The 55,255-nt window shown below is 70.3% G+C and carries 53 protein-coding genes, 2 tRNA genes, 1 pseudogene and 1 riboswitch (1 of these 57 running past the window's edge); of the genes and pseudogenes, 29 read left to right on the top strand and 27 right to left on the bottom strand.

Translation table 11 applies throughout. The features are described 5' to 3' along the window. Positions 1–5: 5 nt before the first annotated feature. Entirely contained in the window at positions 6–215 is a 210-nt protein-coding gene (locus AB0M95_RS01920) for a hypothetical protein (RefSeq protein WP_363758162.1), read from the bottom strand. Next, positions 215–844: a hypothetical protein gene (locus tag AB0M95_RS01915; protein ID WP_363758160.1), complete on the bottom strand. Its 630-nt coding sequence runs from the start codon at positions 842–844 to the stop codon at positions 215–217. The genes AB0M95_RS01920 and AB0M95_RS01915 overlap by 1 nt, the downstream gene beginning before the upstream one ends. A 141-nt stretch (positions 845–985) precedes the next feature. Between AB0M95_RS01915 and AB0M95_RS01910 the strand changes: the two genes are divergently transcribed. Then, complete coding sequence (locus tag AB0M95_RS01910) at positions 986–1,216, top strand: hypothetical protein (protein WP_363758158.1); 231 nt, start codon at positions 986–988, stop codon at positions 1,214–1,216. A 275-nt stretch (positions 1,217–1,491) separates the two neighbouring features. Here AB0M95_RS01910 and AB0M95_RS01905 read toward each other — a convergent pair whose 3' ends face one another. After that, the gene (locus tag AB0M95_RS01905; RefSeq protein ID WP_358526573.1) at positions 1,492–1,884 is read right to left on the bottom strand and encodes a peptidase inhibitor family I36 protein; all 393 of its coding nucleotides are present in this window, start codon (positions 1,882–1,884) and stop codon (positions 1,492–1,494) included. A 140-nt stretch (positions 1,885–2,024) separates the two neighbouring features. On the opposite strand from AB0M95_RS01905, the gene AB0M95_RS01900 reads away from it, so the two are divergent. From AB0M95_RS01900 to AB0M95_RS01890, 3 genes are all read left to right on the top strand, one after another. Further along, entirely contained in the window at positions 2,025–2,342 is a 318-nt protein-coding gene (locus tag AB0M95_RS01900; protein WP_363758156.1) for a MazG-like family protein, read from the top strand. Positions 2,343–2,416: 74 nt separating this feature from the next. Beyond that, positions 2,417–3,286, top strand: coding sequence for an NUDIX domain-containing protein (locus AB0M95_RS01895; protein ID WP_363758154.1), 870 nt, complete (start codon positions 2,417–2,419; stop codon positions 3,284–3,286). Between the two features lie 64 nt (positions 3,287–3,350). Further along, positions 3,351–4,379, top strand: a complete 1,029-nt coding sequence (locus AB0M95_RS01890) for a permease (RefSeq protein WP_363758152.1) — start codon at positions 3,351–3,353, stop codon at positions 4,377–4,379. 13 nt (positions 4,380–4,392) lie between these two features. Here AB0M95_RS01890 and AB0M95_RS01885 read toward each other — a convergent pair whose 3' ends face one another. Continuing rightward, a complete protein-coding gene (locus AB0M95_RS01885) occupies positions 4,393–5,616 on the bottom strand; it encodes an RNA-guided endonuclease TnpB family protein (protein ID WP_363758150.1) in 1,224 nt (407 codons plus the stop codon). Between the two features lie 164 nt (positions 5,617–5,780). Here AB0M95_RS01885 and AB0M95_RS01880 point away from each other — a divergent pair, with 164 nt between their 5' ends. Together AB0M95_RS01880 and AB0M95_RS01875 are read left to right on the top strand one after the other, a co-directional pair. Continuing rightward, on the top strand, positions 5,781–6,581 hold the full coding sequence (locus AB0M95_RS01880; RefSeq protein WP_363758424.1) for a TIGR03943 family protein: 801 nt from the start codon (positions 5,781–5,783) through the stop codon (positions 6,579–6,581). Between the two features lie 66 nt (positions 6,582–6,647). Further along, positions 6,648–6,737 (top strand) — tRNA-Ser (locus tag AB0M95_RS01875). Between the two features lie 16 nt (positions 6,738–6,753). Here AB0M95_RS01875 and AB0M95_RS01870 read toward each other — a convergent pair. Continuing rightward, a complete protein-coding gene (locus AB0M95_RS01870) occupies positions 6,754–9,198 on the bottom strand; it encodes an AAA family ATPase (protein WP_363758148.1) in 2,445 nt (814 codons plus the stop codon). Between the two features lie 114 nt (positions 9,199–9,312). Here AB0M95_RS01870 and AB0M95_RS01865 point away from each other — a divergent pair, with 114 nt between their 5' ends. Next, positions 9,313–10,269, top strand: a complete 957-nt coding sequence (locus AB0M95_RS01865) for an NAD(P)H-quinone oxidoreductase (RefSeq protein WP_363758146.1) — start codon at positions 9,313–9,315, stop codon at positions 10,267–10,269. A gap of 15 nt (positions 10,270–10,284) precedes the next feature. Continuing rightward, entirely contained in the window at positions 10,285–10,800 is a 516-nt protein-coding gene (locus tag AB0M95_RS01860; protein WP_358526585.1) for a bacterial proteasome activator family protein, read from the top strand. A 199-nt stretch (positions 10,801–10,999) separates the two neighbouring features. Here the strand turns inward: AB0M95_RS01860 and AB0M95_RS01855 are convergent, their stop codons facing one another. Then, positions 11,000–11,797: an HAD family hydrolase gene (locus tag AB0M95_RS01855; RefSeq protein ID WP_358526586.1), complete on the bottom strand. Its 798-nt coding sequence runs from the start codon at positions 11,795–11,797 to the stop codon at positions 11,000–11,002. A 236-nt stretch (positions 11,798–12,033) separates the two neighbouring features. Here AB0M95_RS01855 and AB0M95_RS01850 point away from each other — a divergent pair, with 236 nt between their 5' ends. Further along, positions 12,034–12,237 (top strand): cold-shock protein, encoded by a 204-nt coding sequence (locus AB0M95_RS01850; protein ID WP_114030749.1) that lies wholly within the window; start codon positions 12,034–12,036, stop codon positions 12,235–12,237. Between the two features lie 173 nt (positions 12,238–12,410). Here AB0M95_RS01850 and serS read toward each other — a convergent pair whose 3' ends face one another. The 4 genes from serS to AB0M95_RS01830 all read right to left on the bottom strand — a co-directional run bounded on the left by serS (position 12,411) and on the right by AB0M95_RS01830 (position 16,950). After that, complete coding sequence (serS, locus tag AB0M95_RS01845; RefSeq protein ID WP_363758143.1) at positions 12,411–13,673, bottom strand: serine--tRNA ligase; 1,263 nt, start codon at positions 13,671–13,673, stop codon at positions 12,411–12,413. A 148-nt stretch (positions 13,674–13,821) separates the two neighbouring features. After that, positions 13,822–14,745 carry a prephenate dehydratase gene (gene pheA, locus AB0M95_RS01840; protein ID WP_363758141.1) on the bottom strand — a complete coding sequence of 308 codons (924 nt, stop codon included), beginning with the start codon at positions 14,743–14,745 and terminating at the stop codon, positions 13,822–13,824. A 317-nt stretch (positions 14,746–15,062) separates the two neighbouring features. Then, the gene (locus AB0M95_RS01835) at positions 15,063–15,479 is read right to left on the bottom strand and encodes a DUF4446 family protein (protein WP_363758139.1); all 417 of its coding nucleotides are present in this window, start codon (positions 15,477–15,479) and stop codon (positions 15,063–15,065) included. Between the two features lie 13 nt (positions 15,480–15,492). Further along, a complete protein-coding gene (locus AB0M95_RS01830) occupies positions 15,493–16,950 on the bottom strand; it encodes a glycosyltransferase 87 family protein (RefSeq protein ID WP_363758137.1) in 1,458 nt (485 codons plus the stop codon). A gap of 719 nt (positions 16,951–17,669) precedes the next feature. On the opposite strand from AB0M95_RS01830, the gene AB0M95_RS01825 reads away from it, so the two are divergent. Beyond that, positions 17,670–19,781, top strand: a complete 2,112-nt coding sequence (locus AB0M95_RS01825) for a hypothetical protein (RefSeq protein ID WP_363758135.1) — start codon at positions 17,670–17,672, stop codon at positions 19,779–19,781. On the opposite strand, the gene mptB is transcribed toward AB0M95_RS01825, so the two are convergent. The 5 genes from mptB to AB0M95_RS01800 all read right to left on the bottom strand — a co-directional run bounded on the left by mptB (position 19,672) and on the right by AB0M95_RS01800 (position 25,597). Further along, entirely contained in the window at positions 19,672–21,348 is a 1,677-nt protein-coding gene (mptB, locus tag AB0M95_RS01820; protein ID WP_363758133.1) for a polyprenol phosphomannose-dependent alpha 1,6 mannosyltransferase MptB, read from the bottom strand. The two genes, AB0M95_RS01825 and mptB, sit on opposite strands and share 110 nt — an antisense overlap. A gap of 145 nt (positions 21,349–21,493) precedes the next feature. After that, positions 21,494–22,249, bottom strand: a complete 756-nt coding sequence (locus AB0M95_RS01815) for a glycosyltransferase (protein ID WP_363758131.1) — start codon at positions 22,247–22,249, stop codon at positions 21,494–21,496. A 481-nt stretch (positions 22,250–22,730) separates the two neighbouring features. Further along, positions 22,731–23,081, bottom strand: a complete 351-nt coding sequence (locus AB0M95_RS01810; RefSeq protein ID WP_363758129.1) for an STAS domain-containing protein — start codon at positions 23,079–23,081, stop codon at positions 22,731–22,733. A 660-nt stretch (positions 23,082–23,741) separates the two neighbouring features. Next, a complete protein-coding gene (locus tag AB0M95_RS01805; RefSeq protein WP_363758127.1) occupies positions 23,742–24,881 on the bottom strand; it encodes a HAMP domain-containing sensor histidine kinase in 1,140 nt (379 codons plus the stop codon). Then, a complete protein-coding gene (locus AB0M95_RS01800) occupies positions 24,878–25,597 on the bottom strand; it encodes a response regulator transcription factor (RefSeq protein ID WP_358526604.1) in 720 nt (239 codons plus the stop codon). The genes AB0M95_RS01805 and AB0M95_RS01800 overlap by 4 nt, the downstream gene beginning before the upstream one ends. A gap of 174 nt (positions 25,598–25,771) precedes the next feature. On the opposite strand from AB0M95_RS01800, the gene AB0M95_RS01795 reads away from it, so the two are divergent. The 4 genes from AB0M95_RS01795 (at position 25,772) to AB0M95_RS01780 (ending at position 28,369) form a co-directional block, all read left to right on the top strand. Further along, positions 25,772–25,990, top strand: a complete 219-nt coding sequence (locus AB0M95_RS01795; RefSeq protein ID WP_363758125.1) for a hypothetical protein — start codon at positions 25,772–25,774, stop codon at positions 25,988–25,990. A 1-nt stretch (position 25,991) separates the two neighbouring features. After that, positions 25,992–26,261 carry a DUF6412 domain-containing protein gene (locus AB0M95_RS01790; protein ID WP_363758123.1) on the top strand — a complete coding sequence of 90 codons (270 nt, stop codon included), beginning with the start codon at positions 25,992–25,994 and terminating at the stop codon, positions 26,259–26,261. 99 nt (positions 26,262–26,360) lie between these two features. Continuing rightward, positions 26,361–27,026: a membrane protein insertase YidC gene (gene yidC, locus AB0M95_RS01785; RefSeq protein ID WP_363758121.1), complete on the top strand. Its 666-nt coding sequence runs from the start codon at positions 26,361–26,363 to the stop codon at positions 27,024–27,026. An 83-nt stretch (positions 27,027–27,109) separates the two neighbouring features. Continuing rightward, entirely contained in the window at positions 27,110–28,369 is a 1,260-nt protein-coding gene (locus AB0M95_RS01780; RefSeq protein WP_363758119.1) for an arginine deiminase, read from the top strand. On the opposite strand, the gene AB0M95_RS01775 is transcribed toward AB0M95_RS01780, so the two are convergent. Both AB0M95_RS01775 and AB0M95_RS01770 read right to left on the bottom strand, forming a co-directional pair. Then, complete coding sequence (locus tag AB0M95_RS01775) at positions 28,317–28,856, bottom strand: ATP-binding protein (RefSeq protein ID WP_363758117.1); 540 nt, start codon at positions 28,854–28,856, stop codon at positions 28,317–28,319. The two genes, AB0M95_RS01780 and AB0M95_RS01775, sit on opposite strands and share 53 nt — an antisense overlap. Before the next feature lie 47 nt (positions 28,857–28,903). Beyond that, complete coding sequence (locus AB0M95_RS01770; protein WP_363758115.1) at positions 28,904–30,799, bottom strand: PAS domain S-box protein; 1,896 nt, start codon at positions 30,797–30,799, stop codon at positions 28,904–28,906. A 245-nt stretch (positions 30,800–31,044) separates the two neighbouring features. On the opposite strand from AB0M95_RS01770, the pseudogene AB0M95_RS01765 reads away from it, so the two are divergent. Continuing rightward, positions 31,045–31,539 (top strand): annotated as a pseudogene (locus tag AB0M95_RS01765) (methylated-DNA--[protein]-cysteine S-methyltransferase); the annotation flags it as partial. Here the strand turns inward: AB0M95_RS01765 and AB0M95_RS01760 are convergent. Together AB0M95_RS01760 and AB0M95_RS01755 are read right to left on the bottom strand one after the other, a co-directional pair. Further along, positions 31,499–32,899 (bottom strand): cytosine permease, encoded by a 1,401-nt coding sequence (locus AB0M95_RS01760; protein WP_363758113.1) that lies wholly within the window; start codon positions 32,897–32,899, stop codon positions 31,499–31,501. The pseudogene AB0M95_RS01765 and the gene AB0M95_RS01760 overlap by 41 nt on opposite strands. Continuing rightward, positions 32,890–33,000, bottom strand: a riboswitch (TPP riboswitch). (Overlaps the previous gene by 10 nt.) A gap of 325 nt (positions 33,001–33,325) precedes the next feature. Then, entirely contained in the window at positions 33,326–33,544 is a 219-nt protein-coding gene (locus AB0M95_RS01755) for a hypothetical protein (RefSeq protein ID WP_363758111.1), read from the bottom strand. A 190-nt stretch (positions 33,545–33,734) separates the two neighbouring features. Here AB0M95_RS01755 and AB0M95_RS01750 point away from each other — a divergent pair, with 190 nt between their 5' ends. From AB0M95_RS01750 to AB0M95_RS01740, 3 genes are all read left to right on the top strand, one after another. Next, entirely contained in the window at positions 33,735–34,499 is a 765-nt protein-coding gene (locus tag AB0M95_RS01750) for a hypothetical protein (RefSeq protein WP_363758109.1), read from the top strand. A 505-nt stretch (positions 34,500–35,004) separates the two neighbouring features. Further along, a complete protein-coding gene (locus AB0M95_RS01745; protein WP_363758107.1) occupies positions 35,005–36,231 on the top strand; it encodes a helix-turn-helix transcriptional regulator in 1,227 nt (408 codons plus the stop codon). A gap of 512 nt (positions 36,232–36,743) precedes the next feature. Then, positions 36,744–37,190 (top strand): ATP-binding protein, encoded by a 447-nt coding sequence (locus AB0M95_RS01740; protein ID WP_363758105.1) that lies wholly within the window; start codon positions 36,744–36,746, stop codon positions 37,188–37,190. A 304-nt stretch (positions 37,191–37,494) separates the two neighbouring features. Here AB0M95_RS01740 and AB0M95_RS01735 read toward each other — a convergent pair whose 3' ends face one another. From AB0M95_RS01735 to AB0M95_RS01725, 3 genes are all read right to left on the bottom strand, one after another. Then, the gene (locus AB0M95_RS01735) at positions 37,495–37,818 is read right to left on the bottom strand and encodes a rhodanese-like domain-containing protein (RefSeq protein ID WP_363758103.1); all 324 of its coding nucleotides are present in this window, start codon (positions 37,816–37,818) and stop codon (positions 37,495–37,497) included. 108 nt (positions 37,819–37,926) lie between these two features. After that, positions 37,927–38,805, bottom strand: a complete 879-nt coding sequence (locus tag AB0M95_RS01730; RefSeq protein ID WP_363758101.1) for a DNA-formamidopyrimidine glycosylase family protein — start codon at positions 38,803–38,805, stop codon at positions 37,927–37,929. Positions 38,806–39,070: 265 nt separating this feature from the next. After that, positions 39,071–40,003 (bottom strand): LCP family protein, encoded by a 933-nt coding sequence (locus tag AB0M95_RS01725; protein ID WP_363758099.1) that lies wholly within the window; start codon positions 40,001–40,003, stop codon positions 39,071–39,073. Position 40,004: 1 nt separating this feature from the next. Between AB0M95_RS01725 and AB0M95_RS01720 the strand changes: the two genes are divergently transcribed. The 3 genes from AB0M95_RS01720 (at position 40,005) to AB0M95_RS01710 (ending at position 43,087) form a co-directional block, all read left to right on the top strand. Continuing rightward, complete coding sequence (locus AB0M95_RS01720; RefSeq protein ID WP_363758097.1) at positions 40,005–40,214, top strand: hypothetical protein; 210 nt, start codon at positions 40,005–40,007, stop codon at positions 40,212–40,214. A gap of 453 nt (positions 40,215–40,667) precedes the next feature. Continuing rightward, entirely contained in the window at positions 40,668–42,032 is a 1,365-nt protein-coding gene (locus AB0M95_RS01715) for a hemolysin family protein (protein ID WP_363758095.1), read from the top strand. Then, a complete protein-coding gene (locus AB0M95_RS01710; RefSeq protein ID WP_363758093.1) occupies positions 42,029–43,087 on the top strand; it encodes a hemolysin family protein in 1,059 nt (352 codons plus the stop codon). Before AB0M95_RS01715 ends, AB0M95_RS01710 begins: the two co-directional genes overlap by 4 nt. A gap of 518 nt (positions 43,088–43,605) precedes the next feature. Here AB0M95_RS01710 and AB0M95_RS01705 read toward each other — a convergent pair. After that, positions 43,606–43,688, bottom strand: a tRNA-Leu gene (locus AB0M95_RS01705). 92 nt (positions 43,689–43,780) lie between these two features. Between AB0M95_RS01705 and AB0M95_RS01700 the strand changes: the two genes are divergently transcribed. The 7 genes from AB0M95_RS01700 (at position 43,781) to pknB (ending at position 52,582) form a co-directional block, all read left to right on the top strand. Beyond that, positions 43,781–44,521, top strand: a complete 741-nt coding sequence (locus tag AB0M95_RS01700) for a DUF3662 and FHA domain-containing protein (protein WP_358526629.1) — start codon at positions 43,781–43,783, stop codon at positions 44,519–44,521. A 17-nt stretch (positions 44,522–44,538) separates the two neighbouring features. Further along, positions 44,539–45,006: an FHA domain-containing protein gene (locus AB0M95_RS01695; RefSeq protein ID WP_358526631.1), complete on the top strand. Its 468-nt coding sequence runs from the start codon at positions 44,539–44,541 to the stop codon at positions 45,004–45,006. Next, positions 45,003–46,289, top strand: a complete 1,287-nt coding sequence (locus AB0M95_RS01690; protein WP_363758090.1) for a Stp1/IreP family PP2C-type Ser/Thr phosphatase — start codon at positions 45,003–45,005, stop codon at positions 46,287–46,289. Before AB0M95_RS01695 ends, AB0M95_RS01690 begins: the two co-directional genes overlap by 4 nt. A 30-nt stretch (positions 46,290–46,319) precedes the next feature. Next, a complete protein-coding gene (locus tag AB0M95_RS01685) occupies positions 46,320–47,666 on the top strand; it encodes an FtsW/RodA/SpoVE family cell cycle protein (protein WP_363758422.1) in 1,347 nt (448 codons plus the stop codon). Continuing rightward, positions 47,663–49,111: a penicillin-binding protein 2 gene (locus AB0M95_RS01680; RefSeq protein WP_363758088.1), complete on the top strand. Its 1,449-nt coding sequence runs from the start codon at positions 47,663–47,665 to the stop codon at positions 49,109–49,111. The genes AB0M95_RS01685 and AB0M95_RS01680 overlap by 4 nt, the downstream gene beginning before the upstream one ends. Then, positions 49,108–50,637: a protein kinase gene (locus AB0M95_RS01675; protein WP_363758086.1), complete on the top strand. Its 1,530-nt coding sequence runs from the start codon at positions 49,108–49,110 to the stop codon at positions 50,635–50,637. Before AB0M95_RS01680 ends, AB0M95_RS01675 begins: the two co-directional genes overlap by 4 nt. Positions 50,638–50,719: 82 nt before the next feature. Next, positions 50,720–52,582 carry a Stk1 family PASTA domain-containing Ser/Thr kinase gene (gene pknB, locus AB0M95_RS01670; RefSeq protein WP_363758084.1) on the top strand — a complete coding sequence of 621 codons (1,863 nt, stop codon included), beginning with the start codon at positions 50,720–50,722 and terminating at the stop codon, positions 52,580–52,582. A 319-nt stretch (positions 52,583–52,901) separates the two neighbouring features. Here pknB and AB0M95_RS01665 read toward each other — a convergent pair whose 3' ends face one another. The 3 genes from AB0M95_RS01665 to AB0M95_RS01655 form a co-directional block, all read right to left on the bottom strand. Next, positions 52,902–53,474 (bottom strand): gamma-glutamyl-gamma-aminobutyrate hydrolase family protein, encoded by a 573-nt coding sequence (locus tag AB0M95_RS01665; protein WP_358520607.1) that lies wholly within the window; start codon positions 53,472–53,474, stop codon positions 52,902–52,904. Continuing rightward, positions 53,471–53,629: a hypothetical protein gene (locus tag AB0M95_RS01660; RefSeq protein ID WP_358520604.1), complete on the bottom strand. Its 159-nt coding sequence runs from the start codon at positions 53,627–53,629 to the stop codon at positions 53,471–53,473. The genes AB0M95_RS01665 and AB0M95_RS01660 overlap by 4 nt, the downstream gene beginning before the upstream one ends. Before the next feature lie 92 nt (positions 53,630–53,721). Then, positions 53,722–54,345: a class E sortase gene (locus AB0M95_RS01655; protein WP_363758081.1), complete on the bottom strand. Its 624-nt coding sequence runs from the start codon at positions 54,343–54,345 to the stop codon at positions 53,722–53,724. Between the two features lie 310 nt (positions 54,346–54,655). Between AB0M95_RS01655 and AB0M95_RS01650 the strand changes: the two genes are divergently transcribed. Then, a complete protein-coding gene (locus tag AB0M95_RS01650) occupies positions 54,656–54,901 on the top strand; it encodes a cell division protein CrgA (RefSeq protein ID WP_358520600.1) in 246 nt (81 codons plus the stop codon). Between the two features lie 84 nt (positions 54,902–54,985). Here the strand turns inward: AB0M95_RS01650 and AB0M95_RS01645 are convergent, their stop codons facing one another. Continuing rightward, positions 54,986–55,255, bottom strand: the end of a protein-coding gene (locus AB0M95_RS01645; protein ID WP_363758079.1) for a rhomboid family intramembrane serine protease. The gene runs 462 nt beyond the window's last position; 270 of the gene's 732 nt are visible here — the last part of the coding sequence; its start codon lies beyond the right edge, outside the window — the gene reads right to left on this strand; the stop codon is at positions 54,986–54,988.

Below are 55,255 nucleotides of genomic sequence, written 5' to 3'. Positions count from 1 at the left end.
TTTCGTCAGGAAGCGATGGTCTGGCGGGCGATGGTGCGGGCCAGCTCAAGCCCGGCGCGGAGACCCGCGCGGAAGATCTCCGAGACCGTCTCGTCGTCCAGCGGAGAAGGGCCCTCGTCGTCGGGCACCAGGACGACCATCGAGGTCCCCCCGGTGCCGTAGACGATGCTGTGGGACTCGGTGAGCCCCGGGACGGGGACGACGTTCAGGTGCATCAGGAGCCCTTGGCCTGCCGGGCGGCGATCGAGGCGCGCAGGTACCGTTCGGCGACGGCCGCGAGCGTGCTGTGCGCGTCTTCAAGCACGTCGAGCAGGAACCCGGCGTCGCCCTCCCGGATCGCGGGGCGGACGGCGGAGACGCTGGACGCGAGGGTGAGCAGCTCCCGGCCGGTGATGACCAGGCGGACGCCGACGAGGTCGGCCGGGTTGAGCTTGGCGAGCGCGTCGGCCGGGCCGGGCTCGGCGTACACCTCGTCCGGGGCATCGTCGCGGAAGGATCGCCGGGCGATGATGTTGGTGTACGCCCGCGCCAACGCGGCCTGCTCGCCCTCCGTGAGGTGCCGGTCGAACAGGGCGTCGGCCCGCTGGGTCTGGTCGCCGGGGTTGTCGGCGGTGAACCGTACCCCGGCGGCGAAGCCGATCTGGAACGCGGTCTCGGGGTCGACGTCCGCGGCGTGGCTGCTGCACTCGAACAACTGGCCGCGCTCGCCGTGACCGGCGGGCACCATCGTCGTGTCGGTGGCGCCGCACCGGATGCAGGCGACGCCGTCGAGCTGGTCGTCGTTGAGGGTGAGAATGTCGGTGGCCGGGGTGGTGGCCTCGCTGGGGGTCGGTACGGTGGTCATGGCGCGGGAGGACCTTCCTGTGCAAGGCCCCGGCGTCGCGGTCGAGTCGCTTCGCCGGGGCCGTCTTGCTAATTCGCAACAGCAGTAGCGTAACCATGCGCGACAGTGATTCGCAACTGCTGTTGCGATACTCTTGGCTCCGTGAGCGACCTCAACGCCGTCCGGCAGGCCAAACGCAAGTACGACGCATCCCAGCAGAAGACCGACGAAGCCCGAGACAAGATGTTCGACGTCTGGGCCGCCGCCGCCATGTCAGGCCTCACTCCCGAGGAGATCGGCGAGGCGGCGGGCGTCTCGGCCGCCTATGTGCGAGGCAAGGTCCGCGCGCGTGGCGTCGAGCCGGCCGCGCGCGGGCCGAAGCGCAAGAAGTAATCGGGCGGCGGGACGGCCTTGGGCCGTCTCTGGGCCGTCAGAGAGCAACCAGCGACACCCACCAGCACCCACCAGCACCCACCAAAACGCCAGGTCAAGCAGGGTACGACCCGGAACGACACAGGTCAGAAAGTCGCGGGTAGGAAAACCAGCACTTCTCCAAGGGCGGCGGCTGAGAGCTGCGCCGGCACGGGCCTGGCGATCGTCGCCGCCGGGCTCCGGCGTCCGGCCGCCGTACGGGCGAGGCGGCCGGACGGTCATGAGCCGGACGGGTCTCAGCAGGGGCGCAGCGAGGAGGCCTGGTCGTTCTCCTGTGGCAGGACGTTGACCCGGTAGCGGTTCTCCATCACGTGACGATCACCGGCGTAATTGGCGTCCACGTACCAGCAGTAGCGCCTTCCCGAGTCGTTGGCCCACGAGGACATCTGGTCGTTGAAGCCGATGTCGCCGAGGAACCCGACCGAGTGGCCGGAGGCGATGCCATAGCCGCCGCCCTGGAACTCGTTGTCGCGGAACAGGCAGACGTAGCCGTCGGGACAGCGCGTCTGACCTGCGGGGATCGTGATCAGTGGTGGCCCGGAGAGGGCGTCGTCGGCGTGAGCGGCGCCGACGCCCGCGGGCAGCAGGGCGGTGGTGGCGAGGGCCAGGGCGGCGAGATGAGCCTTCACTGGAGGAAACCTTTCGATCGGAAGTCAGGCCAACGCCACACAGTGTGACAGAGTAACTACTCTGAGTAACTCTCTGTAACTCCCCGCGTGTCCGCCGCGGGGTCCGTTCGCGCGGAGAGGGCGCTGTAGCCTGGGCCGCCATGGACGCCGAGACCTGGGAAACCGTCGAACGGCTCGTGGCCTGGCTCGACGCGCAGAGCACGCTGGCCCCCGAGGTCGAGCTGATGTCCCGGCTGTTGAAGCTGTCGGAGGAGACGGGCGAGGTGGCCGCGGCCGTGATCGGCGCCCTCGGGCAGAACCCCCGCAAGGGCTTCACCCACACGTGGGACGACGTCGACCGCGAGCTGTGCGACGTCATCCTGACGGCCATGGTCGCCCTCAGAAGCCGCACCCCCGGCGCGGCGGCCCTCTTCAGGACGCACCTGACGGCGGTCGCGACCCGGGCGTCCGGCCGCTGATCGTCCTGGGGCATACCCCTATGCGTGAACCAGGTCCGGTCTCGCGGCGAGGGCCTTGAGGCAGGATGGGGAGCATGGCGGCGAAGGACGGCGACGGGTGGGCGCTGTGTGAGCGGGGGCACCGGCATTGGGGGGTGCACGGAGCCTCCGGGCTGCTCGCCGTCCACTTCGACGCTCTCGGCACGCCGCACATCCTGATGCAGAAGCGCGCCCTGTGGAGCCATCACGGGGGCACGTGGGGTCTGCCCGGCGGGGCTCTCGACAGCCACGAGGACGCCGTCACGGGGGCGCTGCGCGAGGCGCTGGAGGAGGCGGCGCTGGAGGCGGACATCCTGCGCGTCCTCGGCGTCTACACCGACGACCACGGCGGCTGGTCGTTCCAGACGGTGATCGCCGAGGCGGACGCGCTGTTCCCCGCCTCGCCTGCCAACGCCGAGAGCACCGACATGCGCTGGCTCCCCGCGGACGAGGTCGCGGGCGAGACGCTGCACCCGGGGTTCGCCGAGACGTGGCCGGTGATCAGGCAGACGCTGCCGCCGTCCGTCGTGATCCTGGACGCGGCGAACATCCTCGGGGCCCGGGCCGAGCACGGCTGGTGGCGCGACCGGGCCGGCGCGACCCTGCGCCTGCTCAAGGACGTCGAGGATCTCGTCGTCCGGGGCCTCCACCCGCCGGAGGGGTTTCCCGCGCCCGAGAAGTGGTACCCCCGGGTGCTCATGGTGGTCGAGGGCCGTGCCGCCGGCGTCCGTTCGGACGGGCCGGTGAGGGCGGTCCCGGCTCGGGGCAGCGGCGACGACACGATCGTGGACGTCGTGGGCGAGACCCGGCCGTGGGAGCAGGTGCTGGTGGTGACGGCCGACCGGGAGCTGCGCCGCAGGGTGCAGGAGCTGGGCGCGGAGGTCACCGGGCCTCGTTGGCTGCTCGGGCAACTGCGATCGACGTGACGGGTGTACCGTTCAGGAAGTCGACCGTAACCGCAAATGTCGGGAAATACACCCAAAAACCCATATGAGCGACCGAACCACACTTGACTGGGCCGCCGAGCCCGACAGTCCGGTTCCCCCGCCGTCATGGGGGCGGCGAGCCCCCGAGGCGCAGGTGCTCCCTTGGGTGTTCGCGGCCCTCGTGGGTTTCCTCCTCATAGGCAACCTCCTCCTCGCCCCCCACCTCACCGCCCCGGCCCTGCGCACCTGGTCCACGATCTTCGTCGCCATCTGCGTGCAGGCCATTCCCTTCCTCGTGCTGGGCGTCGCACTCTCCGCGGCGATCACGGTGTTCGTGCCGCCGTCCTTCTGGACCCGCGCGCTGCCGCGGCACCCGTACGCCGCCGTGCCCGTCGCCGGCGCGGCGGGCCTGGTGCTGCCCGGGTGCGAGTGCGCGTCGGTGCCGGTGGCCTCGGGCCTGATGGCGCGCGGGGTCACCCCGGCCGCGGCCCTCGCCTTCCTGCTCGCGTCGCCGGCGATCAACCCGGTCGTTCTCGTGGCCACCGCCGTGGCCTTCCCCGGCCAGCCCGCGATGGTCCTGGCCAGGTTCGCCGCCTCCCTCATCGTCGCCGTGCTGGCCGGGTGGGCCTGGCAGTGGCTCGGCCGCCCCGGATGGCTGCGCATCCCCTCCCGTACGGCCCCGCCCGACGGGTCGCGAGTGGCGGCGTTCATGTCGGCGATGCGGCACGACTTCCTGCACGCGGGCGGCTTCCTGGTCGTCGGTGGCCTGACCGCCGCGACACTCAACGTCACCGTGCCCCGCTCCTGGCTCGCGTCCGTGGGCGACGTCCCGGTGCTGTCGGTGCTCGTGATGGCGCTGCTGGCGGTGATCCTGTCGATCTGCTCGGAGGCCGACGCGTTCGTGGCGGCGTCGCTGTCGACGTTCTCCCCCACGGCCAAGCTGGCCTTCCTCGTCGTCGGTCCCATGGTGGACCTCAAGCTGATCGCGCTTCAGGCCGGCACGTTCGGCCGGGCATTCGCTGCGCGGTTCGTCCCGCTGACTTTCGTGCTGGCCATCGGTGTGAGCCTTCTCCTGGGATGGGTGTTGCTTTGACTTCCTCCCCCTCCTAAAGGGGGATTCCCACCCTCGCGGGTGAGGTTTCCTGCTTCGTTGCCGACCGCACCCGGGAGGTCCCGGATTGTCTTACGTCAGCTCCACAGGCGGACACCGCTCGACCAGCGGCCAGGATGTTCTTGGCGGCGTTGACGTCCCGGTCGTGCCGGGTGCCGCAGGACGGGCACTGCCACGTCCGAGTGCTGAGCGAGAGTTCGGCGAGCAGGTGCCCGCAGGCCGAGCAGGTCTTGGAGGAGGGGTACCAGCGGTCGATCACGATCAGGTGCCGCCCGTATCTGGCGGTCTTGTACTCCAGTTGACGGCGGAACTCGCCCCAGCCGCAGTCGGAGATGACCCGTGCCAGGCAGCGGTTGCGGAGCATGTTCTTGACGGCGAGGTCTTCGATCACGATCAGGTCGTGACCGGTCGCCAGCCGGGTGCTGGTCTTGTGCAGGAAGTCCGCACGGGCGTCACGGACCTTGGTGTGCGCGCGGGCGACCTTTGCTTTGGCCTTGGCCCAGTTGGCGCTGCCGCGCCGCTTGCGGGCCATGCGCCGCTGGTAACGGGCCAGGTTCTGGGCTTTGCGTTCCAGATGGCGCGGGTTGTGGATCTTCTCGCCGGTGGACAGGACGGCGAAGTCTCTGACGCCCAGGTCGACACCCACATCGACGTCGGCAGCCGAACCGGTGGCCGGGGCAGGCTCGGTCTCGCCTGCAGGCTCGCCTGTGGTTTCGACGGTGAAAGAGGCGTGCCAGCGGCCGTCGGTGTCGTGGGAGACGGTCACCGTCGAGGGGTCCAGCGTGGCGGGGTCGATGCCAGGCCAGGACCACACGAACGCGAGCGGGGCGTCCATCTTGGCCAGGTGCAACCGCCCGTGTTTCCAGCGGAACGCCGAGCGGGTGTAGGTCGCCGACTGTCTGCCGTGCCGGGACTTGAAACGGGGGCGGCGGGCGCGTCCGGCGAAGAAGTTCACGAACGCCGTGTACTGGTGCCGCAACGCCTGCTGCAACGGCACGCAGGAAACCTCGGACAGGAACGCCAGCTGCGGGTCGCGCTTCAACTCGGTCAGATACCGGTCGGTCTGGGCGTAGGACGTCGTGGTCGCGTCGGCTTGGTAGCGGGCGTGCCGCCAGACAAGGACACGGTTCCACACCAGGCGTACGCACCCGAACGTGCGGTTCAGCACCGCGGCCTGTTCGGGGGTGGGGTAGACCCGCACCTTGTATGCCGTACGCATGTTCGTATCTTGCTGGACGGCACACAGATTTGTACGCGAAAGGAGAAGGTCATGAGCGCCTGGAACTCCAGGCTGTCCCGGCTCCTCCGGGCCGCCCCTGACGTGGTCCGCATTCCTTCTGGCCCTAACGGACCGGGCTACCTCCGGAGGTTTCGGTGAACCGTATGGCGCAGAGCCTGGTGCTGACGCTGGTCGGCGGGGCGATCCTCCGGGTCTCCCTCCTGTCCACGATCTACCTGAACTACGTCAAGCCGGGCTTCCGCCCGCTGCTGGTGATCGCCGGGCTGGTCCTGTTCGCGCTCGGCGTGCTCGGCCTGATCCAGGAGTGGCGCAGGCCGTACGTCGGCGACGCGCCGACCGCCCCCGCGTCCGAGATGGACGAGCCCGGGCATGTGGGCGGGCATGGTCTCGAACCCGGGCACGAGGGGCACGCCAGCCACGGGCACGGCCATGGGCATGGGCATGGGCTCGGCCCGAAGGTGGCCTGGCTGCTGTGCCTCCCTGTGGTGGCCATCTTCCTGATCTCCCCGCCCGCGCTCGGCGCCGACGCGGCGCAGCGGGACAACGTGCCCCCGCCGCGCCCGACACCGCAGAACGCCTACGTCCCGCTCATCGCGGACCGGGCGACGGCGATGCCGCTCGGGGAGTTCATCGGCCGGGCCTGGGGAGACGAGACCCAGTCGCTGAAGGACCGGAAGGTCAGGCTGGTCGGCTTCGTGGTCCCGTCCAAGAAGAAGGGCCAGTGGTACCTCACCCGCATGCAACTGCGCTGTTGCGCGGCCGACGCCTTCCCGCTGAGGGTCGCCGTCCTCGGCCTGTCCGCGCCGCGCCCGGACACATGGGTCGAGGTGACCGGTACATGGGTGCCCACCCCGTACGACCGGCTCCCGAAGGGCACCGTCGCCCCCGAGATGAAGGCCACCAGCCTCGCCAAGGTGGCACAACCCGCCGAACCGTACGAATGACGCCGAGCCGCCCGCGGCGCTCGCGCGCGAGCGTCCGTCCGGCACCGCTATCGTTGGTGTCGCACTGGAGGGTTCGCATAGTGGACGAGTGCAGCCGCCTTGAAAGCGGCCAGGTCGGCGACGGCCTCGTGGGTTCGAATCCCACACCCTCCGCCAGCGGCGCCGCGTCCCGTCACCGGCGGATCCCGCCGAACCCGTCGCCCACCGACGCCGCCAGCAGCAGGTACGCCTGACGGGTGGCCGGCTGCAGGCGGTCGAGGTCGATCTCGGCGCCCTCCTCCAGGTGAGGGTCGTACGGCACGCGGATCACCGCGCGGCACCGGGCGGCGAAGTGCGACTCCAGCTTGTCCAGGTCGACCGTCGACTTCGAGCGCGGCCGCACGCTGCACAGCACCACGGTCGCGGCCTTCACCAGGTCGGCGTAATGGTGCGCCTCCAGCCAGTCCAGCGTCGCCGAGGCGGCCCTCGCGCCGTCCACCGACGGCGAGCTGACCAGGACGAGCTGGTCGGCGAGGCCGAGCACGCCCGACATCGCCGAGTGGAGCAGGCCGGTGCCGCAGTCGGTGATGCAGATCGAGTAGAAGTTCTCCAGCACCTGCGCGACGGCCTGGTAGTCCACCGCGCTGAACGCCTCCGACACCGAGGGGTCGCGGTCGGAGGCCAGGATTTCCAGCCGCGACGGCGCCTGCGAGGTGAACGCGCGGATGTCGACGTATCGCTTGATCTGCTGCCGCTCGTTGAGCAGGTCGCGGACGGTCGCCGACGTCTCCAGCTCGACCTTGTCCGACAGCGTGCCCCGGTCGGGGTTGGCGTCCACGGCGATGACGCGGTCGCCGCGCACGGACGCCAGCGTCGCGCCGAGGCCCACCGTCGTCGTGGTCTTGCCCACTCCACCCTTGAGGCTGAGGACGGCCACGCGGTGGTGGCCGGTGGCGACCGGCGTGCGGGCGCGGGTGACGAGTTCGCGCCGCCGCCGCACCTCGGGGGACTCGCCCGGCTTGATCAACCCGGCGGACGCCTTGTATACGATCTTGCGCCAGCCGCCCGCGGGCGCGTTCCTACGGCCGCGCAGCAGCGTCACCGGGTCGAGGCTGTCGGCGGTCGGGCGTGTGCCGGGCGCGGTGACCGCCGCGCCCTTGGCCCGCGACGAGCGGGCCGGCGGCGAGAAGGCGGGCTCGAACTCCTCGGCGGCGGGCCGCGGCGCCTGCCTGCGGCGAGGGCGGTACGGCTCGCGTTCCTCGGCCCTGCCTTCGGCGTCGTCGGCGCCCGGCTCCGCGGAGGGCGTCGTCGTCCGGGCCGCCCCGGCGGCGGATTCGGGGGTCTGGGCGGGCGCGGCGGGGGGCTGCGGGGACTCGGGCCGCTGCGTCGTGGAGGCCGCCGCGGACGGCGCCGGCGTGGCGGGCGGCTGGAGGGAGGGGGAGGTCTGCTCCGGGCGCTGTTCGTACAGGGGTTGCTCGACCCGTGGGACGACGACGTCCTCGGTGTCCATGCCGGTCGCGCCGCCGGTCGCCGCCCCTGCCGCACCGCCTGTCGTGCCGCCTGTGGTGCCGCCTGTGGTGCCGCCGTTCACGAAGGCGTTGAAGCGCTCCTGCTCCGGGTCGGCCTCGGCGGTCTCGGAGGCCGGCAGCGCGGCCTCCAGCCAGCCGCGCACGGACTGGTCGCCGGTGACGTCCGGCTCGGGCTCGGGGCGCTTCAGCGGGTCGGCGTTCTCGGCCCTTTCGGGCTTCGCGGCCCCGTCGTCCTTGACCGGTCTGTCGTCCCTGGCCGCCTTGTCGTCTTTGGGAGGAGAGCTGACGGAGATCCATCCGAAGGTGGCCTCGCGGCCCGGCTTCTCGGTCAGATCGGTCAGGGAGCCGAAGGTGAAGCTGTCGGTGTCATCGCTGACGGACGGCTCGGCGGGCGCGGGGGCCGGGCTCGTCCGTCCGGACGCGGGCGGCTCGGCCTCGGCAGGGACGGATGGGGAAGCCGGGGGCGGCGGCGGGGTGAGCGACGACGTGGGTTCACCGAAGGCCCCGCCGGACGAACCCGGGCGGTCCCCGAAGGCCTGAGTGGGCGAACCGCCCGACGAGGCCGGGCGGTCCCCGAAGGGGCCGGCGAACGCGCCCGTCGAACTCTCGCCGAACGCCCCACCGGACGACGCGGGACGCTCACCAAAGGCCCCGAGCCCGCCGCCCCCGGGCGAGGGGGGCGAAAGGGTGCCGAACGCGCCGCCGGACGGTGTGCCGGTGACGCCGCGCTCCCCCACGCCGCCGTTGTCACGTGCCACGAACGGCGAGGAGTCGCCGGACGCCCCCCACCGGTCGAGCCCTTCGAGGGCGGACGGGCGGATCTCCGTCGTCTCGCTCTGGGCGCTCTGGGCGTTCTGCGCGCGCTCCGCGGGGTCGTCGGGCTGCGCGCCGCCGTGCGCCGGGTCGCCCGCCGCGCGGAACAGGGGGGACGACGGGGGCGCGGACTCGGCCGGCACGAGCGACCACGGGTCCTTGGGGTACGGAGAGACGACGGTCTCGTCCACGGTGATGGTCACCGGCGCGGGCGGGTCCTCGGTCTCCTTGATGGCGTCCAGCCAGGCGAGCTGCTCCTCTAGGGAATGAGGATCCTCGCGATCGTGTCTTGCCACCGTGTTCCCCCTCGGGACTGGACTAAAGGGGCAGCAAATAGCTTGAAGATTACCGCCCGCTATCACGGCGAACGCGGTCAACCGCCGACTTGGCCACCCGGATAGTTTGGTCGCATGCGCGCGATCCTCATTTCCGAGCCCGGTGGACCGGAGGTACTGCAGTGGCGTGAGGTGCCCGATCCCCGCCCGGGACCGGGCGAGGTCCTCATCGACGTGACCGCCGCGGGCCTGAACCGTGCCGACCTGATGCAACGCCAGGGGATCTACCCGCCTCCCCCCGGCGCCTCCGAGATCCCCGGCATGGAGTGCTCCGGCGTGATCGCCGAGGTGGGCGAGGACGTCGAGGGGTTCTCTCCCGGCGACGAGGTGTGCGCCCTGCTGGCGGGGGGAGGGTATGCCGAGAAGGTCACCGTGCCGTGGGAGCAGGTCCTGCGCGTCCCGGCGGGCGTCTCGACGCGGGACGCCGCCGCTCTTCCCGAGGTCGCCTGCACGGTGTGGTCGAACGTGTTCATGACGGCGCGGCTGCGGCGCGGCGAGACGCTTCTCGTGCACGGCGGGGCCGGCGGGATCGGCACGTTCGCCATTCAACTCGCCAAGGCGCTGGGGTCGCGGGTGGTCGTCACCGCCGGCACGGCCGAGAAGGCCGCGCGCTGCGTGGAACTGGGCGCGGACGAGGCGATCAATTACCGCGAGGAGGACTTCGCCGAGAAGATCCGCGCCGACGTCGTCCTCGACATCATGGGGGCGAAGTACCTCCAGAAGAACGTGTCCGTCCTCAACACCGGAGGACGGCTCGTGGTGATCGGGCTGCAGGGCGGCGTGAAGGGCGAGCTGAACCTCGGTGAGCTGCTCGGCAAGCGCGGCTCGATCCACGCCACGGCGTTGCGCGGGCGGCCTGTCGCGGAAAAGGGGGCCATCGTCCGCGGAGTGGACCAGAATGTGTGGCCGTTGGTGAGCGCCGGGGCCGTCCGTCCGGTGGTCCACGCGACGGTACCCATGGCGGAGGCCGCGCACGCCCATCAGATCCTCGAATCCGGTGAGCACATCGGGAAAGTCCTGTTGACCAGGTGAGCTAGGTTGAATGTCATGAATGCTGAGGAGAGCACCCCCCAGATCGTCGTGGTGGGCCCGAACGGCCTCACGGTCGAGGGAGACAACGACGGAGAGCCCGAGGAGCGCTCGGTCGCCGAACTGGTGGAGCAGCCGGCGAAGGTCATGCGCATCGGCAGCATGATCCGCCAGCTCCTCGAAGAGGTCCGGGCGGCGCCTCTCGACGAGGCCAGCCGCAAGCGCCTCAAGGAGATCCACCAGAGTTCGATCAAGGAACTCGAGGACGGGCTGGCGCCGGAGCTGGTCGCCGAGCTCGAACGGTTGTCGCTGCCGTTCTCCGGGGGCGACGACGGCGCGCCGCCGAGCGAGGCCGAGCTGCGGGTGGCGCACGCCCAGCTCGTCGGCTGGCTCGAAGGCCTGTTCCACGGAATCCAGACCACGTTGTTCGCCCAGCAGATGGCCGCGCGGGCCCAGCTGGAGCAGATGCGGCGCGCGCTCCCCGGGGGCGTCGCGAACGAACAGCCCCAGCGCACCTCCGGCCCGTACCTGTAGGCCGCCTGTAAGCCCTCCAGCGCGTCCTCGGCGGCCGTCTGGAGATCCGACCCTCGCGCCCGCGCCCCGGGGCCGTTGTGGACCGCTCAGCGGCACGGGGCGGGCCGGAAAGCACGGCCCGGAAGGCACGGGCCTGAAAGCACGGGCCTGAAAGTACGAGCGTAGTAGCGCGCGTCGCCTCCTCGCGACGCCGTCCCGGTCACGCGAAGAGCTTCTCCAGCACCACGGCCACGCCGTCGTCGTCGTTGGCCGCCGTCACGTGGGTGACGGCGGCGAGGACGTCCGGGTGGGCGTTCGCCACCGCGTACGACATCCCCGCCCAGGCCAGCATGGGCAGATCGTTGGGCATGTCCCCGAACGCCACGACCTCGCCGGGGCCGATCAGATGGCGCCGCGCGAGCGCGGCGAGGGCCGAGGCCTTCGTCACCCCCTGGGCGCTCATCTCGATCAGCGCCTTGCCACTGGAGTGGGTGGCCGTCACGAGATCTCCCACGAGGTCGTTGACGATCACGTGCAGCAGGTCCGGGTCCATGCTCTGATGGAAGGCCAGGAGCTTGGCGCATGGCCGGGAGGTCAGCGTGGAGGCGCCCACACGCGGCCCCGCCCTGTCGGCGACGTCCCAGCGCCTCAGGCCGAACCCGGTCTCGTGGGCGAACCCGCCCTCGTACTCCACCGAGAAGCTCAGCTCTGGGAGGCGGTGGCGCAGGCGGCTCACCGCCTCGGTCAGGACTTCAGCGCCGATGAGGTGAGACTCGACGACGCGCTCGGTGTGCAGGTCGTACACCAGGGCGCCGTTGGCGCAGATGGCGAGCCCTTGGTGCCGTACGGACTCGGCGACCGCGCCGATCCACCTCGGCGGCCTGCCGGTGACGAATGCGAGGATGGCGCCCGCCCGTTCGACGCGCGCGAAGGCGGCCGCGGTGCGCGGGGAGACGCTGCCGTCCGACCGGAGGGCGGTTCCGTCGAGGTCGGTGGCGACGAGTCTGGGGCTGACCATAACAAGCTCTAGTTTGCCTTGGCCTGAGTGGGACCGGTGTCAGCCCTGGGAGTAAAAGAATCTGGCCTTGGGGGGGAACAAAGGCGCTCTGATGGTGTTAGATGTGGTGGCGTTGTATTAGCTGAACCCGATGTGCAGAACCAGCTTGACTGTCTGAGCGGCCCCGGGAAGCTGTGCGACACAACCCGGGGTTCGCGAGGTGTGGACCCCAAGATCGAATTGCAGGGAGAGCTTTAATGGCTCAGGGAACCGTCAAGTGGTTCAACGCGGAGAAGGGCTACGGATTCATCGCCCCCGACGGTGAGGCTCCGGACGTCTTCGTGCACTTCTCCGAGATCGTCGGTAACGGCTACCGCAGCCTCGAGGACGGCCAGCGGGTCGAGTTCGAGGTCACGCAGGGGCAGAAGGGCCCGCAGGCGTCGCAGGTCCGCGCCATCTGACCTTCGCGCCATCTGACCACTGACACACAGAAGGCGGGTTCGCTCAGGCGAATCCCGCCTTCGTGTCATATATAGACCTAACGCCCTGACAAATCGGACATCGGTGACAGATAGGGAAGAAGTAAGCCACTTATCACTTGACAGTAATAAGTGGCCACCTTCCGTTCAAATGCCTACTTCAGCGGTTCGAGGACGTCCAGCCCGACGAACGGGCGCAGGGCCTTCGGCACCACGACCGACCCGTCGGCCTGCTGGTGGTTCTCCAGGATCGCCACGATCCACCGCGTGGTCGCCAGGGTGCCGTTGAGGGTGGCGACGTGCCGGGGCTTCTCGTCGGTGTCCCTGTAGCGCACGGCGAGCCGCCTGGCCTGGAACTCGGTGCAGTTCGAGGTCGAGGTCAGCTCCAGGTAGCGGTTCTGCGTCGGAAGCCACGCCTCGCAGTCGAACTTCCTGGCCGCGCTGGACCCGAGATCGCCCGCCGCCGTGTCGATCACGCGGTACGGGAGCTCGGCCTTCGCCAGCATCTCCTTCTCCCACGCCAGCAGGCGCGCGTGCTCCTCGCGCGCGTCCTCCGGGCGGCAGTAGGAGAACATCTCGACCTTGTCGAACTGGTGGACGCGGATGATGCCCCGGGTGTCCTTACCGTACGAGCCGGCCTCCCGCCTGAAGCAGGACGACCAGCCGGCGTACCGCAGCGGCAGAGACCTGCCGTCCAGGATCTCGTCCCAGTGGTAGGCCGCCATGGGGGCCTCGGAGGTGCCGACGAGGTAAAGATCGTCGGCCTCCAGCCGGTACACCTCGCTCGCGTGCGAACCGAGGAAGCCCGTGCCGGCCATCGCCTCCGGCCTGAGCAGCACCGGGGTGATCATCGGCGTGAAGCCGACCTCGATGGCCTGCTGCATCGCCATGTTGAGCAGGCCGAGCTGCAGCCGGGCCCCGACACCGGTCAGGAAGAAGAACCGCGCGCCCGAGACCTTGGCGCCGCGCTCGGTGTCGATCGCCCCGAGCATCTCGCCAAGCTCCAGGTGATCGCGCGGGGTGAAGTCGAAGGACGGCTTCTCGCCGACCTCCTCCAGGACGACGTAATCGTCCTCGCCGCCGACGGGGGCGCCCTCCTCGACGATGTTGGGCACGGACAGCAGCAGCCCGTCGAGCTCCTTGGCCAGCCTCTCGGCCTCGGCCTCGGCCTCCTTGACGCCCGCGGCGAGTTCCTTGGCCCGCGCCAGGAGCGCGGCGCGCTCGTCACCGGAGGACACGGAGACCGACTTGCCGACGCTCTTCTGCTCGGCACGCAGCGACTCGAAGCCGCTGAGGGCACTTCGGCGGCGTTCGTCCAGGTCGAGCAGCGTGTCGACGACCGAGTCGTCCTCACCGCGGGCACGCTGCGACGCCCGTAGCCGGTCGGGGTCCTCACGAAGGGTACGCAGGTCAATCACGTAACAAAGGCTACCGATGTCCGGCCGCCGCTCGCGCGCCAATAGGCGCCCGATGTGATCGGGCCCGGTTGATCGGGCCCGGTTGATCGGGCCCGCTTGATCGGGCCCGCTTGATCGGGCCAGGTTGATCGGGCCAGGTTGATCGGGTTCAGACCTGGCCCGCGCGGATTCGCGCGAGCCAGCCGGCGGCCTCGGCGAAGTCTGACCCGCTGGTGCCCCGCTTGAGCTCGGGCGACACGCCGTCGGCGCGGGGGTAGCTCCCGAGGAAGCGCACATCGTCCGACATGCGGTGCAGGCCGGAGAGCGCCTCGCCCACGCGCGCCTCGGCGACGTGGCCCTCGGCGTCGAAGTGGAAGAAATAGCGGCCGATGCCGTCGCCGGTGGGCCGCGACTCGATGCGGGTCAGGTTGACGCCGCGCACCGCGAACTCGCTCAGCATCTCCAGCAGCGCGCCGGGGTGGTCGTCGCGGAGGAAGGCCACCAGCGACGTGCGGTCGGCGCCGGTGGGCTCCGGAAGCGACCCCGGAGGCGAGACCCGGACGAACCGCGTCACGGTGTCGTCGCGGTCGCCGATGTTCGACGCCAGCTCCGTCAGGCCGTAGTGCTCGCCCGCGATGGACGGGGCGATCGCCGCGTCGTACGGCGAACCCGGCGAGGAGACCTCCTGCGCCGCGGCCGCCGTGGACGGCGCGGCCACCACCACGGCGTCGGGCAACTCGCGCGCCAGGTAGTTGCGGCACTGGGTGATCGCCGCCGGGTGGGTGTACACGCGCTTGATGTGCGCCAGGTCGGTGCCCGGCCGGACGAGCAGGGCGAACTCGACGGGCAGCAGCAGCTCGGCGGTGATCAGCAGTGGCTCGCCCCAGGCGAGCTCGTCAAGCGTGACGGTGATCGCGCCCTCGACCGAGTTCTCCAGCGGGACGACGGCGCCGTCGGCCTCGCCGGACCGCGCGGCGTCCAGCGCCGCCGTCACGTTCGCGCACGGCAGTCGCTCGGCGTCCGGCGCGAGGATCCGCAGGGCGGCCTCGCAGAAGGTGCCCTCGGGACCCAGGTAGGCGAGTTTCGTCGGCATACCAGCAGGCTACCGGGCCGGATCAGAAGCTCACCCGCGATATTCACCGGTTGCGCCGAAACCATGGTGAAAGATGGCCGAAATCACTCCCCTCGCGCTTCGGGCGTGTCCTTGCATCGGCTCTGAGCTGCGTGAAAACGACCCCTATCGGGGGCCCACCACTCGGCCTTCGCACCCGTGGGCGGGTCGACGGTGGGGCCGGATCAGGAGCGGGGCCGGGGTCAGAGTCGGTCACGGTCAGTGGCTGTACGGGGTCGGTGGCAGGGCAGGTCGGAGGCGGGGCCGGTAGCGGGGCCGGGCCGGTGGCGGGGGCCGGGTCAGCGGTGGGGCTGTAAGGCGATGTCGGGGCCATTGCCGAGGCGGGCCGCGCGTACGGCCTGCTCTTCCTCGGGTGACAGCGGCTGGATCCCCCGCCCGCCCCTCACCGGACGGACGTACGTGCGGGTCTCGGTGCGTCCGTTGATCGACGTCAGCACGATGCCGTCGCCCAGCCCGTTGATCATGGCGACCGAGAACGAGAGCCGGCCCGTCATCTCGGCCAGGGCGTCGTACCGGCACACGGCCACATCCCGGATCGCCTTCACGTCCGGCACGCCGCCGAGCGCGCACTGGCGGGCCAGCATGTCCAGACAGTCCTCGACGGCCCTGCGGGCGCTGCGCAGGGCCAGCAGGCCGATGGCCACGCCGGTCATCCCGGCGACCACGCCGATCAACGCCATGACGGTGCCCAACATATGCCGAGAGTAATCAATCGATCACGTCGGCGCTCCGGAATCCCTGGGGCGTCATGATTTGCCGGGCTTCGGCGTCGCGGCGGGCCAGGAGCCAGACGAGCGCGAGCGCCCCCAGCCCGAAGGCGTCCTGTACGACGCGCCCCAGGACGGGGCTGAGCACCGGGATCTCGGCCGCGCGCAGCGACACCCCCCACCACGGGATCGGCACGACGTAGTAGAGCCAGGCGGCGACCGGTACCAGTAACGCGAGCCAAGCGGGCCGTCCCCCGGCCGGGTCGTGGCCGTCCTGGCGATCTCGGCGGTCCTGGGGGACGGGAGCGGCTAGGGCAGCGAGGGCGATGACCAGCCACGCGAGGTGGTGGATCCAGGCCACCGGCGAGATCAGCACGGCCATGAGGCCCGTCAGCGCCACCGCGGTCATGCGATCGCCCCGGATCAGGGCCCGGCGGGCGTGGCGGAAGCCGTACCAGGCGACGAACCCCGCGACCGCCAGCCACAGCACGGCGGTGAGCCAGCCCGGCAGGTAGAGGCGCAGCAGCATCCCGCGGATCGATTGGTTGGTGGTCGCGGTGTTGGACCCCAGGCGCTCGGAGTCGAGCAGGGCCGAGAACCAGAAGTTCGCGGCGTCGTGGGGGATGACCAGGAAGGGGACGATCGTGAGCAGCGCGGCGGTGAAGGCGGCCATGAAGAACGTCCGCCGCTGTTCGGGGAGCGCATCCTTACCGAAACCGGTGATCAGCAGATATATCAGGAAAACGCCGGGGGTGAGCTTGACCGCCGTCGCCAGGCCGATCAGCATGCCGCGCGGCCACCACGGGCGCCGGGCCAGGACGTCGACGACGCACAGCATCACCAGCAGGATGTCCACCTGGCCGAACCGGAACTGGTCCCTGATCGGCATCAGGTACAGGCACGCGACCGCCACGACCCCGAACAACACAGGCCCGAACAACACAGGCCCGAACAACACCGGCGGCGCCCAGGCGCGCGGCCTTCGGTGCACAAGGACGTCGCGGAAGCAGAACCGGACCGACACGGCCAGGCACACGAGGACGCCGGCCGTCCACACCCACTGGGCCACCGGCCAGGACATCACGGCCAGAGGCACCGCCAGCAGCGCGGCGATCGGCGGATAGGTGAACGGCAGCAGTTGCGGCGCGGGCGTGATCACGTCATAGACGGGAAGCCCCAGCAGCACGCTCTGCCCGCCCGTGCGGTACACGTCCAGATCGACCAACCGCTGGTCGGCCGGATTGGACAGCCAGTAGTCCACCAGCGGAACCGCGGCCACACCGATGATCAAGAGGGCGACGGCCCACGCCCACCACGCCCCCGCCCGCACAGCCCCGCGCCCGCCCGGCACGGGGGCCGTACCGTCCTCGGCGCCTTCCGGCCCGCCGGGCACGGGGCCCGTGGTGCCATCCCCGGCGCGGTCGGCCCTGCCGGGCACGGGCATCTCACCAGTGCTCACGACCTGGCAGGCTACCGCCTAACCTCCTCCAGGCCCCTCCTTTACGAGTTCCGCCGCGGTTGCCGGCCCCGTGGAGTCCCGCACGTCCACACCCTGTGGACGATGTCCACCCCAACCTGTGGAGGGCGCATGCTCCCCTCGCCAAAGAGTCCTTTTCGGATTCGGCGCCGCCTCTCCCTTCGGCCAGGCCCTGCGGACGAGCCGGGGCCTGTGGATCGTCGCGGGTTATCCACAGGCACACCCGTCCGGGCAGGCGGCACTCCTGTGGGTGGCTAGGGTTTCCAGGAGCGGGGCATCGAGGCGTCCGCGGACGTCTCACCAGGTCCGCAGTCGTCCGTAGGGGTGGAAGCGAGGTTTCGGTGGGCATGCGAGGAACCGTCCGGGCTGCTGTGGCCCTCGCGTTGGGCGTGCTCGCCATCCTCGGCTGCCTCGGTGGCACGGCTCTGGCGGCCAGAGACGGCGTGGTCCCCGCGCGCGCAGCCGACGCGCATACGCCGGGCATCTCTTCTGCCTCGGGCACCTCTTTTGCCTCCCCCACTTCCTCTGCCTCGGGGATCTCGTCTGCCTCGGGCACCCTGGCCGACTCGGGTTCTGTCCCGGACCTCGTCTCAGACGCCCTCACCGTCCCGGGCGCCACGGAACCCGGTGCCGCGAACAGGTCGGGCTCCGCGCGGACGGGGTCCGAGCGAGCGGATCCCCGGCGTGTGGTGGTCATCGGCGTGCCCGGGCTGCGTTGGGCCGATCTGAGCGCCGAGGGCACTCCCAATCTCTGGGCGCTGGTGGGCCGGGGGGCGTCGGCGTCGATGTCGATCCGGGCCTACCCCCGGCCGGATCACGCGAGCACGTGCCCCGTCGCCGGGTGGCTGACCGTATCGGCGGGCCAGCGGGCCGGGTCCGCGGCGCTGGAATGCGAGCTTCCGCCCGTTCCCGCCGGGTCCGGCGACGGCGGCCCGGCGACCGTCCCGGGGTGGGCCGATCTGAGGTCCTACAACGCCGCGACGTCCTACCGGGCCACGATCGGCATGCTCGGGCAGGCCGTACGGGACGCGGGTGGCACGGTGGCCGCCGTGGGCCCGGGAGCCGCCCTCGCCGCCGCCGACAAATCCGGCAACGTCCAGAAATATGCCGACAACATCGCCAAGCTCGGCGATCTGAGCCAGAACACCCTCGTCATCGCCGACATCGAAGACCTGGCCCAGGCCTGGCTCTCCGCCCCCACCGCGACCCCGCCGGCATCGCCTGGATCACCGGGATCGCCGGGATCGCCGGGGGAACTCTCCGACGCCGCGCGGGCCGCGGCTCTGGCGGCGGTCGATCGGCGGGTCGGAGAGATATCGCGGCTGGTTCCGGCCGGGGCGACCACCCTTGTGGCGGGGCTGTCCGACGTCTCGGCGGCCGCTCATCTCCACGTGGCCCTCGCCGCCGGGCCGTCGCCGGCCGGGCGTCCGTACACGCCGGGTCACCTGACCGCGTCCTCCACCCGCCAGGACGGGCTGGTGACCATCACCGACCTGACGACCACGGCGCTGGACACTCTCGGCGTGCGGGTGCCCGCCGGAACAGTCGGGCGGCCGTGGCTGCCGGGCGGGGCGGCCCCGGCCTCGGTCCACGAGACCGTCAGAGAGCTGGCCGACGCCGACCTCGCCAGCCGTGTCCTCGTCGAGGTGCGCGGGCCGTTCTTCGCGGTGTTCGTGGCCGTCCAGTTGCTGTTCTACGGTCTCGCCGCGCTCGCGGTCCGCCGTCGCAGGGGTGGCGCGCGCGTGCTCGTCGCCACTCAGGTCATGGCGGTCGCCGGCGGCGCCGTCGCGGTGTCCACGTTCCTGGCGCAGCTCGTCCCGTGGTGGAACCTCGGGCATCCGATGGCGGCGCTCATCGTCACGATCATGTGCCTGATGGGGCTGCTCGCGGCCGTGGCGTTCGCCGGGCCGTGGCGCTCCCACGTGCTCGGCCCGCTCACGGTCGTCGCGGGCGTCACCTCCCTCGCCCTGCTCTTGGACGTGCTGACCGGCTCGCGCCTTCAGGTGAACGCCGTCACCGGGTACGAACCGGTCACCGGCGGCCGGTTCTACGGCTTCAGCAACATCGCCTTCGCCGTGTACGCGACCGGCACGATCCTCGCCCTCGCCGGGGTCGCGCAGGCTCTGGTCGAGCGCGGGCGGCGAACGCTCGCCCTCGCCGTGTGCCTGACGTACGGGCTGCTGGCGATCTTCGTGGACGGATGGCCGAGCTGGGGCGCCGACTTCGGCGGTGTGCCCGCGTTCGTCCTCGGGTTCGCGGTGTTCATGATGCTGCTCTCGGGCCGCAGGGTCACCTTCGGCAGGCTCGCGGTCGTCGGCGTCGCCGGAGTCGCCCTGATCGCCGTGATCGCGTTCGCCGACCGGCTGCGGCCCGCCGAGCAGCGCACCCACCTCGGCGCGTTCGCCCAGCAGGTCCTCGACGGCGAGGCCCTGCCGGTGGTCGGCCGCAAGCTCGGCGCGATGCTCGGCATCACGATCGGCAACTGGCAGCTCTCCCTGCTGTCCCTGGTCGCCCTGGCGTTCCTCTACTTCGTGCTGGCCCGCCCGTCGCGGTGGGGCGCCTCGGCGCTCAGCCTCGCCTACGAACGGGCTCCCGCGCTGCACGCCGGGCTGTTCGGGGCGCTCACCGCCGCGCTCGCCGGGTTCCTGCTCAACGACTCCGGCATCGCGATCCCCGCCATGGCCCTCACGGTCGCGGTCCCGCTCACGCTCGCGGCGTCCCTGCGCGCCGTCCTGCTCGCACAGCCCACCACACCAGGGCGGCCGTCAGCGCCAGCAGAAGCCACGGCACCACCTGGCCCCTCCACACGGTGACCAGCCACTGAAGGTCGTCCGGCAGGAGCTTTTGACGGGCCGGGACATAGGCGAGCGACAGCACGGCCAGCCGCGCGGCCATGAAGCCGTCGAGCGAGGTGGCCGTGATCATCGCCAGCAGGGCGAACCCGAGCCCGTCGTACCAGGGCAAGGCGTACGGGGTGGCGACCAGCCAGGCGGCCACCACCGCCACGGCGACCCGCGCCGCCTCCTCCCGCTCCTGCCCAGGCCCGGCCACGGACGACCAGACCGCGGACGACGCGCCTTCCCGAGATGCGACATCAGGCAGCCCGACTTGGGTGGCGGACCCCTTCGAGGACGACACTTCGCAGGAAGCGGCCACGGACAGCGGAACTTCGCGAGAGCCGTTGCCGGAGGACGAGAGCTCGTCGGCCGGGGGCGTTGAGGCCGAAGTACCTCGCGGGAGAGCGCGGCAGAGTGCCACGGCGAGGACGACGAGCAGGATCAGGGAGCCGGCCTGGACCCATCCGCGATAGGCCGAACCCGTCCCGACCACCGCTTGCAGACCGTGTTGGAGCAGCCGCCAGGGGGTGGCCAGGGACAGGGACTTGCTGGCGTGCAGGACCTGGTCCAGCGAGTGGCGCCCGGCGAGCGCGTAGGCGACCAGCACGGCCACGGTCGCGGAACCCGCAACGATCGCCAGGCGCTTCGGCGACCTGCGTAGAGCCCACGCGGGACCGAGCGCCACCAGGCCGGCGTTGGCCTTGACCGCGATCCCCAGCCCGAGCAACGCGCCGGAGACCCACCGCGAACCCGCCCGGCCGCCGGCGATTCGATCGGAAGCCGAACGCCCGCCGATGGCCAGAGCTCCCACCACGAAGACGACCGCCAGGGTGTCGACGTGCATGCCCGCGAGCAACTGGTAGATCAGCAGTGGATTGGCGGTCCAGAGAAGGGCCGCGCGTGCCTGGCGCGCCGGGTCGCCCCGGGTGTGCCGGTGGAGCAGCAGGGCCGTGATGACGAAGGCGGCGGCGTTGAAGAGGGCGAGGACGAAGACGGTCAGCCGTACGGAGTCCCCGCCGACGAGGCTCGCCAGCGCCTGGACGGCGGTCGCCACCGGGCCGTAGACGCTCGGCTCCTCCCTCCAGGGGATTTCCACGGAGTCCGCGATCGGATCCCCGGGCAGGTCGACCGCGCCCGTGGCGTAAGGATCATGGCCGAGGGTGACCATGCGGCCGTACGCGGCGTAGTTCAGGTGGTCGGCCGAACCGGAGGGCGGCAGGAACGCCAGCGCGACGGCCGCGAGACACCCGGCGAGGAGGAGCCGGCGCGGGTCGGGCCTCCAGCCGCGCCGAAGCGCGAGCAACCCGGCGGCGAGGCCCAGCGCGCCGAGCAGGACGGCCGCCGCCTCCAGGCCGACCACGAGATGGCCGTCCGGACGCGCGTCCAAGGAGTACGGGGGTTGCCACGCGGGCCCCGGCAACGGCGGGACCACCACGGAAGGCCCCAGCGCGCCGATGACCACCGTCACCACGACGCTGAGCACGCCCCCGGCCACCGCGACGCGAGACGACCACCCCCGCCCGCGCGTCCCAACCCGATCCACCGCTCGATTCCAGCACACCCCACAACCTCCCCGAGCCATCTCCACCCCCTTCCACGGCCCGCAACAACCCGTCGCCCACGGGCGGCGGGGCTGTCGCGTCCAGCGGCAGCGGCGGACGCCGTGGATGTGGTGGAGAGGGGCCGGGTCAGCGGGGGGTGCGGAGGGTGGATCTCAGGTTGGTGACCAGTTGTTCGCGGGAGGCGAGGGCCAGGGCGACGTCGCGGAGCTGGCGGGCTCTGTGCAGTTGGGCGCGCCAGTCGGTGCCGGTCGCGCGGTGCGCCATCTCGACCTCGACCTCCTGGACGCGGAAACCCTTGCGGATCAGGTCGATGGTGAGGCCGGTCTCGACGCCGAAACCGAAGGCGAGGGGGCGGGCGGCCTCGAAGGCCGCTCGGGTGAGGCAGCGCTGGCCGTTGAGGGGCTGGGTCGCCTGCCAGCCGACGGCGCGCTTGATGCCGTCGCGCGCCAGCCGGACGACGATGCCGTGGCCGCCCAGCTTGACGCGGGTGGTGAACATGGCGATGGTCATGTCGGCCGCACCCGCCCGGACGGGTTCGATCAGGGCCGCGGCGGCACCGGCGGTCGCGGCCAGGTCGGCGTCCAGGAACAGCAGGTGGCGGGCCCGTTGGCCGCCAAGGGTCAGCGTGTCGAGGAGGCGTACGGCCTCGGCGCCGCTTTCCATGGCCGCCGCCTTTCCGCGGTTGCGGCTGTGGCGTACAACGTGGGCGCCCGCCGCCTTGGCGACCCGGCCGGTGTCGTCGAACGAGCCGTCGTCGACGACCACGACCAGATCGACGCCCGGAATGGCCAGCGCGGCCCTGACGGTCGCGGCGACGCGGTCGGCTTCATCCTTGGCAGGGATGATGACCGCGGTATCGGGCTGTACGGATGGGTCGCTCATCGGTCCTCGTCCGGTTCGCTGCCTGTGGCGGTCGATCGACGCTAGCCGGGATGCTCGTCCATCGGCAACTTCGCCACGATGGTGTCGCGCGCAGAGGCCCGAACGCCGCGACCGCCAGACGAGCGCGTCTCCTCCGCACACCGAAGCAGGCCACCGACCGCCCTCGTCCACACTGACGCCCACCGAAACGCGAAGCAGGCGCCCGCAAGCCACGCCCCGAGAACGAGACGGGCGCTTCTCCTCATGCCGAATCGGGCCACTGACCGCCCTCATCGACATTGATGCTCACCGGAACGCGGAGCGGAGGCGCGAGCCACGGCCCGAGAACGTGACGGGGGTGGTACCGCCACAGCGCACCGAGACGGACCCCAGCGGCACCACCTTGGTGATGATCGAGCACGTGAGCGTGTCGTCCCAGGTGCTCGGGTGACGGTGTCGGCGGGGATTTCTCCGACCGCCCAGTGCTCGTCGGGCGGCGGCGTCAGCCGGGGTGTTCGGCTGTCAGGAGGTTCGCCGGGACCGTGTCGTGGACCGTGAAGACCGAGTCCAGGCCGGTGACCTGGAGGATCTTGCGGACGGCCGGGCGTGGCGAGGCGACCTCCAGTGCGCCGCCGCGTTCTCGCATGCGCTTGAGCGCGGACAGCAGGACGTTCATGCCCGTGGAGTCGCAGAACTCCACGCCGGACATGTCTATGACGACCAGATCCGGGCCGGTTTCCAGCAGGCGGGTGAACTCCGCCTGCAGGCGCGGCGCGGTATATAGGTCGATTTCGCCGACAACCGTCAAGATGGCGTGTCCGGCATGTGATCGAGTCGAGACCTTGAGCTCCACAGCGGGCACACTAGCGCCGCTCGGCCGCCGGGTCACGTTCTACCGCGATAACCGAAGAGTCGTCCGCCCTTTGTTCCCGGTTCCCGCCTCACGGAAACGCTGGGTACGCAAAGCTTGACGCTATGCGACACCGGCTCGGCCGGAAGGGGGGGGAGGCCCGGAACCTCCGCGTCCGGTCGTCACTTCGAGAAGGAGGGGCGGGCGAGGAGTTGGACGGGCCCTACAGCGCCGATGAACAGTGAGATTCCTGAAGATGCCCAACGCCAGTGCATGCGTGAACGTTTGGAGGGCATCCTCGCCCGGACCGAGAGGGCGCGCGCCTGGGGGGACGCCGCCCTGCCGCTCCGGCCGCTGGTCAACCGGGATGGATACGTCCCGATCAAGACGCGCCTGTCCGTGGACGATCTGGCGCTGCTCACGGGGGCGCGCACCGAGTTGCTGTGCTTCTCCGAGCTAGGCCTGCGCCTGCTCGACCTGCACCAGCCGCGGGACGCGGGCGGCATCACGAGCGACGCCGCGCATCCGATCCTGCGGTGCAGGAGCTGCATGTGGCGCTGGCCCTGCCCGACATTTCGGGCAATGTCGGACGCGCTGGCGGCGCTTCCGGCCTACGAGCCCGCGTCCGGGCCCACCCCGTCACCCGAGGGCGACCGGCCGCTCTCAGACGGGGCCGGCGAGCGCGGGCGCGGAGACGGGCAGGCTGATCTCGAAGCGGCAGCCCGCGCCTTCGTTGACGACGGCGATGGCGCCTTCGTGGGCTTCGACGATGCCGCGCGCGATGGCGAGGCCGAGTCCCGCGCCGCGGTCGGGGCCAGGAGACCGCGCGGCCTCTCCGCGAAAGGCCACCTCGAAGACGCGTGGTAGGTCGTCCTCGGGGATCCCGCCGCAGCAGTCGGCGACCGAGAGGCGGATCGTGTCGTCGTCGGCGACCGCGCGCACCACCACGGTTCCGTCCTCGGGCGTGTGCCGGATGGCGTTGACGACGAGGTTGCGCAGCGCGCGCCCAAGCTCGGCGGCGTCGGCGTACACCGGCAGGACGGGCCCGGCCTCCGCGGCGAGGCGCACTCCCTTGGCCCCGGCCAGGGCCTCCACGCCCGCGAGCACGTCGGCGACCAGGTCGCCGAGGCCGATGGGCCGTGGGGTGAGCCGCAGCGCACCGGCGTGGATGCGCGACAGCTCGAACAGATCGTCCACCATGTGGGACAACCGGTCGACCTCCAGCCGGATCTGATTGTGGTAGCGGCTGACGGTGGCGGGGTCGTGGACGACGCCGTCCTCCAGCGCCTCGACCATGGCGCGCATACCGGCGAGCGGGGTGCGCAGGTCGTGGCTGACCCAGGCGACGAGCTCGCGCCGCGCGCCCTCCAGTGCCCGTTCCCGTTCGCGGCCCTCGCGCAGCCGCCGGTAGGCCTGTTCCAGGGCCTTGGAGATGGTGTCCAGCTCGGCGGGGAGCCTTCCCGGCGGCGGGACGAAGTCCTGGGACGGCGACACGGCCTCGACGGCGGCGACGAGCCCGCGGCTCACCTTGACGAGCCTGCGGGCCACGATCAGGGCGACGCCGAGCCCGGCCAGCCCGGCGATGGTGACGACGGTGAGGACGACGTTCTTGGGGTGGCCGTCGATGATCATCTCGATGGTGATGGAGACGACGCCGGCCAGCGTGGCGGCGACGGTGACGACCGCGACGACGGCGAGCGTGATGCCGATCGAGCGCCCGCGCAGGAGCCACAGCAGGGCCAGGCCGAGCGCGGCGATGACGAGCCCGAGGCCGCCGGCGACCGCGGCGACCTGGACGATCACCGGATGTGCCCGTCCGGCGGGCCGTCCACGGGCTCGTACCGGTACCCGACCCCCCAGACCGTGACGATGCGGCGCGGGGTGGTGGGGTCGGTCTCGATCTTCTCCCGCAGCCTGCGGACGTGGACGGTGACGGTCGAGGTGTCGCCGAAGGACCAGCCCCACACCTGGTCGAGCAGGGCGGCGCGGCTGAAGGCCTGACGGGGGTTGCGCATGAGGTAGGCGAGCAGGTCGAACTCGCGCGCCGTCAGGGTGATCTCCTCGCCGCCGAGCCGCACCTCGTGGGCGCCGACGTCGACCACGAGGCCGTCGTCGCGGAGCACGCCGGTGCCGTTGGTGACGAGCGTCCCCTTGGCCCGCCGCAGGACGGACTGCACGCGCAGGGCCAGCTCGCGCGGGCTGAACGGCTTGGTGACGTAGTCGTCGGCGCCCGTCTCCAGGCCGACGACGCGGTCGATCTCCTCGCCGAGCGCGGTGAGCATGATCACGGGGACTGGCCAGCGCTCCCTGAGCTTCTTGCAGACCTGGAGGCCGTCCATGCCGGGGAGCATCAGGTCGAGAACGAGCAGGTCGGGCGGGTTGGCCAGGGCCCTGCGCAGGGCCTCGGCGCCGTCGCCCACGCTCTCGACCACGTGCCCGTCGCGTTCGAGGTATTTGACGATGACTTCGGCGACGGTGGGGTCGTCGTCCACGACGAGGATGCGGGGAGGGTGTGCCATGTTCAATCTTTAGCCCTCCACTATGCCCGATTTGTCACAAATTATCGCTTCAATCGGGACGAGCGGCACCCGCGGCACCCCTTCGTAGGCCACGTCATCACTTCGTAAGAAGAAGCACCAGGCCGTTTCCCGCGAAAGGACGACGCGCCGACGGAAAAGTCACGATCTCCATCTATGATCGGGCATTCGCTCGCAGCCGGGCGCGCCGCGACGTACCTTCTGGATATGGCCCGCATCGTGCTTTCCGTTCTCGGAGTCGTCCTGGCACTCTACGTAGTGTTCGGACTCCTGATCCCGACCATCTTCGGGATCTTCAAGATCCTGCTGGTCGTCGGCCTCATCGGCCTCGCGGTCTTCGCGGCGATCACCCTGGTGAGCAAGCTCTCGAAGTGAGATGACCCCCTTCCACGCGACCTTCGCGCTGCTCGCGCAGCTCGTCGCCGGGCATTCGGGCCCGGCGGCGCTGACGGCCGTCGGTCTCGTGGGGGTCACCCTTCTCGTCCTCGCCTGGGCCCTCGGACGGCCGGCGTTCGTCCCCGCCGTCGCGCACACCGCCGCGGGCCGTTCACGCGCCGCGCGCCCGGTGTTCGTCCGGCTGTGCCACCCGGACACGGCCGGCCGCCCGAGGCCCAGAGCACCATCCGCAGGCCCCGCGCCCGTCTAGCGATCCCGTACGGCCGTCGCCGTGCCCGGGTGTCCTGGCGGGCGCTTTCGTCATGTCCGTTCAAATCAGACGAACCCGACGAAGGGGCTCTGTTCCAGCATGTCCGCGATTTACGACGCCGTGCTCGGCTCCGCCTACCGGCTCATCGACTCCCTCGCGTCTCTCACCGGCGCGGCGCTCGCCATCATCCTGTTCACCCTGGCCGTGCGCCTGCTCCTGCTGCCGCTCGCCGTCCGGCAGGCGAGGGCGGCAAGGATCCGCCTGCGCCTGGCGCCGAAGGTCCAGGCGCTGCGCAAGCGGTACGCGCGCGACCCCGAGCGCCTCTACCGCGAGACCTCCAAGCTCTACGCGGCGGAGGGGACGTCCGCGTTCGCGGGCATCGGCCCCGCGCTCGCCCAGGCGCCGTTCTTCATGATCGCCTACCGCGTGTTCGTGTCGGCCACGATCGCCGGGCACCCGAACCTTCTGCTCGCCCAGAGCGCCCTCGGCGTGCCGCTGGGCGAGCACTTCGCCGCCGCGGTGGCGGGCGGCGGCCTGTTCGGCGCGCCCGCGCTGGTCTTCCTGGGGCTGTTCGCGCTGCTGGCGGTGCTGGCGTACGTGACCTCGCGGCGCATGGGCGAGGTCCAGCCGCGCCTGCTCCGGCTGCTGCCGTTCGGCACGATCCTCGCCGCCGCGTTCCTTCCCTTGGCCGCCGGGCTGTACCTGCTGGTCAGCACCGCGTGGTCGGCGGCGGAGCGGGCGGTCCTGTACCCGAAGGCCGCCTGACCCCACCTCCCCTGCCTGCCGGGGTCTTGTCCACCATTACGGTTGAATGTCGGAAGTGCTCAGGCGAGAACGGGGGGCGAGCCATGAACGGTGCCGACAGCGAGGTCGGACGCCTGGAGACGGTGCTCCTCCACCGGCCGGGCCCCGAACTCAAGCGGCTGACGCCCCGCAACAACGACAAACTGCTCTTCGACTCGATCCCCTGGGTGGGCAGGGCCCAGGAGGAGCACGACGCGTTCGCCGAGGCCCTCCGCGAGCACGGGGTCGAGGTGCTCTACCTCACCGAACTGCTGCAGGACACGCTGGAGTACGAGGCGGCGCGCGAGGAGATCGTCCCCGCCGTGCTCCAGGAGCGCCAGCTCGGCGACCGGCTCGCCGAGCTGACCCGGCGGCACCTGTTCGACCTCGACCCCGAGCAGCTCGCCCAGACGCTGATCGCGGGCCTCGCCCGCGAGGAGCTGAAGACCGGCCGCGGCCTGGTGTACGAGCTGCTGGACCGGCACGACTTCGTCGTCGACCCGCTGCCCAACCTGCTGTTCACCCGCGACTCCAGCGTGTGGATCGGCGACAAGGTCGCCGTGACCAGCCTCGCCATGCCGGCCCGTACGCGCGAGAGCATGCTCACCCGGCTGATCTACACCCACCACCCCCGCTTCGCCGGCACCGAGCACCTGTACGAGCCGTGGCTGGAGCACGTGGAGGGCGGCGACGTGCTGCTGATGGGCCCGGGGGTGATCGCGGTGGGCACCGGGGAGCGTACGACGCCCGCGGGCGTGGAGCGCCTGTGCCGCCGGGTCTTCGCTGCGGGGCTCGCGCACACCGTGCTGGCCGTGCCGGTCGCCCAGCGGCGGGCCACCATGCACCTCGACACCATCTGCACGATGGTCGACGTGGACACCGTGGTCATGTACCCGCCGGTCGCCTATTCGCTCCAGGCGTACACGGTGACGTCGATGGAGAACGGGGAGCTGCGCGTCTTCGAGCCGCGCCCGTTCCTGGAGGCGGCGGCGCAGGCGATGGGGATCGAGCGGGTGAAGGTCATCGACACCGGCCTGGACCCCGTCACGGCCGAGCGCGAGCAGTGGGACGACGGGAACAACACCCTGGCCCTGGCGCCGCGCGTGGCGGTCGCCTACGAGCGCAATGTGGAGACGAACGCCCGTCTGGAGGCCGCGGGCGTCAAGGTCATCCGAATTGCGGGTAGCGAACTCGGCAGCGGACGGGGTGGTCCGCGGTGCATGTCGTGCCCTATCAGCAGGGCCCTATCAGCAGGGCCCTATCAGGGACCGTCTAGCCACACTCGCGTAGGGCCCCTATTTCGGGTGTCCTCAGTTGTGAATTAAGGATCACGACCGGGGCATGGAGAACCGCCCATACCGTCGTCATGTCTCCGTCGTGCCGCACACCCCAGCGCTCCGCGAGAAACTCGACGATCCCGAGCCCTCGCCCGCCGAGCGACGAGAGTGCCGGCCGCCCCGCGCGGGGCTCCGTGGCCGCTCCCCCGTCACTCACCGTGACCTCGAGGTGGTCGTCCGCCCAGTCCCATGTGGCCATGATCTGGCCCGATGGGAGCGGATGGGCGTGACGGAGCGCATTGCTCAGCAGTTCGCTCACCACAAGGACGGCGTCCTCTATGGCGGCGGCGAACACCCCGCACTGCTCGAGATCGGCGCTGAGACGCTGGCGTGCGACGGCGACGCTGGTCGGCGCATACGGCAACAGCACGACGCCCTCACTTCCCCGTTCTCCTGCATTTCCCCCTGAGGAAAACACATCCCAGTACGACCGAAATGCCCCGATCGAAGGTTGTGGAAACCGCGTGGCGATCATTGCTTGTGCAGAAACGACACTAGACGCATTCATCCGTTACCGGCTCGTTACCGGTTCGGTGTGTCGGATCCGATATAGGCGGGCGCGGTACGCAGAACGAAACGCATTCGCGTGCCTCCGCCGGGCCGGGGATGCGCGGTGACCTCGCCTCCCTGGGCGCGCGCGAGGTTCCTGGCGATGTAAAGCCCGAGCCCGACGCCGCCGAACCTCCGGCGGTCGCCGCTGTCGGCCTGGACGAACCGATCGAACACCCGCTCGCGGTCGCCCGGCGCGATGCCGACCCCCTCGTCGTCCACGACGAGGACGACCCGGTCGGACTCCGGCCACGCCAGCACCCGGATCAGCCCGCCGTCCGGCGAGTACTTGAACGCGTTCTCCAGAAGCTGGCCGAGCAGTATGTCGGTGGCCAGCGCGTCCCCGTCCACCCACGGCAGGTCGACGGGGATGTCGATCTCCACGCGGTGCCGGTCGGACAGCACCGGCAGCCCGAGCGTGGCCACCCGCGCCCGCTCGCCGAGGTCGAAGCTCTCGACGCGCACCTTCAGCTCGTCGGCGCCCGACCGCGATCCGAGCAGCAGGTGGTCCATGAGCTGGCCGAGCGCCCGCGACCGCTCCGCGATGGTCCGTACCGCCGAGCGCCGCTCGACGTCCGACAGCTTGTCCCAGCGCGCGTCCAAAGTGCCGGCGAACCCCTGGACGACGGTGATCGGGGTGCGCAGCTCGTGGCTGGTGGTGGCGAGGAACAGGTCCTTGGCCTCCTCCAGCTCCTTGGCCCGGGTGACGTCGCGGAAATCCACCACGATCTCGCCGGTCTCGATGATCTCGGCGCTCACCACGTCCAGCCAGCGCCCGGACGAAAGCTGCGTCGTGAGCTTCTCGCCCGGGTCGGGCAGCGGGAACGGCGGGGGCCCGCCGATCACCTGGGCTGCGCGCACGCCGGTGAGCTCCTCGGCCGCGGGGTTCCACTGCCGGACGCGCCCGCGGTCGTCGAGCACCGCGATGCCGTCGGCGCTGGCGTCCACGACCGCGCGCTCGTGCGCCCGCTGCCGGACGACGTCCTGGTAGGCCATCGCGTTGCCGAGGGCGATGCCCGCGTGCCCGGCGAGCAGTTCGAGCAGCTCCAGCTCGATGTGCCCGGCCGTCCCCTCGGCGAACAGCGCGTACAGCGCCCCGTACGGACGCCCGCCCACCGCGGCGACGCCGAGCGCGATCGTGTGCAGGCCGGGCAGCTCCGACCAGATCAGCTCGTCCAGCGCCGCCTGGTCGCCCGTCTCCAGCAGCACGGTCTTGCCGGTGCGCAGCAGTTTGCCGACGAGGCTGCTGCGCAGGTCGGCCGTGGCGCCCTTCAGCCTCCCGGGAAGCCCGTGCGCGCTGACCAGGCGCAGGCGGTCGTCCTCGATCAGCACGAAGCCGCCCGCGTCGGCGCCGGTCAGCTCGGTGAGGCTCGCGGCGATGCGGTCGAGGACGGACGGCAGCTCCAGCTCGGCGTTGATGTCGGCCACGACGTCGGTGAGCCGCCGCACCAGCCTGGCCCTGCGCGCGCCGCGCTCGCGGGCGACCGAGTCGTTGGCGACGGGGTGGTAGACGGTGACGTACCCGAGCAGGGCGCCGGACTCGGCGCGCAGGGCGCTGATGTCCACGCGGACGTCCACGAGCGCGCCGTCGCGGTGGCAGCGCCTGGTGCGCAGCGAGACGGGACCGCCGGTGCGGACCCGTTCCAGGACCGCGTGGTGCTCGGCCACCAGCTCGTCCGGGACGAGCGGCACCCTGCGCCCGGTGACGTCGGCCGCGGCGAAGCCGAAGAGCCGCTCCGCGGCGGGGTTCCACATCAGGATGTTGAGGTCGCGGTCGAGCGCCACGACGGCGTCCGCCGCGCTCGCGAGGACAGCGCGAGCAAAGCCTTCATCGGCATTCTCTACCCTGTCGTCACTCATGACCCCCATCGTGCCCGTTTTCGCAGCCGCGTCTTGGCACTTTCGATGTACGAATAGTCGCAATTGCCCGTCCCGGGCGGTCTCGGGGGACGCCGGGGGGACCGGTTCGCTCGCCACCGGAGCATTCCTCCCCCTCTCCGGCCCGGGTAAAGCAGGCGGAACCCGGGCGACATGGACTTCGCCAACTACGTCGTGGCCGGTAGGAGGCCGCACTCCGCTACGCTGCCGGTAGCGGGACCGGGAGGGATGGGGCGATGACGACAGGTGACCTCGACGCCCTGGTGCGGGTGACCTCTCCCGGCTACGTCGGCGAGACCCCGCCCGACATCGCCTTCGGCATGACCGACACCCCCGTCGGCCGCATGACGCTCGCCGTCACCGCGCGCGGCGTGGCCGCGTGCAGCTACGAGGACGAGCACGTCGTCTTCGCGCGCGTCTCCCGCGAGATCGGCACGTTCATCGGCAACGACCCCCGCCGCCTCGACCCGATCCGCCGCGAGCTCGACGCGTACTTCTCGGGCAGGCTGCGGGCGTTCACGACCCCAGTGGACCTGCGGCTGGCCACGCCGTTCGCCCGCACGGTGCTCCAGATGACGATGGCGGTGCCGTACGGCAGCGTCACGACATATCAGGAGATCGCCGACCGGATCGGCCGCCCGCAGGCGTTGCGCGCCATCGGCAACGCGCTGACCGCCGACCCGGTGTGCGTCATCGTGCCGTGTCACCGGGCGATCGAGGCGCCTGGGCATCTTGGGGGGTACGCCGGCGGGCCGGCCGCGAAGGAGCACCTGCTGCGCCTCGAAGGCGCGCCAGTGGGCCCAGCGCCAGCGTGACCAGCGCCGAGACGACGAACGCCGCCAGCGCCGCGTTCATCCACGGCTGGTGCGCCAACCCGATCGCGTCGCGCACCGCCGCCCAGGCCGCGTCCCACCAGCCCACCGTCGGCGTCACCGTCACAAGCCAGTACGCCACGAAGCCCAGCACCCACGGCACGATCATCAGCCACCGGGAGGGCGCGTCCTCCGAGGTGTCCCAGCGGCCGGCCGCGCCGAGCAGGAAGTAGTCGACGGCCAGGACGGCGAACATCGGGACGAACACCGCGCCGATCACGCCGAGGAACGCCCCGTAGGAGTTGACGTTCACGAACAGGGCGACGCCCGTGGTCAGCACCCCGACACCGATCGAGAAGACGCGCCGGTCCACCCGGGGCAGCAGATTCTGCAGCGACATCGCCGTGGAGTACACGTTGGCGAAGGACTGGTCGGCCTCGCGCAGCACCAGGACGCCGAAGAACACGGCCCCGAGGGGCACGGCCACGAACGCCTCCCAGACCCGGTCGGCGTCGTTGCCCACCAGCGACAGCGCGAGCACGCCCATCACCAGGCACGCGACCTGCGCGATCGTGTACCCGCCGACCACGCCGCCGAAGGCCGCGCGGCTGGAGCGCGAGTGCCGCGCGTAGTCGGCCGCGACCGGGACCCACGAGACCGACAGCGCGATCACGTAGTCGACGGCGGGCGCGAACGCGTCCCAGCTCCCGGCGCCGAGTGAGGGCCCCTCGCGCAGCAGCGCCACGGCAAGCCACACCATGGCGACCACCACGCCCGCCGTCACGAACCGGCGCAGCAGCCGGATCGCCCCGAGCGGGCGTATGGTCAGCGCGATCGTAAGCGCCCCCGCCGCCAGTACCCAGACCTGGTACGGAACCGCGTCACCGAAGACGGCCTGGGCGGCGGTGGCGATCACCCACAGCTCGAAGGCGCCCCACCCGAGCATCTGCACGATGTTCAGCACGGTCGGGACGTACGACAGCCGCACGCCGAACAGGCCGCGCAGCAGGACCATCGCCGGGGCGCCGGTACGCGCCCCGGGAACGGCCGCCAGACCGACCATCACCGTGCCGACGAGGCTGCCGACGACGGCCGCGAGAACGGCCGCCGCCAGGCTCAGCGGCCGGCCGCCCAGCGGGTCGAGCAGGTACAGCGCCCCGGAGAAGCCGAGCAGGCTGACCCCGAGATTGGCCCAGAACGCGCCCTGGTCGAGCGCCCCCAGCGTCTTCGGCGGAGCCTCGTCGAGGGTCAGAGGGACTTCGTCGACGATGGACGACATCGCACACTCCCTACGCCGGCATTACCCGGACAGGTTCATGCGGTCGGCAGCGGCGTAGCTGCCCTCTCAGCCCGGTCCCCCGAGCTCCCGCGTTGTCTTATGCAGTTAGCGCCCTCATCTTGCCTCATCACAGCCCTTCTGGCCACAGGGGGGCGGATCACTGACGTCCCACCCTGCCGTCCACCCACGTCCCCGGAGTACAGCCGAGTCCGCAGAGGTAGCTGTACTCTCCAGCTGTACGGACCGCCAGCGACATCCTGGACCCGTGCCTTCGAGGTGGGAGCGAGCCACGCAACCGAGATAGGTCCACCAGCGCCTCGTTCCGCGTCGTATTCGACCTGGGAGTCATCACCTCCCATGAGCCGACTTAGCAAAGGCCGTGCCCTCAAAGGGGTTGGCTTGTGGGTCGTTCTTGACGGCGCCTAGCTAGTCACCGTTGTCGTTCGTGGTGTTGCTGATGATCTGGTTGAGCAGCCCGATCGCACCCGCCGTAGCGGCACCCGCGCCCAGGATCGACCCAGCGACCGAGCCTGTGACCCAGTAAGTCAGGACGCCAGCGGCCGCACCCGTGATCAGGGACAGACCCAAGATCAGGGCGGCACGAACGGTGAGGAGCGGGGAGGTTGAGTGAACCGGGCGGGTCACGAGGATTCCTCTCTTTATATCGCCGCGCGGCGGCGAGGCGGGGTAGTGGTTGCTCGGTTCTAGAAAGCCAGAATCCATAGGGGTTGCGCCGCACTGCAACGGCATCAGACGGGCGTTGCAGACAGTTGGCAACACGACCAAAGGGTGCGGTTTGTCGCGGGTAGCGTCCCAGGACGGTGATGATGGGCAGGTGAACGAGATCGCCCGCCGTCCAGTCGAGTTAGCACCCTTGAGCCCGGAGCTGAGCCCGCAGGTAATGGCCTGGGCAGGAGAACTGCGCGCTCAGTTCACCGCGCTGGGTATGTCGATCAGCCTCTTCTGTCGGCTTAATCCGATCGACAAGGGCACCGTGTCCCGGTACTTGAACGGAAAACGCGTCCCTGCCGACCGGTGGTTCCTAGACCAGATTCTAACCCTACGCGCAAGTGCGGGTACCCCCGTGACCGACGATGTCCGGGCACACTTGCTCAAGCTTCAGATGACCGCTCTCAAAGTTGCCCATCCGCACGAGTACCGAGTTCGGAGGGCCAACGACGAATTAGAGATCGCGGTCACGAGCTGGCACGAGTCCAAACGCTACGCCCAGTCCCTGGAACAGCAGCTCACAGAACGCACCCGAAGCCTCCAGGACCTACTCATGGAGAACGACCGTCTCCGAGCAGCATGGGATCACGACCGAACTCAATACCTTCAAGAGGTCGCCGACCTTACCCAGCAACTAGAACTAGCCCGCGGCCGAGCCCGCCAAGCAGAACGTCGTGTTCAAGCGCTCGAAGAGCTCCTCGACCAGCTGGAGACCCAGCACCCGCCCCAAGGCGAGTTCGCCACGGACATCACTTCCGATGACCCGCGCGCTGTAGCCAGCGTCCTGGATTCTGTCCCCGTACGTAGTTTGCTCATAGCAGCACAAATTTCAGGTGCAATATCTTCAATACGGCGATCACGGACAGCTTGAACGCCATCGACGCCATCAGGGACGATGACCGCGTCCGGAAGAACGAGATAGTCAAGATTCTGCTCACGCTGCCGGAGTAAGAGCGACCGTCGCCGATGGAGATCCGGGATTCTGAAGGTCACACGTCCCCATATGCCCCCATATGCAGCTCGGCTACCCGCGCGATGCTATTAGCAAGAACGTCGGCAGGCGGAGCGTCCGGATTAGCAGTCAACTCGTTTACGACTCGAATGCCAACGTTTTCGACATACCACGGCATGCCGTGGATACAGCCAGATCCCAACTCGGACGGGCCTCCGGCATCGTCCAGCAGCACGGCGGCCCGTGATGCAGCCAGGACGAAGTCCTCGTTTGGACGCATGTCGGCACGTGTTCCATAGGTTCGATTGATCGAGCGTTCGGTACCACGGACGTCGCCACGTGCTTTGTTATCTACGTCCCCGGCCTGGGTGGTGAGCCGTAGGCTGGCTGTGGACCTGCGGCCCGCCTCGCGCTGGAGGATGTCATGGATGTTCCGCCGAGTTTGAGTACGGGTGAGCGTATTCGGCATATGCGTGAAAAGCGGGGAATGAGTCGCACGGTGCTCGCCGGGCTGGTCGGGTACTCGGCGGACTGGTTGAAGAAGATCGAGGCCGGGCAGCGAGGGGTGTCCGTTCCCGCGCTGATCCGCCTGGCGCACGTTCTTCGTGTGGATGACCTCTCGCTTCTCATCGACGGTGATACGCCGATTCCGGTCAGTACCTGGGATGCCCCGCACCATCCGAGCGTCGCCGCGGTACGGGAGATCGTGGAGGTGACGTCGCTCCGCCCGGCGTCCCGCGACGCGGCCGACTTCGACGTGCCCGCGCTGCTCGCGCGAGTAAGACAGGCGTGGATCGCCTGGCACACGCTCCCGGGCAACCGTACGGCGGTCGCCGGTGTCCTCCCCGGGCTCATCTCGGAGATCGAGGACGCGGCCATTGTCCTGGACGGCGTCGAGCGCCGTACCGCTCAGGCCGGGCTGGCGAGCGCCTACGGGCTGGCGCAGCATCTCGCCGTGGACCTGGTGGAGCCGGAGGTCTCCCGGGTCATCGCCGACCGAGCCGTGCGCGCCGCCCAGGCGGCCGACGAGCCGGTGAGCCTGGCGTTCGCGGCCTGGACGTACGGCCACGTTCTGCGTGGTACGGACGCCGATGCCGCCTTCCGGATCGTCGATGGCGCGGCGAACGACGTGCGTGCGCGCGTGGAAGGCGACGACGACGTGGCGGGCCTGTATGGAAGCCTGTGTCTGCATATGGCCATCAGCGCCGCGTACCAGGGGCAGGATGGCACGGCCTGGCGATACTGGGACACCGCCGAATCGGTGGCGCATGCTCTGCCCGGGGGATATGCCCATCCTCAGACCGTCTTCGGACAGGCCAACGTCGCCCTCCACGGAGTCAGCGTGGCCGCCGAACTGCGCCGTTACGGCGAAGCGGTCAGGAGGGCCGAGCCGATCAAGCCTGAGGACATCCCTTCCCGTGAGCGCCAGGGGCGGCTGTTCGGGGAGATCGCGGCAGGCCACCTCCAGCGCCGCGACCTCGAACAGGCGCACCATTTCCTCTTCCGCGCCTGGACCACCTCTCCTGAAGGCACCCCTTTCTCCCCGCTGACGCGTGGCGTCACCGTGGAACTCATCCGCCGATCGACCGGCACCCTCAAGGCCAAGGCCGTCAAGCTGGCCGAGGACATGGGAGTCTTTCCGGCCGCATGAGCACGGGGACAGGTTGTCCCCATCGACGCCCTCGCGCATGGCTACTTTCCGTGCATGGCTAATCGACTCAGCGAAATCATCCCCATGTCATGCCTGGACGGGCTCACGACGGCCGCCACGGGTAGAGGATCGCCCTTCGGGGCATGGGCGGTCTTCACGACGGCGGCACGGTCCGGTCGGCGTGGGCAGGACTGACTCACCAGGGCGGCATCGGCACGGTACGGCGGCCGTGCCCGTGCGCCAACGGAAGTGGGACGTCGTTCAGCGCGAGGCTGCGGAGCAACTCGATCAGGTGATCCCCGCCTGGGTCATCTGGTACGGCGTTGGGACCCGTCGCTTCTACGCCGTCGCCACATGGTCGACACCTGTCGCGCTCATCGTCATCGCCCGCACCGTCGGAGAACTGCGCCAGCAGATGAGCGAAGCCGAGGCGGCGACATCACCCCACACAGCGGACGTTCGCCACGACCGGCAACCGCCTCAGTGGCCCATCCCACTTCGGAGAACCCCCCGTGATCACGATTCCTGGCAAGCTGCACGCGGCCAGTTGGGACATTCCGCACGACCTCGCGACGGTGCCCGGCGCCCGTCGGCAGGTCCGAAGGGCGTTGAGCCGCTGGACTCTTGAAGAGTTGGCCGATGACGTCGCCCTGGTGGTGGGTGAACTTCTCGCGAACGCCATCTGCCACGGCGCGCCACCGATCCGGCTCTCCCTGTGGCGGACACGCGGTGTTCTATGCGTGCGTGTGACCGACCATGGCATGGGACATCCCCACCAGCTCGACCCGGAGCCGGAATCCGTCCACGGGCGCGGACTCGCGATCGTGGCGGCCTTGGCCGGGGAGTTCGGGGTCTTTTCCCTGCCCAACCGCCCCGGGAAGGTCGCGTGGGCCAGGTGGACGGTGAAATCCGGCCAGGGCTCTGGCCCGACGACGATCCCGAAGCAGCGGCAGCCCTGAAAACACAGCCCGAGCGGAGCGAGGCCCATATACCAGGCACTCCGTGGCAAGCTTCGCGAACTCCGATTCCATCCTGACCGAAGGGCCGTCCGCATCACTTACTGGCGTCACCGACCTCGTGGCCCCCCACGGCGGCACCCACACCAAAGCAGCTCGCCGTATGCGGTGGGGAAGGCCGTAGCGGCACCATCCGGATAGGTTCATGCGGTCGGCGGCGCCCGGTTCTGCCGGGAACCGCCCTCTCAGCCCGGTCTCGCCCGAGCTCCCGCGGTATGGATTTTTACTGGATTATTACATCAAAGGGTCACGCGACGTACGGCTGGGCTCCGTTTTCGGCGACCATCGGCCGTCCGGCGGCGGCCCAGGAGTACATTCCCCCGTCGACGTTGACGGCCTCGCGCCCGACGTGGTTCAACCACGCGGTGGCCTGCGCGGACCTGCCGCCGACGCGGCAGATGACGTACACCGGGACACCGGCCGGGACCTCGTCGACGCGCTGCTGCAGCGTGCCGAGCGGGATGTGGACGGCCGTCGGGGCGTGGCCCGCCTGCCACTCGTCGAGCTCGCGCACGTCGAGCAGGAAGACGTCGTCGGGCACGGCTTTGGCATCGATCTCTGGGACGGTCATGCCTTCATTGTCCCTGTTACGCGACCATTCCGCCCGCTAACGGACCGTTGTCATCGATGACAGACCGTCGTTTTTCACGAGAAGGCAGGTCAGCGGCGCATCACGGACCTACTTGAGCAGGCGCGACAGCCTGCGGTCGGCCAGCGGCTTGCCGCCGGTCTGGCACGTCGGGCAGTACTGGAGGGAGGAGTCGGCGAAGGAGACCTCTCTGATCGTGTCACCGCAGACGGCGCATTCCTCGCCTGTACGGCCGTGAACCCGCAGACCTGACTTCTTCTCGCTCTTGAGGTCTTTCGCGGCGATGCCGTGCGCGCGCTCGACGGCCGTGCGCAGCGTGTCCACGATCGCGTCGTACAGGTCCGCCACGGCCTCGTCCGTCAGCGAGCCCGCGATCTTGAAGGGGGACATCTTCGCCGCGTGCAGCACCTCGTCGGAGTACGCGTTGCCGATGCCCGCGATGACCTTCTGGTCGCGCAGCAGGCCCTTGATCTGCGTACGGCTGCCGTTCACGATGCGCTTCAGCGTCTCGCGGGTGAACTCCGGGGTCAGCGGGTCGGGGCCGAGCGCGGCGATGCCCGGCACCTCGGCCGGGTCGCGGACGACGTACACCGCCAGCCGCTTCTGAGTGCCGGCCTCGGTCAGCTCGAACCCGGGCTGCAGGCCCTCGTCGTCGGGGGCGAACCGTACCCGTACGGCCAGCGGGCCCTTACCGGGGCGCACCGGGCGGGCGCCGGACAGGTCGTCGCGCCAGCGGAGCCAGCCCGCCCTGGACAGGTGGGTGACGAAGTGGACGCCGTCGGCGTCGAGGTCGAGGAACTTGCCATGCCTGGTGACGCCGGTCACCGTCAGGCCCGGCAGGGACGTGACGGGGGGATCGACGGTCTTCAGCGCCTGGAAGGCGACGACGTCCACGGCCGCGATCGAGCGGCCGACGGCCCGCTCGCGGAGGAACTCCGCCAGCGACTCCACCTCGGGTAGCTCCGGCATGACCTCACACTAACCTCTCACCACGCCATGAAACCGGCAGCGACCCTGAACCGGCCGGGTCGCCCCCACCGGGGTCCCGGCGGCCTGTGGACAACGAACCCACCTGTGGATGACCAAGACCGACGGCGCACCGCCCGCCCGTCCGTGGCCTGCGGTCCCGGCTCGGCGGACGGGAGCGACCGGCGGTCCTGCGAAGCCGGCGGGCCCGGGAAGCACAGGTGGCGTCCCAGGAGGCCCAGCCGGCATTCTCGTGGCTGCTTCCCGACTACTTGGTGAGGACGTCCTCCGGGACCGGCTTGTCCTCGGCGAGGGCCTTGAACAGGCGCAGGGCCTTCTCTGTGTCCCACTTGACGACGGAGGCGCCGTTGATCGTGGGCAGCGAGCCGACCGGGACGGCCGTGGTGACCGGGCTGCCGCCCATCGCCAGGCCCAGGGACAGCAGGTCGAACGCGCCCGTCCCCGGGTCGACGGCGACCGAGTCGGTGGCGCTCATCGCCAGCGGGATCGACTGGAACGGGTTGAGCAGCACGCCCGGGGTGGCGACCTTCTTGACCACGGCCGAGAAGAACTGCCGCTGGCGCTGGGTGCGGTCGAAGTCGGGCAGTGCGCCGGTCTTGCGGGTGCGGACGTACCCGAGCGCGGTGCCGCCGTCCATCTCCTGGCAGCCCTTCTTCAGGTTGATCCCGGCCTTGGGGTCCTTGATGTTCTGCTTGACGCAGATGTTCACGCCGCCGATCGCGTCCACGATGCCGACGAAACCGCCGAAGCCGATCTCCATGTAGTGGTCGATGCGGATGTCGGTGACCTTCTCGACCGTCTTGGCCAGCAGCGTGGGCCCCCCGAAGGCGTACGCCGCGTTCAGCTTGTCCTTGCCGTGCCCGTCGATGGGCACGTAGGAGTCGCGGGGGAGGCTGACCAGCGTGGGCTGCCCGCCGCCGCTCGGGATGTGCAGCAGCATCATCGTGTCCGTGCGCTTGCCGACCGCGCTGCCGGTGCGGAGCTTCTTGCGCTGCGCGGCCGACAGCCCGGCCCGGCTGTCGGAGCCGACGAGCAGCCAGTCCTCGCCGGGGGTGGCCGCCGGGCGCCCGTCGTAGTCGGTGAGCGACTCCACCGAGTTGATGCGCGAGTTGATCCAGAAGTAGCCGGCCGTCGCGAGGACGAGCAGCAGTGCGACCAGGATCACCAGGACCCTGAGCACGATGCGCCCGGTGCGGCGCGGCGACCGCGCCCTCGGCGGCCCGCCGTCGTCGTTCCTCGACCGGCCCCCCGAGGACAACGGCCGGACGGGCGCCTCCCCGGACCTCGGCCTGCCGTACACGCGGCCCTTCCCCCGCGAGGGGTCCGCCGGGCCCGCGAACGGCGCGCCCCCCGGATACGCCTCCAGCCGGGTCGCCTCGTCGTCCTCGTGAGCCCGCCCTCCGGAACCCTGCGGCAGGCGGTGGGCGGGCTGGCCCGCCGAATAGGACTCCGCGGCCGATTGGTACGGTTCGTTCCCGCTGGCCCCCCCGGGCCGCCGCATGGCACGGGTCGGGCCCTCGCGTGACCCGCTCTCGTCGGACCCCCCGGCCCGCTCACCAGGCCAATCACCCACGTCGTCGTCCCCGTCCTGTGGCTGGAACAGCTTTGCTTCGAAAGTACGCCGTCGCGCACGTGCGGGACGTCCGTAGCTCAAGGTTTTCTCATGCAAAAGTATGCAAAGTCACACTAAGTCACCAATGCGGTCCCATGGGAAACATTGGCCGGGGCCCGACCGTTAGCGTTACGACGACCTCTAGCGAAAGGACAGTCGTGTCTACTCCCGACCCGTGGAGTACCTGCCCGTGCTCCGGCACGGGACCCATTGAATCGGGGAAGGCAGACCAGTGACGTGGGTTCTCGGTCTGCCGGCCATACTTCTTCTCACCCTCCTGACCGGCTACTTCGTCGCCCAGGAGTTCGCGTTCGTCGCGGCCGACCGGTCCGCCCTCCGGGAGCAGGCCGCGGCCGGGGACGCCGCCGCCGGCCGGGCCGTCGAGGTCACCGGCAGGCTCTCGTTCATGTTGTCGGGCGCGCAGCTCGGCATCACGGTGACCACGCTGCTCGTGGGATTCGTCACCGAACCCGCCCTCACCCCGCTGATCCGCCCCGGCCTGTCCGCTGTGGGCGTTCCCGAGGCCGCGGTCCCCGGCATCGCCGTGGCCCTCGGGCTGGTCATCGCCACGGTCGTCCAGATGGTGCTCGGCGAGCTGGTGCCCAAGAACCTCGGGATCGCCCGGCCCGAACCCGTGGCCAAATGGCTGTCCCGGTCCACGTTGATCTACATGGCCATGGCCGGCCCGGTGATCCGGCTGTTCGACACCGCGGCCACCCGCCTGCTGCGCCTGGCCGGCATCGAGCCGGTCGAGGAGATCGAGCACGGCGCCACCCCCGAGGAGCTGTCGCGCATCATCGCCGAGTCCGAGGCGGCCGGCGACCTGTCCGAACGGCTGTCCGACCTGCTGGAGCGCGCCCTGGAGTTCGGCGACCGCACCGCCGAGGACGTCATGGTCCCCAGGCCGCGCGTCGTCTCCCTCCACGCCGACCGTCCGGTGTCCGACCTGCTGAGCGCCCTGAAGACCTCCGGGCACTCCCGCTACCCCGTGCTCGGCGCGGACGGCGACGTCATGGGCGTCGCGGGCCTGCGCGAGCTGCTGCGCGGGCAGCCCGGCGAGGTGCCGATCGAGCGCATCGCCACCGCACCCCTCCTGGTCCCGACCACGCTGCCGCTGCCCGCGCTGCTGGACCGCATGCGCGTGACCGGCGGCGAGCTGGCCTGCGTCATCGACGAGTACGGCGGCCTCGCGGGCGTCGTCACGATGGAGGACCTGGCCGAAGAGCTCGTCGGCGAGCTGATGGACGAGAACGACCCCGAGGCCGCCGAGGCCGTGGCCAAGGACGATGGCACATGGGAGGTGCCGGGCACGCTGCGGCTCGACGAGGTGGAACGGGCGACCGGCCTGCGGCTGCCCGAAAGCGAGGACTACGACACCGTGGCCGGGCTCATCATGGCGCGCCTCGGCCGCCTGGCCGAGCCCGGCGACGAGGTGGCCGTCCCCCTGGTGACCGAGCGCGACCTCTTCGAGGACGACGAGCCGGCCGAGGAGGGCGTGCTGCTCACCGTCCTCGGAGTGCAGCGCAGGATCCCCGACCGGGTGCGCATCGCGCCCGGGCTGGCCGACGCGGCCGTCGTGGGCGGTGAGTCCCGATGAACACCGCGACCGCGCTCCTGCTGGGCGTCGTCCTGCTGATCGGCAACGGCCTGTTCGTCGCGGCCGAGTTCGCCGTGGTGTCCGCCCGGCGTCACCGCCTGGAGGAGGCCGCCGCGGGCGGGAGCCTCGCCAGGGCCGCCGGGCGCGCCGCGCTGCGCAACGGCCGCCAGCTCTCGCTCATGCTCGCCGGAGCCCAGCTCGGCATCACGCTGTGCTCCCTGGGCCTCGCCATGGTCACCGAACCGGCCATCGAGCACCTGCTGGAGCCGGTGTTCGGCCTGGTCGGCCTTCCGGAGCCGATGCGGACCGCCGTCGCGTACGTCATCGCGCTGGCGATCATCACGTTCCTGCACATGGTCGTGGGCGAGATGGCGCCCAAGTCGTGGGCCCTCACCCACCCCGAGCGGGCCGCCATGGGGCTCGCGCTGCCCTTCCGCGGCTTCACCTGGATCGCCAGGCCGATCCTGGCCGCGCTGAACGGCCTCGCCAACGGGCTGCTGCGCGCGGCCGGCGTGCGTCCCCGCGACGAGCTCGCGACCACGCGGACCCCGCCGCAGCTCGCCATGCTGGTCGGCGAGTCAGGACGGATGGGCCTGCTGGACCGGGCCGAGCACGACCTGCTGACCCGGGCCCTGAAGGTCCAGTCGCAGCCGGTCGAGAAGCTGATGGTGCCGATCTCCGAGGCCGCCGCCGTGCCCGCGGGCGCGCCGGAGGGCCTCGTCCGCGACGTCGCGGCCGCGAGCGGCCACCTGCGCCTGCTCGTCAACGGCGGCGCGCCCGAGGACGTCCTCGGCGTGCTGCACGTCCGCGACACGCTGACCCACCCCGGCGCGCCGCCCGAAGATCTCATGACCTCCGTGCCGCGCCTGAAGCCGTCCACGACGGTCCCTGAGGCCGTCGCCCACCTCCAGGACGCCCGCGCGCACGTGGGCCTCGTCACGGACCCCAGCGGCGCCGTCACCGGCTTGGTCAGCCTGACCGACCTCGTGGGCGAGCTCCTCGACACGCGCACCCCGGCGGCTCTCCGCAAGCGCCCCGCCGCCCAGCCCCGCTGACACGCCCCTCAGGTGCCCGCCATCCTAGGCGGGCACCTGAGCGCTGCAAGCGCCCCGTAAGCGATCTGAAAGCCGCCCGCACTACACATCCGGGTAAAGCAACCGGCAAGAAACTTAAGAATCTCCAAAGAATCCGGCCGACACCCCCGGCCGTCCCGAAGCCCACAAGCGAGGGATCCAAGAAGAAGACGTCTCTCCCCCGAAAGAGCCCCAGACGCGGAGAGCCCACCCCAAGCCCAGCCAGAATCAACCCGGCACGCAGGAGCCCCCCAAACCACCATGAAGAACCCCAAGCTCAGAAGCAGCGGCCTGCAGTCCGAAGTGATGAAGCCACCAGCCCTCGAAGCAGGGAACGAAGCCGCCAGGCTCGGCCGGAAGCGCCGAAGAACCCAAGGTGACGAAGCCGCAAGGCTTCGAACCCGGCGCAGTGACGTGGGGGTTCCAGGGGGGTCGCCCCCCTGGGATAGCACAAAGCCCCCGGGAAGAAGCTAGAAGAGCTTCGAACACGGGGGCCCGAGTGGGCGAGGAGGGATTTGAACCCTCACATCCTTTCGGACACACGGACCTGAACCGTGCGCGTCTGCCGTTCCGCCACTCGCCCTCTTTGAGTGCGTGGAAAGGCTAGCACGGATCCGTGCATGCCACCGAACCCGGATACGATCCTCCTAGACGATGGAGGAAGGGAGGTACCCGGTGGGAGTCCTTCAGCGCTTCGAGCGCAGGCTCGAAGGCTTGGTTGAGGGGGCCTTTGCGCGGGCGTTCAAGTCTGACCTTCAGCCGGTCGAGGTCGCCAGCGCGGTGCAGCGCGAGATGGACGAACGTGCCGCGATCGTGGCGCAGGGCCGCACTCTCGTGCCGAACGACTTCGTGGTGGAGCTGTCCACGACGGACGCCGAGCGGCTGGAGGTGTACGCCGACAGCATCAGCCACGAGCTGGCCAACCTCGCCAGGGAGTACGCCAAGGAACAGGGGTACTCGTTCGTCGGTCCCGTCCGGGTTCGCTTCGAGACCGCCGATGATCTGGCGGTCGGGCTTTTCCGCATCCGCTCGGGCGTGATCCGCGGCGCGACGGTGGAGCAGGACGAGATCCGGCATCCGGTGAGCGATCTGCCCCCGAGCAAGCCGTCCGCGTTCGGCGGCCACCCGCGCCTGCTGGTGTCCACTCAGGACGACCCGCAGGGTCAGCGGTCGTACGAGCTGACGACCCCCGTGACGCTCCTCGGGAGGGGCACCGACTGCGATCTGCGGCTGGTGGACCCGGGCGTCTCCAGGCACCACGCCGAGCTCAGGGTCGAGGGCCCGACCGTGGCCCTCGTCGATCTCGGCTCCACGAACGGCACTTTCGTCAATGGCCAGCCGGTTCGCCGGATCGAACTCCAGGATGGCACCCGTGTGACGTTGGGTCGCACAACTCTGGTGTTCCGGCGCGATTAAGGGTAGACAGACGGTCCATGTCCGAGCTCACTCTGCTGCTGATCCGGCTCGCGTTCCTCGCGGTGCTGTGGTTCTTTGTGATTGCCGCGGTGGGAGTGATCCGGACAGACTTGTTCGGATCACGTGCACCGGCTCCCGCAGGCGTGCGCAAACCGGCCAAGCCCGCCCGTCAGCCGGTCAAGCCGAAGAAGGGGGAGCCGCGGCAACTGGTCGTAACCGGTGGTCCCCTGCAAGGAACCATCATCAACCTCACGGAGATGCCAATCACTATCGGTCGGGCGAATGACGCCACGCTGGTACTCAGCGACGATTACGCTTCCAGCCGGCACGCCCGGCTGTTCCCCCAGGACGGTCAGTGGATCGTGGAAGACCTCGGCTCGACCAACGGCACCTATCTTGACCGCTCAAAAGTGACCCGCCCAACTCCGGTGCACCTCGGCCAGCCGATCCGCATCGGTAAAACCGTCATCGAATTGCGCAAATGACAATCGCACTCCGCTACGCCGCCCGCTCGGACGTCGGCCTCCTCCGCGAAGGAAACGAGGACTCGGCGTACGCGAGCCCGCGCCTGCTCGCCGTCGCAGACGGCATGGGCGGGCACGCTCACGGTGAGGTGGCCAGCTCGGTCGCCATCACCGCAATGTCGTCCCTCGACCGGGACGCGGCCGGGGGTGACCTGCTCGGTGCCATCGAGGCCGCGGTGCGCGACGCCAATCGCAAACTGCACGAGATGGTGGGTCGCGATCCCAGCTTGAAGGGCATGGGCACCACGCTCACGGCCATGCTGTGGTCGGGAACCCGGGTCGCCCTGGTCCATGTCGGCGACTCCCGCGCCTACCTGCTCAGAAACGGCGAGTTGTACCAGATCACTCACGATCACACCTTGGTGCAGTCGCTGGTGGACGACGGGAGGATCACGCAGGAGGAGGCCGCGAGCCATCCCCAGCGTTCGATCCTGCTGCGGGCCCTCGACGGAAGCGGCGAGGTCGATCCCGATCTGTCGCTGCGCGAGGCGCAGGTCAACGACCGCTATCTGCTCTGTTCCGACGGCCTGTCCAGCGTCGTCAGCGCCGAGACCCTGCACCACACGCTGACCACGGTCGACGAACCCGACGCCGTGGTCCGCCAGCTCATCGACCTGGCCAACCGGGGGGGCGGTCCCGACAACATCACGTGCATCGTCGCCGATGTCGTCGAGATCGAGGAAGGCCAAGTGGTGGCGGGTGACGCCGCCGTGGTGGGGGCCGCGGGGTCGAGCCGGCTGAGATCCCAGCCACCTGACACTCCGGCGGGGCGGGCGTCCACGATCACCGCCCCGCAGCCGGTCCTCGTGGACGATGACCTGGACGACGAACCCGTGGGCGGCCCGGCGAACGCCGTGGCCGCCCCGCGGCGTGTCAAGCGGCGGCGCATGTGGCCGACGACGGTGACCGTCCTCGTGCTGCTGGTGATCCTGCTGGGCGGGGGTGGTTACTTCGGCTGGCGGTGGACGCAGGATCAGTACTACGTCGGGGCCCTCGGAGACGAGCTAGTGTTGTTTCGCGGGGTGGGCACCACCATCGGACCGATCCAACTGAACTCCGTCGTCAAGCGCACCGGCTTGTCGGTGTCCTCGATCCCCGAGCCGGAGCGTGACCAGGTGCGGCGTGGCATGCCGGTAACCGACCTCAAAGCGGGGCAGACGAGGATCGACGACTTGAAGGCCAAATTCGGCGACCAGAAGGCCGTCCAGCCGACCGCTTCCCCCACCGCTACGGAGTCCTCGTAAGTGAGTGCCGTCGACGTCGCGGCCGTCCCCATGACCGCCAAGAGGCGGGGGGCGCAGCTGGTCATGCTCGCCTCCGCCGTGGCGATCGTCATGGTGGCCTACGCAAACGTCGGGCTGGGTCTGAACAACCAGGTGCCCGCGGGCATGCTGGGCTACGGCCTGGGCCTGGGCGCGCTGATGCTCGCCGCGTATCTCGTGCTGGCCAAGTTCGCCCCCTGGGCAGACCCGCTACTGCTTCCGCTGGTCACGCTGGTGAACGGGCTCGGCCTGGTGATGATCTACCGCATCGAGCAGTCCGAGAAGCTCGCCTCCGCGAGCAACCAGCTCTTCTGGACCGCGGTCGGCATCGTCATGTTCTCCGTCACGCTGATCGTGCTGCGCGACCACCGCGCGCTCCAGCGCATGACGTACACCGCCGGCTTCGTGGGCATCGGCCTGCTGATCCTCCCTCTGGTGCCCCTCCTGGGCAAGGAGATCAACGGAGCCCGCATCTGGATCGGCGTCGGGGGTTTCTCCATCCAGCCGGGCGAGTTCGCCAAGCTGTCGCTGGTCGTGTTCTTCGCGGGGTATCTGGTCGCCAAGCGCGACATCCTCGCGCTCGCGGGGCGGCGCCTGCTGTTCATCGACCTGCCCCGCGCCCGTGACCTCGGCCCGGTGCTCATCACGTGGGTGTTCAGCGTCGGCGTGCTGGTCCTGGAGAAGGACCTCGGCACCTCGCTCCTGATCTTCGGCGCGTTCATCGCCATGCTGTACATCGCCACGCAGCGCACCTCGTGGGTGCTCATCGGCGTCGCGCTGTTCCTCAGCGGCGCGTTCGTGGCCGGGCAGATCTTCAGCCACGTCCGGGCCCGCTTCGACGTCTGGCTCAACCCGGCCGACCCGGTCCTGTACGAGCGGTTCCCCGGCGGCAGCCTCCAGCTCATGCAGGGTCTGTTCGGCATGGGCTCGGGCGGCATCCTCGGCACCGGCCTCGGCCAGGGCCACCCCCAACTGATCCCGCTCTCCTTCTCGGACTTCATCTTCGCCGCCACCGGCGAGGAGCTCGGGCTGACCGGCCTGATGGCGCTGCTGATGGTGTACGCGCTGATCGTCCAGCGCGGGCTGCGCACGGCGATCGCCGCGCGCGACCCGTTCAGCAAGCTGCTCGCGGGCGGCCTCTCGTTCATCCTGGCCTGGCAGGTCTTCATCATCGTCGGCGGCGTGACGAACCTGATCCCGCTGACGGGCCTGGTGACGCCGTTCATGTCCCAGGGCGGGTCGGCCCTGCTGGCTAACTGGATTCTTATCGCGCTGCTGGTACGCATGTCAGATGCCGCGCGTAGGCCGCCGCCGCAAGCCATCCAGGACGAAGGACTGACGCAGGTGTTTCAGCGATGAACGGCACGCTCAAGCGGGCCTCGGTGGCGTGCTTCCTCATGTTCGGCCTGCTGATGATCAACATTAACTATCTTCAGGCGGTGAAGGCGGACGGGCTGCGGTCGGACGGGCGCAACCAGCGCACGTTCTACGCCCGCTACCAGTACGAGCGCGGCATGATCACCGCGGGCGGCCAGACGCTCGCGAAGTCGGTGGACGTGGGGGGCACGTTCCGGTTCCAGCGCAAGTACACTAAGGGCGAGGTGTACGCGCCCGTCATCGGCTTCTTCGCCCCTGAGAGCGCGCAGGGCATCGAGGGCGCCGAGAACAAGTACCTCGACGGCTCCCACCCCGACCTGTTCGTCCGCCGCACCGTCGACCTGATCACCAGCAAGCCGACGCGCGGCGCCGCCGTCGACCTGACGCTGGTGCCGCAGGCCCAGGAGGTCGCCTACCGCGCCCTGGAGAAGAGCGGCAAGCGCGGCGCGGTCGTGGCGATCGAGCCGAAGACCGGCGCGATCCTCACCATGGTGTCGGTGCCGAGCTACGACCCGAACACGATGGCGGCCCCGGACAAGGCGAAGGCCGCGCGGGTGTACGACAAGCTCGCCGCGGACCCGAACAAGCCGCTGATCAACCGGGCGATCCAGGACACGTTCGCGCCCGGTTCGACCTTCAAGGTGATCACCTCGGCGGCCTACCTCAGTGAGGACGAGTCGCGGGACGTCAACACCACCGTGGACGCGCCGGACGTCCTGCCACTGCCGGGCACCACGATCGGCCTGCGCAACTACCACGGCGAGTCGTGCGGCGGGCGCGCGACCCTGCTCGACGCGCTGACGATCTCGTGCAACACGGCGTTCGGCACGATGGCCCTGGAGATGGGCTACGACAAGCTGCACGAGCAGGCGGCGAAGTTCGGCATCGGCACCCCGCTCGCCATCCCGCTGAGCGTGACCAAGAGCGACATCGGCCCTGACGTGGACAAGCCCGCGCTGGCCCAGACCGCGATCGGCCAGCGGAGCAACCAGATGACGCCGCTGCAGATGGCGATGGTGGCCGCCGGCGTCGCCAACCAGGGCAAGGTCATGAAGCCCTACCTGGTGAACAAGATCGTGAGCCCGGACGGCGACGAGATCGACAGCGCGCACCAGGAGGAGCTGAGCGAGGCGGTCACCCCGGAGGTCGCCGACAAGCTCCGCCAGATGATGGTCAGCGTCGTGCAGAACGGCACGGGAAAGGCCGCCCAGCTCCCCGGCATCACCGTGGCGGGCAAGACCGGCACGGCCGAGACCGCCAAGGGCCAGGCGTCCCACGCGTGGTTCATCTCCTTCGCCCCCGCCGAGGACCCGAAGGTCGCCGTGGCGGTCTTCGTCGAGTCGGGCAGCGCGGGCAACGACGCGACCGGCGGCGCGGTCGCCGCGCCGATCGCACACGACGTCATGCAGGCGGTGCTCAACAAGTGACGCCGCGGCTGCTGAACGACCGCTACAGGCTGATCGCCCGTATCGCGGCCGGCGGCATGGGCGAGGTGTGGCGCGCCTCCGACGGGCTGCTGCGCCGCGAGGTCGCGATCAAGCTGTTGCGCCGACACGTGGCCGCCGACCCGGAGTTCCGCGAGCGTTTCCGCAACGAGGCCCGCATCACGGCGGGTCTGGCCGATCCCGGCATCGCGCAGGTCTTCGACTACGGCGAGCACGACGAGCTCGCCTACCTGGTGATGGAGCTCGTGCCCGGCGAGTCGCTGGCGGCGGTGATCGCCCGCAACGGCACGCTGAGCGCCGAGGTCACATTGGATGTGATCGGCCAGACGGCCCGGGCCCTGCACACGGCCCACCGGTCGGGCGTCGTCCACCGCGACATCAAGCCGGGCAATCTGCTGGTCACCCACGCCGGCGTGATCAAGATCACCGACTTCGGCATCGCGCGGGCGCTGGAGGGCGCCCGCATGACGATGACGGGTACCGTGCTCGGTACCGCGCAGTACGTCAGCCCGGAGCAGGCCTCGGGCACCGTCCTCACCGCGTCCACCGACATCTACTCCCTCGGCGTGGTGGCGTACGAGTGCCTGACCGGGCAGCCGCCGTTCACCGGGGGCAACCAGGTGGCGATCGCCCTGCGGCATCTCAACGAGCTGGTGCCGCCGCTGCCGGAGTCCGTGCCGAAGCCCGTGCGCGATCTCGTCCTGGCGATGCTGGCGAAGAGCCCGGAGCACCGGCCCGCGGGCGGGCGCGAGCTGGCCGACCGCGCGATGGTGCTGCGCGGCTCGCTCTCCACGCCGGACGTCCCCGCGCTGGGCATGCTCACCGACCCGACGGGCCTGGCGGTGCGCGAGGCGCTCCAGCACGAGACCGCGCACCGCGAGGCGGTCCGGCCGCAGGACGCGGTCCCGGGCATGGCCGCGCCGCCGTCCGCCCAGCCATCCGTACAGCGACCCGTGCACCCGTCCGTGCAGCCGTCCGCTCCGCCGTACGAGGGCCTGTACGACAGGCCTGGCCCGGACGCCCCGGCGCCCACGCGCATCGGCCGCCCGCCGTCCGGCCGTCCCGCGACGCCCCGTCTGGCGACCGCGCCGCACACCCGGCGGCGCAGGCGCAACGCGATCGGCCTGGTCGCCGCGGCCGGCTGCGCCGCGGCGGTAGGCCTCGGCGCGCTGGCGGCGAGCGGCCTTCCCCAGCTCGGCCTGGACAACGGGCCGACCCAGCCGGTCGAGCCGTCTACCGGGGAACCAGCGTCCTCGCCCACTCCGGCACGGACGACGCCCCGGACGTCGCCACCACCGAAACCGGTGAAGTCTGTCAAGCCGACGGTGTCACGGTCGGCTACGGTAAGCACGTCGGCGATTCCAACCCGGCGGCGGACGCCGAAGCCAACTCCGTCCCCGACCCCGACCCCTACTCCGACGCCCACACCGACTCCCTCACCAAGTGACACGACGCCAAGCCCCACTTCATCCGCAAGCACCACAATCACCCCGAACGGGGAGACGTAATGCGGCCCGGGGTCGATGATGGACACCGGCAGCCGCACCGCGGGCCGGTACCCAAGATGAACGGCAAGGGACAGTGCAGGAAATGACTCAGCCTCGGCTACTCGGTGGCCGCTATGAGCTCGACGGCGTCGTCGGCCGCGGCGGCATGGCCGAGGTCTATCGCGCGCGGGACATCCGGCTGGACCGAGTTGTCGCGATCAAGACGCTTCGTGCAGATCTGGCGAGAGATCACGTCTTCCAGGCCCGTTTCCGCCGTGAAGCCCAATCGGCGGCGTCCTTGAACCACCCGTCGATCGTCGCGGTGTACGACACCGGCGAGGACGGGAGTGAGGGCACGCCCGTGCCGTACATCGTGATGGAGTTCGTGGACGGGCGCACGCTGCGCGACCTGCTGCGCCAGGATCGCCGCCTGCTGCCGGAGCGGGCGGTCGAGCTGGTCGACGGCATCCTGCGCGCGCTGGACTACAGCCACCGCGGCGGCATCGTCCACCGTGACATCAAGCCGGCCAACGTCATGATCACCCTCGCGGGCGACGTCAAGGTGATGGACTTCGGCATCGCCCGCGCGATGGCCGACTCGGCCGCCACGATGACGCAGACCGCCCAGGTCATCGGCACCGCCCAGTACCTCTCGCCCGAGCAGGCGAGGGGCGAGCGCGTGGACGCCCGCAGCGACATCTACTCCACGGGCTGCGTGCTGTACGAGCTGCTCACCGGCCAGCCGCCGTTCACGGGCGATTCCCCGGTGGCCATCGCCTACCAGCACGTCCGCGAGGACCCGATCCCGCCGTCGCAGATCGACCCGGACATCCCCCAGTGGGCCGACGCCATCGTGCTGAAGGCCATGGCCAAGGACCCCAACCACCGCTACCAGAACGCGGCCGAGATGCGGGCCGACATCCAGCGGGCCATGTCCGGCATGCCGGTCGACGCCGCCCACACGATGGTGGCCCCCAACGCCTACACCGGCCAGCAGACCCGCACGCTTCAGGCGCCCGGCGGGCCCGCCACCCAGCGCACCAGCGCCGTCCCCCCGTACGACTACGCCCCCACGCAGGCGGGCGGCGGCGGAGAAGGAGGCCGCTACGAGCGCCGCCGCGGCCGCTCCCGGACGAGCGGGCTGGCGATCGCGGCGTGGATCATCATCCCGATTCTCGTGATCGGCGCCTTCATCGGCATCGGGTACGCGTTCCTGAGCTCGCCGGGCGACCCCCAGGGGAGCAGTGAGGTCCAGGTGCCCGCGGTGGCCGGGCAGACGGCCAAGGGCGCCCGGGCGACGCTGGAGGGCCAGGGCCTGAAGGTCAAGGTCACCGAGGAGTTCAACTCCGACGTCGAGAAGGGCACGGTCATCTCGTCGGAGCCGCCGGGCGGAACCAAGGTGCCGAAGGACTCCGAGGTGACGATCCTGGTCTCCAAGGGCGTCAAGCAGGTCACCGTGCCGTCGCTGGTCGGTCTGACGGTGGAGGACGCGACCAAGACGCTGGAGGCCAACAACCTGCAGGCGCAGGTCGTGAGCGTCGTGTCCGGCAAGGAACAGGGCAAGGTGTTCGAGTCCAAGCCGGCCGAGGGCGAGAAGGCGGACGAGAACAGCATCGTCAAGATCTATGTGCCCAAGCAGCAGGTCGCGGTCCCCGACGTCACCGGCCAGACGCTGGCTGAAGCCAGGTCCGCGCTGGAGGCCGAGGGCTTCAAGGTGAGGACACAGCAGCGGGAGAGCGACAGCGTCCCGAAGGGCAACGTGATCAGCCAGAGCCCGGGTCCCGGCGCCATGCTGAACCCCGGCAAGACGATCACGCTGGTGATCTCCTCCGGGCCGCCGCAGCAGACGTTCCCCACCGACACGCCGACCGACCAGCCGGTCCCGACGGACTCACCGACGGAGGACATCCCGACCGAGGACCCGCCGCTCAGTGACCCTCCGCCGGACGGCGGCTTCACCAACTGACCTGTTCGAGGCGCGGCGGTGTTCTGGAGGAGGAGGGAGGAAGGGGTGAGGAACGAGCCCCTTCCGAGTGACGACGGAAGAACGCCGCCTAAGGGGCGCCTCGAACCGCCGTGCCGAAGGCGCGGCAATAGGCACTGTTCGAGGCGCGGCCATAGGCACAGCGCCTGAAGGCCCCTTCCCACCCAGGGAAGGCGCGTGCGGGGCACTCCGCGGGCGTCTCAGGGCTTCAGGGGTTCAGGGCACAAAAAAGAGGATCTCCGCCGCTCGGGGGCGACGGCGGAGACCCTCAATCGGTTAGTCGTTCAAAGGGCCCCCGGCGTTACACGATCTGAGTGAGCCAATTCCTGAAAAGTTCATGGCCGTGCTCGGACAGCACGGACTCGGGGTGGAACTGCACTCCCTCGACCCGCGCGAGCTTGTGGCGCAGCCCCATGATCACGCCGGTCTCGCTGACGGCGCTTACTTCCAGCACGTCGGGCACGGTCTCCGGGACGACGGCGAGCGAGTGGTAGCGCGTCATGGTGAGCGGTGAGGGCAGCCCCGCGAACACGCCCTTGCCGTCGTGGGAGATCGCGCTGGTGCGCCCGTGCATCAGTTCCGGCGCGCGGGTCACGGCGCCGCCGCAGGCGACGGCGATGGCCTGGTGGCCGAGGCAGACGCCGAGCAGGGGCAGGTCCCGGGGGACGCAGTAGTTCACCAGGGGGACGCTGACGCCGGCCGCCTCGGGCGTGCCGGGGCCGGGGCTGACGACCACGCCGTCGAACGCCTCGGCGTCCCGCACCCGGACGTGGTCGCGTGGCCGGACGTCGCAGTCGGCGCCCAGCCCGCGCAGGTACTGGACGATCGTGTGGACGAAGCTGTCATGGTTGTCCACCACGAGCACGCGGGTCATCGTCCTACGGTCACCCTGTCGAGAGGCACATGCGGCTCCAGCATCGGGAACACGACATACCAGAGTACGACCCCCGCGACACCGGTCAGCGCCAGCACCGTGACCAGCTTGACCCCCGTACCGCCGGGGATGGCCCGCCAGATCCATCCGTACATCGGTCCTCCTTCTCGTCCACAGCGTCGTCTGCGGCGCAGAGTCCACAGTGTCGTCTGCGGCGTCGTCCGGGGCCGGGAGCGGGCGCGGGCCTCTACCGGCGGTCCTGCCGGCCCGACAGGACTCCGAAGACGATCAGGCGCTGCCGGGCCGAGTACTCCGGGTGGCACGTGGTGAGCGTGATCACCGCCTTGCTCGGAGTGCGGCCGGGGTGGCCGGGCACGGGGGCGATGACCTCGACGTCCGCGGGGTCCACGACCTGCTTGCCGGAGACCTTGTAGGTGTAGCGGGCCTCGGGGGCCTCGACGATGATGGCGTCGCCGCGGCGCAGCTCGCCGATCTGGTTGAAGGGGGCCGCGTAGGTCGTGCGGTGCCCGGACAGGACGAAGTTGCCGACCTCGCCCGGGGGGGCCGTCCCCGGGTAGTGGCCGGGCCCCCGGCGCAGGTCCTCGGGGGTGACGCCTTCGAGGACCGCGTACTCGTAGTCGCGGCCGAGGCGCGGGATGCGGATGAGCGCCACGGCGTCGCCCAGGTCGATCTTGGCGAGCTTGCCGCCCGTTCTCGCGGAGCGGGAGTGCTCCAGGAGCTGCCGCTTGAGGATGCCCTGGTACCACTCGGTGTAGGAGCTGGTGCCCCACAGCAGGTAGGCGCAGAACAGCAGCATGACGAGCCCGCCGGTGACGCTGAGCTCGCCGCAGGTGCGCAGCAGCATCCTCATGACGTCTTTGGCCGCGTGGCGGCCGGGCCCCCTCTCGGGCGGTCGCCGGGCGTCCCCACGCGCCCCGCGCGGTCAGGGTATCGACGGGCGCGCGTGCGGCGGGGCCGACCGGCGGCGCCTTGACCGGGACTTTGCCGAGGCGGCCCGCGGCTGCGGGATGATTCGGGCGAACGTGGACGAAAGCGTGTTCACTTCGGAATCGCCGATCGCGCTCGCGCCGACTAGGCTTACTTCGGACTTCGTACGCCAGCGATTAGGCTGGCTGCCAGAGCCCGCGCCGCCTGCGCGGGTCCCCACCAGGAGAGCTGCCGTGCCTAAGTCTCACACTCGCAAGAAGGCGGTCTACACCCCGCCCCAGAAGACGCAGCAGGTCAAGGTGAGCCCGCGGTGGCTGGCACCGGTCATGGTCGCCGCATGGATCATCGGCATCCTGTGGATCGCGCTGTTCTACATCGCCCCGACGCTCCCCGGCATCGCCACGCTGGGAAACTGGAACCTTCTGGCGGGCTTCGTCTTCATCATCTTCGGCGTGGTGCTGTCCACCCGCTGGCGTTGATGCGGGCCTGACGAGCCTCTTTCCGGCCGGGGCGGACTTTTTCCACAGGCTTTATCCACAACCTGGGGAAGCAGCCCGCCCCGCTCAGATGCCCAGCGAGGTGCCCATGGGTGACAGCGTCACCAGGAGCACCACGTAGAGGGCCAGCATCCCGACGACCGTCGCGAGCTGGATCGCCTTGCGGTTACGGGCGGGCGCGTACGCGAACAGCGCCGTCGTCACCACTCCCGCGACCAGCCCGCCCAGGTGGCCCTGCCAGCTGATGCCCGGGATGACGAAGGTCAGCACCACGTTGATGCCGATGAGCCAGAGCACGCCGCGCGCGTCGTAGCCCATGCGGCGGGCGATCACGAA

The organism is Sphaerisporangium sp. NPDC051017 (genome assembly GCF_040683095.1).
Classification (GTDB): Bacteria; Actinomycetota; Actinomycetes; order Streptosporangiales; family Streptosporangiaceae; genus Sphaerisporangium.
Note: the sequence above shows the minus strand (reverse complement) of the source record. Positions and strands in the feature narration are given on the sequence as shown.

What these genes read in the sequence shown, in the direction of transcription:
- AB0M95_RS01660 (WP_358520604.1), bottom strand. Translation starts at nt 53,629, where the DNA reads ATGTACGGATGGATCTGGCGGGCCATCCCCGGCGGTACGGGGGTCAAG.
- AB0M95_RS01760 (WP_363758113.1), bottom strand. Translation starts at nt 32,899, where the DNA reads ATGTCGTCCATCGTCGACGAAGTCCCTCTGACCCTCGACGAGGCTCCG.
- AB0M95_RS01880 (WP_363758424.1), top strand. Translation starts at nt 5,781, where the DNA reads ATGGCGCAGAGCCTGGTGCTGACGCTGGTCGGCGGGGCGATCCTCCGG.
- AB0M95_RS01655 (WP_363758081.1), bottom strand. Translation starts at nt 54,345, where the DNA reads ATGAGGATGCTGCTGCGCACCTGCGGCGAGCTCAGCGTCACCGGCGGG.
- AB0M95_RS01855 (WP_358526586.1), bottom strand. Translation starts at nt 11,797, where the DNA reads ATGGTCAGCCCCAGACTCGTCGCCACCGACCTCGACGGAACCGCCCTC.
- AB0M95_RS01770 (WP_363758115.1), bottom strand. Translation starts at nt 30,799, where the DNA reads ATGGGGGTCATGAGTGACGACAGGGTAGAGAATGCCGATGAAGGCTTT.
- AB0M95_RS01835 (WP_363758139.1), bottom strand. Translation starts at nt 15,479, where the DNA reads ATGTTGGGCACCGTCATGGCGTTGATCGGCGTGGTCGCCGGGATGACC.
- AB0M95_RS01735 (WP_363758103.1), bottom strand. Translation starts at nt 37,818, where the DNA reads ATGACCGTCCCAGAGATCGATGCCAAAGCCGTGCCCGACGACGTCTTC.
- AB0M95_RS01890 (WP_363758152.1), top strand. Translation starts at nt 3,351, where the DNA reads ATGAGCGACCGAACCACACTTGACTGGGCCGCCGAGCCCGACAGTCCG.
- pheA (WP_363758141.1), bottom strand. Translation starts at nt 14,745, where the DNA reads ATGCCGACGAAACTCGCCTACCTGGGTCCCGAGGGCACCTTCTGCGAG.
- pknB (WP_363758084.1), top strand. Translation starts at nt 50,720, where the DNA reads ATGACTCAGCCTCGGCTACTCGGTGGCCGCTATGAGCTCGACGGCGTC.
- AB0M95_RS01720 (WP_363758097.1), top strand. Translation starts at nt 40,005, where the DNA reads ATGCGCCCGGTGCGGCGCGGCGACCGCGCCCTCGGCGGCCCGCCGTCG.
- AB0M95_RS01690 (WP_363758090.1), top strand. Translation starts at nt 45,003, where the DNA reads ATGACAATCGCACTCCGCTACGCCGCCCGCTCGGACGTCGGCCTCCTC.
- AB0M95_RS01695 (WP_358526631.1), top strand. Translation starts at nt 44,539, where the DNA reads ATGTCCGAGCTCACTCTGCTGCTGATCCGGCTCGCGTTCCTCGCGGTG.
- AB0M95_RS01920 (WP_363758162.1), bottom strand. Translation starts at nt 215, where the DNA reads ATGCACCTGAACGTCGTCCCCGTCCCGGGGCTCACCGAGTCCCACAGC.
- AB0M95_RS01895 (WP_363758154.1), top strand. Translation starts at nt 2,417, where the DNA reads ATGGCGGCGAAGGACGGCGACGGGTGGGCGCTGTGTGAGCGGGGGCAC.
- AB0M95_RS01815 (WP_363758131.1), bottom strand. Translation starts at nt 22,249, where the DNA reads ATGAGCGACCCATCCGTACAGCCCGATACCGCGGTCATCATCCCTGCC.
- AB0M95_RS01885 (WP_363758150.1), bottom strand. Translation starts at nt 5,616, where the DNA reads ATGCGTACGGCATACAAGGTGCGGGTCTACCCCACCCCCGAACAGGCC.
- AB0M95_RS01900 (WP_363758156.1), top strand. Translation starts at nt 2,025, where the DNA reads ATGGACGCCGAGACCTGGGAAACCGTCGAACGGCTCGTGGCCTGGCTC.
- AB0M95_RS01710 (WP_363758093.1), top strand. Translation starts at nt 42,029, where the DNA reads ATGAACACCGCGACCGCGCTCCTGCTGGGCGTCGTCCTGCTGATCGGC.
- AB0M95_RS01860 (WP_358526585.1), top strand. Translation starts at nt 10,285, where the DNA reads ATGAATGCTGAGGAGAGCACCCCCCAGATCGTCGTGGTGGGCCCGAAC.
- AB0M95_RS01795 (WP_363758125.1), top strand. Translation starts at nt 25,772, where the DNA reads ATGATCGGGCATTCGCTCGCAGCCGGGCGCGCCGCGACGTACCTTCTG.
- AB0M95_RS01685 (WP_363758422.1), top strand. Translation starts at nt 46,320, where the DNA reads ATGACCGCCAAGAGGCGGGGGGCGCAGCTGGTCATGCTCGCCTCCGCC.
- AB0M95_RS01850 (WP_114030749.1), top strand. Translation starts at nt 12,034, where the DNA reads ATGGCTCAGGGAACCGTCAAGTGGTTCAACGCGGAGAAGGGCTACGGA.
- yidC (WP_363758121.1), top strand. Translation starts at nt 26,361, where the DNA reads ATGTCCGCGATTTACGACGCCGTGCTCGGCTCCGCCTACCGGCTCATC.
- AB0M95_RS01800 (WP_358526604.1), bottom strand. Translation starts at nt 25,597, where the DNA reads ATGGCACACCCTCCCCGCATCCTCGTCGTGGACGACGACCCCACCGTC.
- AB0M95_RS01780 (WP_363758119.1), top strand. Translation starts at nt 27,110, where the DNA reads ATGAACGGTGCCGACAGCGAGGTCGGACGCCTGGAGACGGTGCTCCTC.
- AB0M95_RS01730 (WP_363758101.1), bottom strand. Translation starts at nt 38,805, where the DNA reads ATGCCGGAGCTACCCGAGGTGGAGTCGCTGGCGGAGTTCCTCCGCGAG.
- AB0M95_RS01790 (WP_363758123.1), top strand. Translation starts at nt 25,992, where the DNA reads ATGACCCCCTTCCACGCGACCTTCGCGCTGCTCGCGCAGCTCGTCGCC.
- AB0M95_RS01680 (WP_363758088.1), top strand. Translation starts at nt 47,663, where the DNA reads ATGAACGGCACGCTCAAGCGGGCCTCGGTGGCGTGCTTCCTCATGTTC.
- AB0M95_RS01745 (WP_363758107.1), top strand. Translation starts at nt 35,005, where the DNA reads ATGGATGTTCCGCCGAGTTTGAGTACGGGTGAGCGTATTCGGCATATG.
- AB0M95_RS01865 (WP_363758146.1), top strand. Translation starts at nt 9,313, where the DNA reads ATGCGCGCGATCCTCATTTCCGAGCCCGGTGGACCGGAGGTACTGCAG.
- AB0M95_RS01915 (WP_363758160.1), bottom strand. Translation starts at nt 844, where the DNA reads ATGACCACCGTACCGACCCCCAGCGAGGCCACCACCCCGGCCACCGAC.
- AB0M95_RS01775 (WP_363758117.1), bottom strand. Translation starts at nt 28,856, where the DNA reads ATGATCGCCACGCGGTTTCCACAACCTTCGATCGGGGCATTTCGGTCG.
- AB0M95_RS01665 (WP_358520607.1), bottom strand. Translation starts at nt 53,474, where the DNA reads ATGACCCGCGTGCTCGTGGTGGACAACCATGACAGCTTCGTCCACACG.